Origin of the sequence: Microbacterium sp. XT11, from assembly GCF_001513675.1 — a bacterium.
Taxonomy (GTDB): Bacteria; Actinomycetota; Actinomycetes; order Actinomycetales; family Microbacteriaceae; genus Microbacterium.
This window is the reverse complement of the sequence record NZ_CP013859.1, coordinates 113,466-168,652: the sequence shown is the minus strand read 5'-3', so window position 1 is coordinate 168,652 and position 55,187 is coordinate 113,466. Positions and strand designations below refer to the sequence as shown.

Here is a 55,187-nt window from a genome sequence, read left to right as displayed (position 1 = left end):
CGCCGCGGAGCTCCCGCCGCTGCCGCCCCTGAGCGACGAGGCCAAGATCGCCCTGCGCCAGGAGGTGGCGCTCGCCGACGAGTACGCGAACATGATCGGTCGCGAGATCTGCGGCATCCTGCTGCGTCATCGTCTCGCGATCCAGGCTGCGATCGCGCAGCACGTCGAACCGCAGATCGAGGCGCTGCTGGCCGAACTGACCGAGTCGCTCGACTCGCCGTTCGACCCCGACATGCCCTAGCCCTGCGGCTACAGGCTCGACGGGGGAGTACAGGGTCGGTGCGCGCGTCTCATCGCCGCGACCGCCGAGCGGAGGACCGGCGTCGATGGCTCCGTCGCCGCGCGGATCGGAGACCTGCGGTGACCTCCGTGCACATTTGACCGCCACGTTACGCGGCATTACACTTGACCAGGTGTGTGCACGTCTTGACGTGCGCGCAGGGCGTCGGCTCCCAGTCGGTCCGCCCCCACGGCATACCCACCACACCAAAAGCGCGTCGGCTCCGGCGTGCCGGTGGGTCATGATGTGAAACCCATCGCGCTGTCACCGTGCAGCACCTACTAGGAGAGAACGTGCCAACCATTCAGCAGTTGGTTCGCAAGGGTCGTACGCCCAAGGTCTCGAAGACCAAGGCACCCGCCCTGAAGGCGAACCCGCAGCAGGCCGGGGTCTGCACCCGCGTCTACACCACCACCCCGAAGAAGCCGAACTCGGCGATGCGCAAGGTCGCACGTGTGAAGCTCCGCAACGGCACCGAGGTCACCGCGTACATCCCCGGTGAGGGCCACAACCTGCAGGAGCACTCGCTGGTGCTCGTCCGCGGTGGCCGTGTGAAGGACCTCCCCGGTGTCCGCTACAAGATCGTCCGTGGCGCCCTGGACACCCAGGCCGTCAAGAACCGTAAGCAGGCTCGCAGCCGCTACGGCGCGAAGAAGGGCTGAGTCCAATGCCTCGTAAGGGTCCCGCCCCCAAGCGTCCCGTCGTCAACGACCCGGTCTACGGCGCTCCGATCGTCAGCCAGCTGGTCAACAAGATCCTCATCGACGGCAAGAAGTCGCTCGCCGAGGCCATCGTCTACGGCGCCCTCCGCGGTGTCGAGGCGAAGTCCGGCCAGGACGCCGTCGCCACGCTGAAGAAGGCGCTCGACAACGTGCGCCCCACGCTCGAGGTCAAGAGCCGCCGCGTCGGTGGTTCGACCTACCAGGTGCCGGTCGAGGTCAAGCCGCACCGCGCGAACACGCTCGCGCTGCGCTGGCTCGTCAGCTACGCCAAGGGCCGTCGTGAGAAGACGATGACCGAGCGTCTGCAGAACGAGATCCTCGACGCGTCGAACGGCCTCGGTGCCGCGGTCAAGCGCCGCGAGGACACCCACAAGATGGCCGAGTCGAACCGCGCGTTCGCTCACTACCGCTGGTGACAGCTTCGCTCGCCCCCGGCATCGCGCCGGGGGCGGGCACCCACTTTTCGCAGTACGACTGCCAAGAAAGATAAGGACACTCCTGTGGCACAAGACGTGCTCACCGACCTGAGCAAGGTTCGGAACATCGGCATCATGGCGCACATCGATGCCGGCAAGACCACCACGACCGAGCGCATCCTGTTCTACACGGGCGTCAACCACAAGCTCGGCGAGACGCACGACGGTGCCTCGACCACCGACTGGATGGAGCAGGAGAAGGAGCGCGGCATCACGATCACGTCTGCTGCCGTGACCTGCTTCTGGAACAAGAACCAGATCAACATCATCGACACCCCCGGTCACGTGGACTTCACCGTCGAGGTGGAGCGCTCGCTGCGCGTGCTCGACGGTGCTGTGGCGGTGTTCGACGGCAAGGAGGGCGTCGAGCCCCAGTCCGAGACCGTGTGGCGCCAGGCCGACAAGTACAACGTCCCCCGCATCTGCTTCGTCAACAAGATGGACAAGCTCGGCGCGGACTTCTACTTCACGGTCGACACCATCGTCAACCGCCTCGGCGCCAAGCCGCTCGTGCTGCAGCTGCCGATCGGTGCCGAGAACGACTTCGTCGGCGTCGTCGACCTCATCGAGATGCGCGCGCTGGTGTGGCCGGGCGACGCCAAGGGTGACGTGACGATGGGTGCGTCGTACGAGATCCAGGAGATCCCGGCCGACCTCAAGGACAAGGCCGAGGAGTACCGCCAGCAGCTGCTGGAGACGGTCGCCGAGACCGACGAGGAGCTTCTCGAGAAGTTCTTCGGCGGCGAGGAGCTGACCATCGCCGAGATCAAGGGCGCCATCCGCAAGCTCGTCGTCGCCGGCGAGATCTACCCGGTGCTCTGCGGTTCGGCGTTCAAGAACCGCGGTGTGCAGCCCATGCTCGACGCGGTCGTCGACTACCTGCCGTCGCCTCTCGACGTGCCCGCCATCGAGGCGCACGACCCGAAGGACGAAGAGAAGATCATCGAGCGTCACCCCGACGCCAAGGACCCGTTCGCCGCGCTGGCGTTCAAGGTCGCGGTGCACCCGTTCTTCGGTCGTCTCACCTACGTGCGCGTGTACTCGGGCGAGCTCGAGTCGGGCGCTCAGGTCATCAACTCGACCAAGGGCAAGAAGGAGCGCATCGGGAAGATCTTCCAGATGCACGCCAACAAGGAGAACCCGGTCGACAAGCTGACCGCCGGCAACATCTACGCCGTGATCGGCCTGAAGGACACCACCACGGGTGACACCCTCGCCGACATCAACGCGCCGGTCGTCCTCGAGTCGATGACGTTCCCGGAGCCGGTGATCGAGGTCGCCATCGAGCCGAAGACCAAGGCCGACCAGGAGAAGCTGGGCGTCGCGATCCAGAAGCTCGCCGAAGAAGACCCGACCTTCCGCACGGAGCTCAACCCCGAGACCGGTCAGACGACCATCAAGGGCATGGGCGAGCTGCACCTCGACATCCTCGTCGACCGCATGAAGCGGGAGTTCAAGGTCGAGGCGAACGTCGGCAAGCCGCAGGTGGCGTACCGCGAGACGATCCGCAAGGCCGTCGAGAAGCACGACTACACGCACAAGAAGCAGACCGGTGGTTCTGGTCAGTTCGCGAAGATCCAGTTCACGATCGAGCCGCTGCCGCTCGACGCGGAGAAGACCTACGAGTTCGAGAACGCCGTCACCGGTGGTCGCGTGCCTCGTGAGTACATCCCGTCGGTCGACGCCGGTTTCCAGGACGCGATGAACGTCGGCGTGCTCGCGGGCTACCCGATGGTCGGCGTCAAGGCGACCCTCGTCGACGGTGCTGCGCACGACGTCGACTCCTCGGAGATGGCGTTCAAGATCGCGGGCTCCATGGGCTTCAAGGAGGCCGCTCGCCGCGCCAACCCCGTGCTGCTCGAGCCGCTGATGGCCGTCGAGGTGCGTACTCCTGAGGAGTACATGGGCGACGTCATCGGTGACCTGAACTCGCGTCGTGGCCAGATCCAGTCGATGGAGGATGCCGCGGGCGTCAAGGTGGTGCGCGCTTCGGTGCCGCTGTCCGAGATGTTCGGCTACATCGGCGACCTGCGTTCGAAGACCTCCGGTCGTGCCGTCTACTCCATGGAGTTCGACAGCTACGCCGAGGTCCCGAAGGCCGTCGCGGACGAGATCGTCCAGAAGGCCAAGGGCGAGTAACAACTTCTGGGAGCCGGGCCCGTCCCGGCTCCCAGGTCTCCTACAACTTCACATTCCCTCTCTACTAAACTGAGAACCTAACCCGTAGAGATCCGGTCGCAATCCAGTGCCCGGGCACCTCTACACGACGTCCTGAGGAGGACCCAGTGGCTAAGGCCAAGTTCGAGCGGACCAAGCCGCACGTCAACATCGGAACGATCGGTCACGTCGACCACGGCAAGACCACGCTCTCCGCGGCGATCTCGAAGGTGCTCGCTGACAAGTACCCGTCCGACACCAACGTGCAGCGCGACTTCGCTTCCATCGACTCGGCGCCTGAAGAGCGTCAGCGTGGTATCACCATCAACATCTCGCACATCGAGTACGAGACCCCGAAGCGCCACTACGCGCACGTCGACGCTCCCGGCCACGCCGACTATGTCAAGAACATGATCACCGGTGCCGCTCAGATGGACGGCGCGATCCTCGTGGTCGCCGCCACCGACGGTCCGATGGCTCAGACCCGTGAGCACGTTCTGCTCGCCAAGCAGGTCGGTGTTCCCTACCTGCTCGTCGCGCTGAACAAGGCCGACGCGGTCGACGACGAGGAGATCCTGGAGCTCGTCGAGCTCGAGGTCCGCGAGCTGCTCTCGTCGCAGGGCTTCGACGGCGACAACGCTCCCGTCGTTCGCGTTTCCGCTCTCAAGGCCCTCGAGGGTGACGAGAAGTGGACCGAGGCCATCCTCGAGCTCATGCAGGCTGTCGACGACAGCGTTCCGGACCCGGAGCGTGACCGTGACAAGCCGTTCCTCATGCCGATCGAGGACGTCTTCACCATCACCGGTCGTGGCACCGTCGTCACGGGCCGCGCCGAGCGTGGCACGCTGGCCATCAACTCCGAGGTCGAGATCGTGGGTCTGCGCCCGACGCAGAAGACGACCGTCACCGGTATCGAGATGTTCCACAAGCAGCTCGACGAGGCATGGGCCGGCGAGAACTGTGGTCTGCTCCTCCGCGGCACCAAGCGTGAGGACGTGGAGCGTGGCCAGGTCGTCGTGAAGCCGGGTTCGATCACCCCGCACACGAACTTCGAGGGCACCGCGTACATCCTGTCGAAGGACGAGGGTGGCCGCCACAACCCGTTCTACACGAACTACCGCCCGCAGTTCTACTTCCGTACCACCGACGTCACCGGCGTCATCACGCTGCCCGAGGGCACCGAGATGGTCATGCCCGGCGACACCACCGACATGTCGGTCGAGCTCATCCAGCCGATCGCTATGGAGGAGGGCCTCGGCTTCGCCATCCGTGAGGGTGGCCGCACCGTGGGTGCCGGTACGGTGACGAAGATCATCAAGTAAGCATCCGCTTTCTCGCAAAGGGGTCGGGCCGCAAGGCTCGGCCCCTTTGTCGTCGCTCGGCGTTTTCCCGGATGCAGCCGATAGCGTGGGATTCCCTTCGCGTGTCTGGAGTTGCATGAGCGAGATCTACGTCGGCCCGCCGCCGCCCCGAAGCTACGCACGCCTGTGGGTGTCGACCCTGCTGCTGATCGTCTATGCGGCCTTCGTGCTCGTGGTGACGATGTGGCCGCATCCGAAGCAGCTGGAGTTCGACGGGATCGCGTCACGGTTGCTGCGCGCGCTGCACAACGTCGGCGTGCCCGAGTGGTTTGGCTACGACAAGCTCGAATTCACCGCCAACATCGGGATGTTCGTGCCCTTGGGCTTCCTTCTCGGGCTCGCTCTCGCCCGCCGTGCGTGGTGGGTCGCGCTGTTCCTTCTGCCGGCGTTCTCGGGCGCCATCGAGTTCGCCCAGGGGATCGCGCTGGAAGAGCGGGTCTCGACCGTTTTCGACGTGCTTGCGAACACCATCGGCGGATACGTCGGCCTGCTCCTCGCCATGATCCTCCGCGCGATGATCTACGCCCGGGATCGCACGAAGATCGAGCGGGAGCTGTGGGAGCGCCGCGCCGCGGCCGCGGAGCTGCAGCGTCAGAACGCTGCGCGAGCCGCAGCGCGCTCCGGAGTCGCTCTCCCCACCGCACCGGCGTATGTCGAACCAGACCCCGTCACGCGCGTGCTCGACGCCGACTTCTGGGCGACGGGGGATGCTCCTACGGTGCGGTTGCCTGTGTAGAACGCGCATCGCAAGGTGAGGGATGAGTAGGATGAGCCCAAGCTTCGAGGTTGAAGCTGCTGGATGTCCTCGCCTGTGCACCCAACGAAAGAGCCGATCATGACTCGTCATCTTCGCGGACCCCGTCTAGACGCCATGCGGCGTGCTCACATCGTGTCACGTCTGGGCCTTGCGATGGCACTTTCTCTCGCGGCTGTAGCCCTGCCGACGACAGCGCACGCAGAGGTGAACGTCGACCAGCCGGGCCCGCTCACGCAGGAGTGCTCCGCCGGCGGCTTCTTCGTGCGGGCTTCTGGCCAGGCCACGCTCGATTCCGGCGACACCATTGACTCCTACATCCGCGTCGATGGTCTGGATACGGGTCAGCATCCGGTGCTTTCGGCCGACAGTGACGACTTCGTCACAGCGCTGGACGCGGCGTCGGTTGTCATCACCGATGGAGAGCAGCACTTGGTCGAGTGGATCGTGAACGGCACCGTCTTGGCGAGCGGGGAGCTCTCGGCGTCCGATTGTCCCGAGGCCCCCGCGGAACCTGCGCCCGCTGAAACCGTGCAGTTCGGTGATCCCGTGTGCAACGCAGATGGTTCGATCACTGCGAGAGTGAGGGTGACATTCGGCCCGGAAGCTCCGGAAGGTGCCGTCGCCGAAGCCACACTCGTCACCGACAGTTCGACCGAAACGCTCACGTCGACCATGGATGCCTCACGAAAAGTGCTCATCGATGTCCCCATTGCAGCCGAGGGACAGACCGTGGTCACCGTGCGAGGGCTGATGGGGTCCGAGTCGACTTACATCGGCGAGAAGACGTATGAAGCATCTGCCGTATGCCCCGTCCCGGCGAAGCCCGAACCGACTCCCGACGCGACACCTACCTCTGAACCTGACCCGGTGAAGCCCGAGGCTCCGGTCTCCACTGACGCCGCGGGTGCGGATGACGCCCCTGCGCCGGCGGAGCGGCCCGATCCTCCGAAACCTGCGCCCAGAGTCACGTTGTCAAGCGCATCGGTTCCCGCGGGCGGAAACGTCACGGTCAGGGCACGCGGCTTCGCTCCGGGTGAGAAGGTCGAGATCTGGTTGCATTCGGAACCGCTGAAGTTGACGGATGCGGTGGCGAACAAGAGAGGCGAAGTCACCCTCAATGTCGGGATAGCCGGCGGAACGGAGCTCGGGAAGCATCGTATCGAGGTTCGAGGTGCGAGCAGCGGCTCGGCGTTCGTCGCCGTGTCGGTGACCGATGATCTTGCCATCACAGGCATCGACTCAGCCTTCGCATCGGGCGTTGCGACAACCGGCCTCATTCTCGTCCTCGGAGGTCTCTCGATCTTTCTCCTGGGGCGGCGGGCACAGCGGGCGGTGCTCGATTAGATCGCGAACTAGCTCTTTGAATAGGTCATGCTGCAGCGCTGGCAGACACTACGCGGATGCGATCCTCACAAACTTTGAAAGCGACTGATCAAGCATCTCGGGCCCTTCTGTGTTCTTGCATGTTCGACTTGTGAGCGCGGTGTGAAAAAGCTCCTCAAGCGAATCATGCGAGCTGAGGTTTGCTACAGCGATTGGGTCTTGACCGGCGCTGGCTTGTGCGCCGATGAGCTTCTGCCTCCAGTAGTCGTCAATCGCGACACCCACAGTTCTTGTCCCCTCGGCGCCTGCAAACACCAGTGTGTGGTACCTAGTTGCGATCACTAGGTCAGCTTGACCGAGGACGGCGCGTGTTTGCCGCGCGTTGAGCTTCACGTCGAGGAAGTGCAAGGATTCGCGGCACGCAGGGGACAGATCCCGAACCGCCCGTTTCATGGTGGCGAGATCATCGTTCGCGTCAGTCCCATACATATTTGGGACCGGTACCACTCGATAACCGTGCGTCGCGGCGAACGAAGTCACGTCTTTCATCACTTCACGCAGGCGGGAGTCAATCGTCGCTCCCCGAATCGTGTGGAGACAGACAGCGATGAACTTACTCCCTTTGAGCGGCTGCAAGAGGTTCTCCGCGAACGCACAATCCTGCGGAGTCGGTTCAGCCCGGATCGCCCAATCGGGCTCCGTAGCCGCCCAATCGATTCCCCATGCGTGGGCTAGTTGAGTCGACCGATCGTCCCGACAACCGAGGTAAGAGGACGAGCCAAGGCCGTCTACCGCAGCCGGAACGTGCCGCGCGGACAAAGGTCCGACTCCTTGGCCCACGTACGCAATTGGCTTTCCGAGTCTCTTCGCCCACACAGCGAGAAGAGACCATGCATAGACCCCATTCACGGCGTACCGATCGGTGATTGCGCCGCCGCCACTAAAGATAAGACCATCACACGAGGACAGTGCATCGAACCAAAGCGCCTGGAGAGAACTCAGCGGCGCGGTCTTCGCGCGCGCGTACCGAGACTGGCTTATCGTCCACCGACCCAGCCGGCCGAGTACTCGGGCACCTAGTGCGACGACCTGGTTCGATGAACGCTGCAATCGGCCAAAGGCGACGAGCGAGGGGAAGAGATGCGGTAGGACAGTCACATCGTCCATCCCGTGTGCCGACCAGCCGTCCGCACCGTCCGTTACGACATGCACCTCGCCGAGTTGTTCACGAAGGCTCGCGACCAACGCGTACCACATTGCCTCGTCACCGAGATTTCCCGATCCGTTAGCCGATCCGACAACCATCCACCGAGCCTTAGCCATGATCTTCCGTTCGAGTCGCAATCGCAAAAAATGGTGCTGCCCCACGAGTGGCCAGGCTGAGCATGTAAGCGAGAATCGCGCCCAGCGTACCGTAGGTCGGGATTAGTGCCGCGCATGCCAGCCCGCAGATCGCTAGGGCGGGAACGACGGCTATCAGGGAAGCTCTGTAGCGGTTCAACACAGCTAGAGCTGAAGCGCCGAGATACACAGCCGGGATCAGAAGCATGCAGCCGAAAAGTGCGAGACCCTCCCAGGTGTCGATGCGATAGTACGTACCGAAAACCACCGGAAGGACAAATGCACCAACTACAACACCCGCCGCGAATACGACCGCGAGCCCGAGGGAAAGTCGTAATATCTCGCGTGCAACGAACCCGCGCGGGTGGCGAGACGTCCTGAGAGCGGCACGGCGATTCTGAATCCAGCTCTGGGAGAGAGGGTTGGTGACAAGCTCGGCGCCGACGATGAGATAGTACAGGATCGCGAAACGACCAGCGTCTTCCACCGAACTGAGCGCAGCTAGGGCAATCTGGGGGAGCGCTACGAGCAGGCTCACAGCGCCGTACGACAGACCGAGAGGGAAGCCCGCCCGAAGGATGTCACGGGAGGCGCCAGCAGGGGAGCGCCCGCGGCCAGCTTCTTCCCGAATCGCCGAGACTAGAAGTGGGATCACCCAAACAAGCGCCAAAACGATAGGGCCAAGACCAGCGAAAAGGGGCGACATAGCCGGGGAGATGAGGATTCCTGTAACCGCCCCGAGAGCAGTTGCCGCTGCGGACGATGCACTGATTGCGACGAGCAACTGGAAGCGCTGGCGCAGCTGAAGCCAGGCCGTCGCAAAATCGACAACGTAGTCCGCAAGCTTCATCAGTATCGCACCCACCAAGAAGGGCGCAGCGTCGAGCCCTAAAGCAACAAAGCCGACGAGCGCTCCGAGTGCAACCGCAACCACTGCCGTATATGCCCGGACCCGGAGATAGGCCTCTAATGGGTAATCCGAGCGGTGCGTGAGTATGAGCGTCCGCATGCCCAGGCTGAACACAACGAAAATGGGAGCTGTTGTCGCCAAAGACAGCGATAGTAAGCCGACGTCTCGAGCGGAACCCGACAACGCGACTACAACGAGGACCGAGACTTGGCCGACGTAGCGCACCGAGTGCGCAAGTACGAGGGCGGCAGCGTTGCGCTTCACTTCTTGAGGGATTTCGCCCGGAGCCTGGCTCGCAGAACGCGAAGGAACTGGTTGGCAACCCACGCGGCGTTAAGCGACTCGACCCAGATCGGTGAGACGCCCAAGCTCCGTGCGAGACGGCGCCTTCCGTGAAGTACCTTGCGTACGTGCTGCCCGTGTGCGGGTGCAGCCTTCGTCATCTGTGACGCATGCAGACGATACTTGATGACCGGCTCGCTGGTCGCGGCAATACTTGTCTCGAGAGAGAGTCTCAACCAGAGCTCGTAGTCCTCCATGTAGCGCAAGCTTTCGTCGTATCCACCTGCAGATACAACAACTGAACGGCGATACATCACGGCGGGATGGATAAGTCGGTTTCGTTGCAGGAGTGATCGACGAATATCGGCGGCACTCCCTGCAGATGCATCCAGGTGACCGAGAGGCATCCCGGCCTCGTCGATCAGGATCGCGCTCCCCGACACGGCGCCAAACTCCGGGTGAGAACGCAGAAACTCCTCTTGCTTCAGAAATCGACCGCGAAGGGCTACGTCGTCTGCGTCGAGCCGAGCGACGAACTCAGCGTCAATCGCAGCAAGGCCTGCGTTCAGGGCTGCGGCCAGCCCCTGGCTGGTGGTCCGTTCGAGGTATGAGACCCTCTCATCCTTGACCCACCAACGATCGAGCGTTGGTGGGACGCCATCGAACACGACGAGAACCCGGGTCGTTGAGTCGGATTCCAGGACCGACCTGACCGCAAGGTCCAGCCACTCCCCGGTTGAGGCAGTGGGCAGCAGAACGCAGGTGCTCAATTCAGCTTCTTTAGATTCGATGGGGCGCGGGGGCAACATTCTCGATGCTACCAGCCGGCAAACCAAGGGTCAGTCGGGCTGGGTACCCAGATCTGATACGGCAACAGGTCGTAGAACGAGAGCAAGGTCGCGACGAAGTACACCGACGCCGCCATTACGATCCCGGTGATGTGCAGCATGCGAGGTTGACGGGACACTGCGACCCTCGGTAAGAGGATGAGGAGTGCGCTGGCGAAGTAGAGTTCCATGCGAGCGACGGCACTTACGAACACTCCGACGCAAAGGAACGGCAGGGTCGCTGTTGCAAACACCTGGAAGCGACGATGCTCTCCTGTATTTGACCGGGCTGAACCTGTGTACACAAGGGTCCCGAGTCGAAAGACGATAGTTGCGATCGTCCCGACACCGATGTCTAGGGCATTCTTCCGTGCAGTTTCCAAGTATTCAAGATACCGGGAGTCATTTCCGGCGAGGAGCGAGTCCACCGGCAAGGCAAGAATCGCAATCCCTGCGGCGGCGATTACGGCAACGGTCGTGTAGAACATTCTGCCGGGGCGGATGTTACGAAGAACATACTGCAACGCCGCAGCCACGAGCGCCGACAAATGAAATAGTGAGGCGACCGCATTTATCAGGAGGAACCTCTCGCGGTGTGAATCCAGATACCGCCATGCATAGAAATTCAATGCGACCGCGATCCCTTGACGCACGAGGTTCATCGGGAACAGGTAGCCCGCCAGGAGAACGTACAGCAGCATCGAGAACCAAAGAGTCTTCGATGAGTACCGCAGTGCTAAACACATTGGCGTGACCGTCAGGACAGCTGAAACAATCATCACCAGCTGAACGTCACTCGAGATCGAGAGACAGATCAAAGACAGTAGGGTGAATCCTGGGTCTTGCGGACTGGCGACCATTTGAGGCCACCATGCCTGTGTCGGGTCGAGTTGTTCGAGGAGTGTTTCGTAAAGCGGGAAGTCGGTGCCAGTATCGTGGCGAAACCCGCTAAACGCGACGAGCCCAGCTACCATGACCCAGAAGGCCACTTCGGCGATGATGCGGTGCCATTTAGGGGATGTTCTCCCCTCCATTGGGCGCAAGTAGTCGACGACTGCCCCCAAAGCGGCCGCGCCAATGGCAACCAACGTGTACGGCAGAACTGAAACCCATATCATCTGTCGCGTTGCGCCTGTTGTTGACGTCGAATCGATGCGTAGATGTCGAACGACTGGTCGGCTCTAAGCTCGGGATCAAACCTCTCGGAGGCCCTGACTGAGGCGGCACGTCCCAGCTTCTCGCGAAGATTCGCGTTGTCAATCAGGTCGCCGAGTGCGCTGTGCAAGGAGTCTTCGCTATTCGCGAGGATTCCGGTCTCGCCATCGATAACGACATCGCGATTTCCGACTATGTCGGTTGCGACGACCGGAATCCCAAGCAGCTGTGCGTTGATTAAGCTTAGGGGCATGCCTTCCCACAGCGTCGGGTAATAGAGGATGTCGAGGTCCTCAAGCTCGTTGACAAGAGAATCTCCCTCAAGCCAGCCGGTGATTTCGACAGGCGCATCTCCGAGCCATTTCTCACGCTCCGCCGGATCGCCGCTACCTACCCAAACGAACTCTGCGCGGTCGGAGAAGCGCCTTGCGGCCGCTGCGAACCGCCATGGAGCCTTCGCGTAAGTGACGCGCCCGACCATCCCCACGCGAATCGGCGCGCCGCGTTTGGGGTCTCGGTGGCCGGCCGGCACGTCGCCGCTGTTGGGCAACACGTAGGCGTCAACCTTCAGCGAGTCTCGGGCGATCTTGGATTCGCTGGGCGAAACAGCAATTAAGGCAGCACGGTTGCCGCAGAGTCGTTCGGCCAGTAGGAAGGTGGAGCGGACCACAGGTCCGACATCCTGCCGAAGGAACGCAAAGCCGTGGGGCGAGTAGCAGGTGACCACTTGCCGACGCGCTCGACCGGAGAGCGTCCTAAGCGCGAATCCGGCCAGTGAAGAATGAGCGTGGATCACATCGAATGCCCCGGTAGCAATGGCATCCTTAATCCGGGAGCGCAGCAGCCGGAGTCTCGCGACTGTGTTCAGGGTTGCGTCGCCGAACTCCACTAGGCGGGCGGCTCCCACGATCCGAGTCAACTCATCCCGACCGGGAGTGTCCGCTCGCGGGATGTACGCGAAGGTCACCGTCGCGGCGCGCGTGCTCTGGTGTTTGGCGAGCGAGCCGGCGGCGTTCAGCACTCCGGCGCTCGACGCTTCGGTGATGTGGAGCACGTGTAGATTGGCGTTCATGTCAGGGACGAGTCTGCCACAGCGGCACCGGTTCTCCGGGCTGCTCACAAAGCTGGGCGTTGACAAGATGGCTCGTCTCTTCACTGTCTCCGCGTCGTGCGTCGTGTTCGCCGTTCTTCTGGCCGCTCACCTTGGGTCGGCGGAGCCCTTGCATGGCGGTGACATTAGTCATTCAGCAGATCTCAGCGTTCCTGCGGGTGCGCGTGTCTTGATGATTGACGATACGGACTATGCCGCTTCGACCGCGTCGCAGCTGGCTGATGCCAGTGGATGGGAGCTGACGGCTTTGGCGGCGTCCGGGTTCGGCCCGAGTACCTCCGGCGAATCAGTCGCAGAGGCGATAGAACTCGCTGAGCGTTCCGGGCTGCACCCAGATGTCGTGATCATCAACGTGGGGGCGCGCGATGCTTGGAAGCCCCGGAAAGACCTCCGCAAGGACGTATTGAGGGCGCTTTGGGAAGTGCGCGAACTCTTCCCGCATGCCAGGACTCTTGTAGTTGGCCCCATAGGTGAGACAGGTTCGAATGATTCGCCCTTCGGCGCTGTCGATATCGCGCTTGCTCGCGCGGCGCGGCAAGCGGGGACGGAGTTTGTCTCTGCAATCGGGGCTGGTCTGGTGGCTCCTCATCGTGAAGGATCGCTCAAGGGTGCCCCGGACAAGGTGGCAGGCCTGATAATGAGCGCGTTAGAGGGTTGACTCGATGCCTTGCCTGCTATTAAGGGCAATGAGGCGGTCGGACCATTGCAAAGCTGAGCGTATCGCATCTGGCAAGCTCGACGTCGCTTGCCAACCGAGCATCGTAGCTGCCTTGTCCACGATAGCGAACGCTCCCGCCTGATCCCCCGGCCGTCGCTCGGCCACTGCGGACTTTATGGGCACACCGAGCGCACGCTCTGCGGCGTCTACCAACTCCTTCACTGTCACCCCGCGACCGGTACCGACGTTGATTGCGCAGAATGGCGCGCCCGAGGTCACTTCATCGAACTTTGTGATTGCCGAGACGTGTGCTTGGGCCAGGTCCCACACGTGGATGTAGTCGCGGATAGCCGACCCATCCCTAGTTGGCCAATCTGATCCAAAGATGCTGAAAACCGTGTCCTCTTCATGCGCCTTTAGGATGCGCCCCAGCACGTGCGTGGGATTGGTGCTTGAAGAACCGGAGCGAAGGCGGGGATCGGCTCCCACAGGGTTGAAATATCGCAACGCGATCGCGCTCAGCGCACCGGCGGCCGCTGCGTCCGCAAGGAACCGCTCAATGACCGCCTTAGTTTGGGCATAAGGGCTTGATGGGCTCTGAGGCGAGTCCTCTTCCACGCCTTCGCCCGAGTGAGCATCATAAATCGATGCTGAGGAGCTGAACACGAATCGTTGCACTCCTAAGTCGACGAGGGCCTGAACCATCTGGATCGACTTGGCGACGTTCGACTCGTAGTAAGTAATCGGGTCCGCAACGGAGTCGCTGACAACGATCTTAGCCGCGCAGTGAATGACCGAAGAGACGGAGGGATGCTCGTCCAGGATTCGACCGAGGAGCCCGGTATCCGCCATATCGCCAACGTATAGCGTCCGTCCGGCGCAGAAGTCGCTTCGCCCCGTGGACAGGTCGTCCAGCAAGATTGGCTCGATGCCGGCGTCGACACATGCCGACGCGATGGTGGACCCAATGTATCCGGCACCGCCGGTGATCAAGACCTTCACGTGATGAATGCTACTGGCACGATGGCCGGAGCCGATGAGCCGTCGCAGGTGATGCTACGCACAGTGTGACGCTTTCGCTCGAAGGGGCGGAGCGCGTGGGGCCCGGCACTCGCCACCGCTTTCCGATCGGTACCCTGGCACCATGACGTTGAGACAGGATGTTGCCAGCGGCCGACGTAGCACCCGGAAACGGCTGGTGACCGTCGTCGTTCTCCTCGCTGTCGTCGTTGTCGTCGCGACGAGCGCTGCAGCCTTCCTCGCCTTTCACGCCGAGCGGAATAGTGCAGCTTTGCCGTCCCGGCATTCGAAAGGTGATGACATCATTGAGAAGCATGTAGAGATGCCTCGTGTTGCAGCCGCTCGAGTCGACCCCGAAGCTTGGGCGCTCGCTTCCCGTGCGGAGATTGCGGCGGCGCTTCCGGAGGTTGGCGATGCTGCCGACGGGTCCGTCGCCTTGGGAGTGGACGCTCCAGTGGTGAGTCCTGGAACTGTTGCTGCGAGCACACCTGTGTCACTAAATCCTGAAACGAGCTATACGCTCAGCGCGTCTGTCCGCGTGCTTCAGTCGCAGCGCACGCCTGTGGCTGCGAGCATCAACGTCGGTGGGCAGCAGTTCCTTCTTCCCGAGCTGGATGCACGATGGAAGAAGGTCGAGTTTCGGTTCACAACTCCGGAAGCCGGGTGGGTCGGTAACCTAGAGCTCGCCCTTGCAGGACCAGTTCGGGGTCTCGGAATCGATGCTGTGAGCCTTAGCGGCGCGGACGGCGTTGACGTCGTCGCTAATGGTTCTTTCGAACGCACCAGCGGGGGCAGCGGCATTCTGAATGATTCGCTTGTGCTTTCTGAAGATACTGCGACCCTCGCTGTCGCGCTTCCCGAGGGCGAGCTCACTTGGACGGCAACGTCGACCGATGGTGGCCCGCCAATACGGGGCAAGGGCACTATCTCGTCACCGCTCGCTGCAGTTCCACTAAACGAAGTACAGCCAGGGCACTACTCGCTCGAGGTAACTGACGCGAGCGGCCGTGCGATCCAAACGGCGATCGCGGTCATCGATACTGCCGGTCCCTTTATGAATCAAGACCCGCGCCTTGGAGTCGTCTCACATGTGGAGCGAGACTACTTTGCGGGAACCGGCTCGTTGGCAGCGGCATTGGGGTTCTCGATGGTCCGAAACGATGTCGTTTGGGAGAAGAACGAGAAGGTCAAGGGGCAGTATGTGTTTGATCCTGTCTACGACCGGGAGTTTGCTCGCCTCCACGCCAACGGGCTGGGACTGCTCGGGGTGGTCGTTCACGGGAACAAGGTGTACAGCAACACCCGCTGGCCAGAGGGCCCGGCCACGATCGATGCTTTTGGGAAGTACGCGGCGGCGATTGCGGACCGTTACGACTTGGTGGGGCTCGAGGTGTACAACGAGTTCAACCACCACGAGTACAACAAGACTGCGTGTGGGCGATCTCCCGAATGCTATATCCCGATGCTCGAAGCCGTTCAGGGAGAGGTTAAAGCGAAGCACCCCAATCTGCCGATCGTAGGGGGCGCGTCGGCCCTTTATGACCAGGAGTGGTTCCAGGGGCTCTGGGCGGCGGGCGGGCTGTCGTTGATTGACGTGGCCAGCTATCACCCATATGAAGCGTGGATGAGCCGAGATCCAGACCTCGTTGGTGAGGTCGCTCGGCGGTCGTATGAGGACATGCGCGCGGGGACTGGTCAGACAAAGCCCGTTTGGATAAGCGAAATGGGATTTACTTCGATGAACCCCGGAGGCGTGACTCTTGCAGAACAAAGGGAAATGTTAATTCGTTCCGAGGTCTCCGCTTTCGCCAACGGTGTTGAGAAGTACTTCTGGTATGACCTCGTCAATGACAGCTCGGATATTGCATCGGGAGAAGGTAATTTTGGACTCTACGAGCGCGATCCGCGTCCTGGCGTTGTAGCTCTGGCGCCTAAGCCTGCCGGACAGGCGCAGGCCGTGATGGTAGCTGAGTTGGGCGGCCGGGCATTCGCTGGCGCAGAATCTGATGATGCGACAGCCGTCTATGTCTTCGGTGACGATGACGACGCCGTTCGCGTGGCGTGGGCGACAAGCGGTGAGACTGAGCGAGTGTTCAAGGCCGACCGGCCGGTCACGGTTGTTTCGGCCACGGGAGGCGTTGTCGAGTTGGTTCCCGACGGCGGGGAAGTGGTGGTGCCGTTGACGGGTTCGCCGGTCTTCATCGAAGGGATATCAGCGCAACCTCCTCGCTAGTCACTATGGAAGCGAGAACGCGGCGGCGGAGTGGACGGGTGAGTGTCGCCGGTCGCTCAGTCGTGGTGGCGGTAGTGAGCTGCGATGGGCGCTGTATCCGGGCTCCGACCTACGGCATCTTCGCTCTCGCACATCCGTCGATAGAATGCGCTAATGCCCACCGAGTCTCCTCGTCATGCTCCACACGAGTCTCGTCGCGCCGCTCGTCTGGCCGCGCAGCAGCGAGCGCAAGAAGCGAGCATCGTCGAGCGCAAGCAGCGGCGGCGCCGCCGTGCCCGCATCACCTGGCTGATCGTCGGAATCCTCCTCGTCGTACTGCTCGGCGTCGCATGCTGGGTCGGCTTCCGGGCGCTGACCGTCAAGGACGGACTGGAGAAGAGTCAGGCTCTCATCGGTGAGCTGCAGAACGGCGCCGACATGAAGCAGACCGTCTCGGAGATCTCCGGTCATGCCGAGAGTGCGGCAACGGCGGCATCCGACCCGGTGTGGGGGGCCCTCGAGTGGGTGCCCTTTGTCGGCGACAACCTGAAGGGCGTGCGGCTGGCCGCGCAGTCCCTCGACGTCCTCGTGAACGACGTGGGGATGCCGGTGCTCGGTGCGGATGGCGACGGTGGTTCCCTCATCGCGAAGGTTCTCGAGGTCACGAAGGCCGAATCGGATCGCGTCGTGCAACTCGCCCACGAGATCGACGCCGTGCAGACGTCGTCGGCGCTCATCGGTCCCGTGCGCAAGGGTGTCGATCAGGTGGCCGAGGTCATGTCGGCAGCCGCGCCCGCGGTGGAGCTCATCCCGGAGCTCCTGGGCGCGAACGGCCCGCGCAACTACCTGCTCGTCTTCCAGAACAATGCCGAATCCCTCGCGCTCGGCGGAAGCGCGGCGTCGCAGACCCTCGTGCATGTCGACAACGGCACGATCACGATGGGTGACCAGGGGAACAGTCGCGTCTACCAAAATGGCGTGCCGGTCGACGTGCAGGTCGACCCGAGCGCGATCGACCTGTATACGAGCTACCTGCTCGATCACGTGAACACGAGCATGAGCCGTCCCGACTTTCCCACGGCAGCGAAGATCATGCGCGCATGGTGGCAGCGTGACATCTCTCCGGACGAGATTGACGCCGTCGTCTCGGTCGACCCGCTCGCGCTCTCGCGCATCCTGGTCGCGACCGGCCCGATCCCGTTGATCTCCGGTGACACCCTCACATCCGAGAACGCCGTCCAACTGCTCCTCAGCGACGTCTACAAGCGCTGGGACAGCTACAAGTACCCCGAACTCGTCGACGGGTTCTTCGCTGCGGCGGCCGGCGCCGTGTTCCAGAAGGTCTCGTCTGGCCAGTTCAACCTCAAAGACATGGCGTGGGCCATCAGTGAGAGCGCTTCGAAGGGCAGCATCCTCGTCTGGAGTGAGGACGAAGATGTCACGAAGGCGATCGCGGGGCAGCGCGTGAGCGGGGTCTTGCCGACAGACAACGACGACGCGACCACCGTCGGCGTGTACTTCCACAACAGCAACGGCTCCAAGATCGACTACTACACCCAGACGGCAGTCACAGCAGATGCCGCATGCACGGCAGACGGTGCCACGTTCACCGTCAAAGCTTCGCTCTCCCTGCCGATCACTCAGGAGCAGGCGAAGGCGCTCCCGCGCTACGTCCAGAGCATGACCTTCGGAACACGTTTCCGCGACTGGATCTTCATCTATGGGCCTCCCGGGACGGCGCTCAAAGATGTCGCCATGAACGGCGAGGACATCCGGGTGATCCACAGCGACATCGACGATCTGGGTCGTCCTGTTGCGGCGTTCGAGGCCTGGTTTGACCCGGGCACTCAGCTGGACGTATCTGCGTCGTTCACCGGTACCGGGTCGTTCGGGCCGCTCACGGTGCAGACCAACCCGATGATCCACTCGGCCGAGCCGGTGATCACCGACGCGTGCGGATGATAACCGTGAGGCTCGGTCAAGCACACCGTTTGGAGTAAACTGACCGCGGATTCAGTGAAAACGCTGAGAAAGTTCGCGATTCGCGCGACACGGACAGGGGTGGTCAGCATCGTCGTGGAAGCTGTGCCGGTGCATTCAGGGGCCGGCAAGGTCGCCAGTGCCGTCACAAGCCCGGTGGCGGCTCGGCGCCGCCGCAGCGAGTGGACGAGGCGCTACGCCGGCCGGCTCTTCTACAGCGACCTCCTCGTCGTGTCGATCACTCTGGTCTCGGGCTGGCTGATCGCGGCGCCCGGCTTTTCGAGCTACGTCTCGTGGTCCGGAGGTCCACGCCTGACCTACGTCGCCGCCATCGTCATCATCGCGGTGCTCTGGCTCATCGGTCTTGATGCGTCGGACAGCCGTGATCGCCACATCGTCGGTCAGGGGTTCGTCGAGTACCGACGGATCGTCGACGCAACGATCGCCGTCTTCGCCGTGACGGTGGCTCTGGCCTTCTTCTTGGGCATGGATCTTTCGCGTACTCTCGTCGCGATCGTCTTTCCTCTCGGCCTGGTGCTGCTCTTGTTCTCGCGCTGGGCATGGAGGCAATGGCTTCGCCGGCGACAGAGGTCCGGTGCTTACGTCCATCGGGCGGTGATCATCGGCGATCATGCGAAGGTGAAGCACGTTGCCCGCCAAATCCGACGTACTCCGGGCAGCGGGTACGAGATCATGGGCGTGATCACGAACGGCGTGCCGTCCGAGGGCGTTCCCGAGATCGAAGTGCTCGGTGATATCGCGCACGCAGAGGCCGCCCTGGATGCTGCCAGCATCGACGCGTTGATCATCGCGGGTGCAGATGATCTGGACCCCGACACGCTTCGGCGCCTCGGGTATGCCGTCTCGGACCGGGACATCCAGCTCATCATGGCTCCGGCACTCACCGACGTCGCGGGTCCGCGCCTGCACGCCACACCGGTCGCGGGGCTGCCGCTCGTGCACGTCGACTTCCCGCGCATGGAGGGCTACAAGCGGCTCCTCAAGCGCGCGTTCGACCTGTCTGCATCCCTCGTTCTCGTGGTGCTCCTCTCACCGGTGTTCCTCGCGACGGCGATCGCCATCCGCATCGACGGCAAAGGCCCGATCTTCTACCACCAGGAGCGCATCGGGCGCGGTGGGCGCACGTTCGGCATGCGCAAGTTCCGCTCGATGGTCGCCAACGCCGACGACCAGCTCGCCACTCTGCTCGATCTGCAGGGAAAGAGCGACCAGCCGCTGTTCAAGGTCAACGACGACCCGCGCATCACCAAGGTGGGCAAGTTCCTGCGCAAGCACTCCATCGACGAGCTGCCTCAGCTCATCAACGTCATCCGTGGCGAGATGAGCCTCGTCGGGCCCCGTCCTCAGCGCGCGGCCGAAGTCGCCCTGTACGACGACATCGCCCACCGGCGCCTTCTGGTGAAGCCGGGTATGAGCGGCCTCTGGCAGGTCAGTGGGCGCTCGAGCCTCTCCTGGGAGGAGACCATCCGACTCGATCTCTATTACGTCGAGAACTGGTCGCTGACGCAGGACATCATCATCCTCTTCCGCACGGTCAAAGCAGTCGTCGCGCCGGGAGCCAGCGCCCACTGACGGATCCGCCCACGGAAGCGAACTGTTCCACGGGCGTTGTGCATGCTCCCAGGCGGCATGCACAATGAGGGTGCCCGGCTGTTCGGCCGGCAGCGCATACACCTCAGAAGGGGGATTCACATGGGTATCGAGGACGCCGTCAACAAGGGCAAGGAGTTCTTCGAGCAGAACAAGGACAAGATCGAGGAGGCCGTCAAGAGCGAGCAGGCCGAGGAGATCAGCGACAAGGTCCTCGACGGGGTCGCCGACTTCGCGAAGAAGATCGCCCCCGGCGCTGCCGACAAGATCGACGAGATCCGCGACAACGCCGACAAGGCCGTCGGCAACGAGTGACACGAACTCCGAAGGGCGGGATCAACGGGTCCCGCCCTTCGTCATGCGCGGACGACGACCGGATGCTGCATGCTCGAACCGCTGATCGGCATACCGTGGTTTCGGATGCTGGCATCGCGCGGTTCTGATCCGGTACTCTGATAACCGGCCGTCTGGGGTTCTTACGGTCGGGGAGTGTCGAAGGGGTTCGACCTCCGCAACACACGCGGTTCGCCGCGTTCACACTGGGGAAAGCGATCTTGGGGATCATCGTGCGACGCGCGCACTCGGTGCGCCTGAGCGTCTCCCCGCCTGCGCGGCGGGTGTCTTCGCCGCGCCCTCGGTCGAGGGTCTGGCGTCCCTTCACGCCGGGATCCTCGCGTTCGGTGTGCCCCCTCGCACTGAACGCCCTCCCCAAAGCGGGGCGAGGCATGGGGATGCCTCGCCCCGCTCTTGAGACGCACCGCTGAGGCCGCGCGCAGGGCTCGCGCGAGGCGCGACACGCCCGGGTTTGCAGAACCCAAAACGGCCATGGCAGAATAGACAAGTTCGACATTTCGGCTGCGCTGTGGCGTGCGCCGGATCACCATCACGAGAGTGCATAGGCGGCGTCGACTCGCAAGGGTCGCGCAGGGACCTAGGCCGCGGATGGCAGAGCACAATCCCGACACCTCTTCACCGAGGTTCCGCCGTGCGCGGTGGAAGTCGGCATCCGTTCGCCGAGAGGCGGGCGGGCTGACAGCAGAACAGTGGTGCAGCCCTTCGACAGGCTCAGGGACTCCGGTCCTGCGAGCCCGAGAAGCGAAGTGCCTGGCGCGAACAGCGCCATCGTGCGTCCAATGCCCCAGGGTCACCCGATCCCGGACGGTACGACGCCTGAAGAGAGAGAGCAGACAATGGCGGGACAGAAGATCCGCATTCGCCTGAAGTCGTATGACCACGAGGTCATCGACACGTCCGCACGCAAGATCGTCGACACCGTGACCCGTGCGGGCGCGACCGTCGTCGGTCCCGTGCCCCTTCCGACCGAGAAGAACGTCGTGTGCGTCATCCGGTCGCCCCACAAGTACAAGGACAGCCGCGAGCACTTCGAGATGCGCACCCACAAGCGTCTGATCGACATCGTCGACCCGACGCCCAAGGCCGTCGACTCGCTGATGCGCCTTGACCTGCCTGCCGACGTCAACATCGAGATCAAGCTCTGAGGTTCGACATGGCTGACATCAACGCAAAGATTTCCAAGGGCATGCTCGGCACCAAGCTCGGCATGACCCAGGTGTGGAACGAGAACGGCAAGCTCGTTCCCGTGACCGTCATCGAGCTCGCGCCCAACGTGGTCACCCAGATCCGTACGCCCGAGAAGGACGGCTACAACGCCGTGCAGATCGCGTACGGCCAGATCGACCCGCGCAAGGTGAACAAGCCCCTCACCGCCCACTTCGAGGCAGCGGGCGTCACGCCTCGCCGTCACGTCACCGAGATCCGCACCGCGGATGCCGGTGAGTACTCGCTGGGCCAGGAGCTTACGGTCGACGGCACCTTCGAGGCCGGCCAGCTCGTCGACGTCGTCGGCACGAGCAAGGGCAAGGGCACCGCAGGTGTCATGAAGCGCCACAACTTCAAGGGCGTCTCTGCTTCTCACGGTGCGCACCGCAACCACCGCAAGCCCGGTTCGATCGGCGCGTCGTCGACCCCGAGCCGCGTGTTCAAGGGCATGCGCATGGCCGGCCGCATGGGTGGCGAGCGCGTGACCGTCCTCAACCTCACGGTGCACGCCATCGACGCCGAGAAGGGACTCATGCTCGTCAAGGGCGCCGTCCCCGGTGCTCGCGGCCGCATCGTCTACGTCCGCAACGCAGTGAAGGGTGCCTGATCATGGCTGACTCGACTCTCGCGCTCGACGTCCTGAAGGCAGACGGCAAGAAGGCAGGCTCGATCGAGCTTCCCGCCGAGCTCTTCGACGTCAAGACGAACATCCCGCTGATCCACCAGGTCGTCGTCGCCCAGCTCGCCGCCGCCCGCCAGGGCACCCACTCGACCAAGCGTCGCGGTGAGGTCTCCGGTGCCGGCCGCAAGCCCTTCAAGCAGAAGGGCACGGGTAACGCCCGTCAGGGTTCGATCCGCGCTCCGCACATGACCGGCGGTGGCATCGTCCACGGCCCGAAGCCGCGCGACTACTCGCAGCGCACCCCGAAGAAGATGATCGCCGCCGCCCTCCTGGGCGCGCTCAGCGACCGCTTCCGCGGTGAGCGTCTGCACGCCATCGACACGTTCGGCACCGAGGGCGCGCCCTCGACCAAGGCCGCCGCGGGCTTCCTCGCCCAGGTCGCCTCGTCGAAGAACGTGCTCGTGGTCATCGAGCGCGGCGACGAGCTCGCGCTGAAGAGCGTTCGCAACCTCGGCCACGTCCACGTGCTGTCGTACGACCAGCTCAACGCCTACGACGTGCTCGTCTCCGACGACATCGTCTTCACCCAGGCCGCTCTCGAGGGCTTCATCGCCTCCAAGACCGGCGCCAACCAGGAGGTCTCCGCATGAGCGAGCAGGCATCTGTTCTCCAGACGGCCCTGAACAAGGACCCGCGCGACATCATCCTGAAGCCGGTCGTGTCCGAGAAGAGCTATGGGCTCATCGACGAGGGCAAGTACACCTTCCTCGTCGACCCGCGCGCTTCGAAGACCGAGATCAAGCTCGCCATCGAGAAGATCTTCGGCGTCAAGGTCGCTGCGGTCAACACGATCAACCGCGTCGGCAAGGCTCGTCGCACCCGCTTCGGCACCGGCAAGCGCAAGGACACCAAGCGCGCCATCGTGACCCTGAAGTCGGGCACCATCGACATCTTCACGGCAGTCGGCTGACCCGGGGGATAAGGACTAGATAATGGCTATTCGCAAGTACAAGCCCACGACCCCGGGCCGCCGCGGCTCGTCGGTGGCTGACTTCGCCGAGATCACCCGATCGACGCCCGAGAAGTCGCTGCTCCGTCCGCTCGCCAAGACCGGTGGTCGCAACAACCAGGGCCGCATCACGACCCGTCACATCGGTGGTGGCCACAAGCGCCAGTACCGCGTCATCGACTTCCGTCGTAATGACAAGGACGGCGTCGACGCCAAGGTCGCACACATCGAGTACGACCCCAACCGCACCGCGCGCATCGCGCTGCTGCACTACGCCGACGGCGAGAAGCGCTACATCCTCGCGCCGGCGAAGCTCAAGCAGGGCGACGTCGTCGAGTCGGGCCCCGCGGCTGACATCAAGCCGGGCAACAACCTCCCGCTGAAGAACATCCCGACGGGTACCGTCGTGCACGCCATCGAGCTCCGCCCCGGCGGCGGCGCGAAGCTGGCGCGTTCGGCCGGCGCCTCGGTGCGTCTCGTCGCGAAGGACGGCCCCTACGCTCAGCTGCGTCTGCCCTCGGGCGAGATCCGCAACGTCGACGCGCGCTGCCGCGCGACCGTCGGCGAGGTCGGCAACGCCGAGCAGTCGAACATCAACTGGGGCAAGGCCGGCCGCATGCGCTGGAAGGGCGTCCGCCCGACCGTCCGCGGTGTCGCCATGAACCCGGTCGACCACCCGCACGGTGGTGGTGAGGGCAAGACCTCCGGTGGTCGTCACCCCGTCACTCCTTGGGGCCAGGCTGAGGGTCGTACCCGTCACGCCAACAAGGAAAGCGACAAGTACATCGTGCGTCGTCGTAACGCCGGCAACAAGCGCAAGTAGGAGTAAGAGAAGATGCCTCGCAGTCTCAAGAAGGGCCCCTTCGTCGACGAGCACCTGCTTCGCAAGGTGATCGGCCAGAACGAAGCCGGCACGAAGAACGTCATCAAGACCTGGTCCCGTCGGTCCATGATCATCCCGGCCATGCTGGGTCACACGATCGCGGTCCACGACGGACGCAAGCACATCCCCGTGTTCGTGTCCGAGACCATGGTCGGTCACAAGCTGGGCGAGTTCGCGCCCACCCGCACCTTCCGCGGCCACGAGAAGGACGACAAGAAGGGCCGCCGTCGCTGACGCGCCGGCGTGGAGGAGAAGAAATGGTGGAGTCCATCGCACGTGTGCGACACATCCGCGTGACCCCTCAGAAGGCTCGTCGTGTCGTCGCGCTCATCAAGGGCAAGCAGGCCCAGGAGGCTCTCGCGATCCTGAAGTTCGCACAGCAGAGCGCCAGTGAGCCGATCTACAAGCTTGTCGCGTCGGCCATGGCCAACGCGCAGGTCAAGGCGGATCGTGACGGCGAGTACCTCGACGAGCAGGACCTGTACGTGAAGAACGCGTACGTGGACGAGGGCACGACGCTCAAGCGTTTCCAGCCCCGTGCACAGGGTCGCGCGTTCCAGATCAAGAAGCGCACGAGCCACATCACGGTCGTGCTCTCGACGCCTGAGGCGGCTCCGGCCGCTGCGGGCGACAGCAAGAAGAAGGCGAGCAAGTAATGGGACAGAAGGTCAACCCGTACGGCTTCCGCCTCGGCATCACCACGGACCACGTGTCGCGCTGGTTCTCGGACTCGACGAAGCCGGGTCAGCGTTACGCCGACTACGTGGCCGAGGACATCAAGATCCGTCGTCTGCTGCAGACGCAGCTCGACCGCGCCGGCGTCTCGAACATCGAGATCGAGCGCACCCGTGACCGCGTCCGCGTCGACATCCACACGGCCCGCCCGGGCATCGTGATCGGTCGTCGCGGCGCCGAGGCCGAGCGCATCCGCGGCGACCTCGAGAAGCTCACGGGCAAGCAGATCCAGCTGAACATCCTCGAGGTGAAGAACCCCGAGGCCGACGCTCAGCTGGTCGCCCAGGGCATCGCCGAGCAGCTCTCGGCTCGCGTGGCGTTCCGTCGCGCGATGCGCAAGGGTCTGCAGGGTGCTCAGCGCGCAGGCGCCAAGGGCATCCGCATCCAGGTCTCCGGCCGCCTCGGCGGCGCCGAGATGAGCCGTTCCGAGTTCTACCGCGAGGGTCGCGTGCCGCTGCACACGCTCCGCGCGAACATCGACTACGGCTTCTACGAGGCGAAGACCACCTTCGGCCGCATCGGCGTGAAGGTCTGGATCTACAAGGGCGACCTCACCAACAAGGAGCTCGCTCGCGAGCAGGCCAACCAGAAGCCCTCGCGCGACCGCGGCGACCGTCGTCGCGCCCCGCGCAACGAGGCTCCCGTCGCAGAAGGAGCGTCTGCCTGATGCTTATCCCTCGTAAGGTCAAGTACCGCAAGCAGCACCACCCGAAGCGCGATGGCCAGGCCACCGGCGGCACGAAGGTCACCTTCGGCGAGTTCGGCATCCAGGCCCTCACCCCGGCATACGTGACGAACCGTCAGATCGAGTCGGCTCGTATCGCGATGACCCGTCACATCAAGCGTGGCGGAAAGGTGTGGATCAACATCTACCCCGACCGTCCGCTCACCAAGAAGCCGGCGGAGACCCGAATGGGTTCCGGTAAGGGCTCGCCCGAGTGGTGGGTCGCCAACGTCAAGCCGGGCCGCGTCCTCTTCGAGGTCGCGGGTGTCAACGAGCAGCTCGCTCGTGAGGCACTCACCCGTGCAATCCACAAGCTGCCGCTGAAGGCACGCATCATCAAGCGCGAGGAGGGCGACGCGTAATGGCGATCGGCACCAAGGAGCTCGCTCCGGCAGAGCTCGACACGTTCGAAGACCAGCGCCTCGTTGAGGAGCTGCGCAAGGCCAAGGAGGAGCTGTTCAACCTCCGCTTCCAGTCGGCGACCGGCCAGCTGGAGAGCCACGGCCGCATCCGCGCCGTCAAGCGCGACATCGCGCGTCTCTACACCGTGATCCGCGAGCGCGAGCTGGGCATCCGTGCGACGCCCGCTCCGGTCGAGGCTCCGGCCAAGAAGGCGACCAAGTCGAAGGCGAAGAAGGCGGATGCCGCCGACTCCGCCGTGAAGGAAGAGGCTGAGTGATGGCCACCAAGAAGGATGCCGCCGTCGAGGCTGAGCACGCCGCACACGACGTCCGCGACGAGCAGGCTCGTGGCTACCGCAAGGCACGCCGCGGCTACGTCGTCAGCGACAAGATGGACAAGACCATCGTGGTCGAGGTCGAGGACCGCGTGAAGCACCCGCTTTACGGCAAGGTCATCCGCCGCACCTCGAAGGTCAAGGCGCACGATGAGGCGAACTCCGCCGGCATCGGCGACCTGGTCCTCATCAACGAGACCCGCCCGCTGAGCGCCACGAAGCGCTGGCGTCTGGTGGAGATTCTGGAGAAGGCCAAGTGATTCAGCAGGAGTCCCGCCTCAAGGTCGCCGACAACACCGGCGCGAAGGAGCTGCTCACCATCCGCATCCTCGGTGGCTCGCGCCGCCGCTACGCGGGTCTGGGCGACACCATCGTCGCGACGGTCAAGGACGCGATCCCCGGTGGAAACGTTAAGAAGGGCGACGTCGTCAAGGCGGTCATCGTCCGCACCGTGAAGCAGACGCGCCGTCCCGACGGCTCGTACATCAAGTTCGACGAGAACGCCGCCGTCATCCTGAAGAACGACGGGGAGCCCCGCGGCACCCGCATCTTCGGCCCGGTCGGTCGTGAGCTTCGTGACAAGAAGTTCATGAAGATCGTCTCGCTGGCACCGGAGGTCATCTGATCATGGCGAAGATCAAGAAGGGCGACCTGGTTCAGGTCATCTCGGGCGCCAAGCCCGAGCGCGGCGGCGACCGCGGCAAGCAGGGCAAGGTCCTCGAGGTCCTCGTCGAGCAGAACCGCGTCGTCGTCGAGGGCGTGAACTACGTCACCAAGCACACGCGCGTCGGACAGACGCAGCGCGGCACCAAGACCGGTGGCCTCGAGACCGTCGAGGCTCCCATTCACATCTCGAACGTCGCACTCGTCGACCCCTCGACCAAGAAGCCGACCCGCGTCGGTCACCGCGTCGAGGAGCAGACGAAGGACGGCGTGAAGCGCACCGTCCGCGTGCGCTACGCGAAGAAGAGCGGTAAGGACCTCTGATGGCAACCGAGACTGCTGTGGAGGCTGGCCGCATCCAGCCCCGCCTGAAGCAGAAGTACAACGCTGAGATCAAGAAGGCTCTGCAGGACGAGTTCGGCTACAAGAACGTCATGCAGATCCCCGGCCTGGTCAAGGTCGTCGTCAACACCGGTGTCGGTGAGGCGGCTCGCGACAGCAAGGTGATCGAGGGCGCGGTCGACGACCTCACCAAGATCACCGGTCAGAAGCCGGTCGTCACCAAGGCTCGCAAGTCCATCGCGCAGTTCAAGCTGCGCGAGGGCCAGCCCATCGGCGCGCACGTCACCCTCCGCGGCGACCGTGCGTGGGAGTTCATCGACCGCCTCGTGTCGCTCGCGCTGCCCCGGATCCGCGACTTCCGCGGTCTCTCGGACAAGCAGTTCGACGGCAACGGCAACTACACCTTCGGTCTCCAGGAGCAGAGCGTGTTCCACGAGATCGACCAGGACAAGATCGACCGGGTGCGCGGTTTCGACATCACCGTCGTGACCAGCGCGAAGACGGACGACGAGGGCCGGGCTCTGCTCCGCCACCTCGGCTTCCCGTTCCGGTCGAACGACGCCCAGGCGTAAGACCGGCTGAGCGCCCTTCGTCTCACGCTTCGCTCCTCGCTCGGGAGCCGATCCGGTTCCCGGACGGGCGGAGCGGGACGAAGGGCGCCATGCCGTACAATTGAAGATTGCGTGCTCATCGCAGGCCGTCTGTCGTGTAACGGCAGCCGGAACCTCATGAACAAAGGAACCCAATAATGACAATGACAGACCCGGTCGCAGACATGCTGACCCGTCTGCGCAACGCGAACTCGGCGCACCACGACACCGTGACGCTGCCGTCGAGCAAGCTCAAGACGCACATCGCCGAGATCCTCCAGCAGGAGGGCTACATCGCCGGCTGGGAGACCTCCGACGCCCGCGTCGGCAAGAACCTCACGCTGACGCTGAAGTACGGCCCCAACCGCGAGCGGTCGATCGCCGGCATCAAGCGCGTGTCGAAGCCCGGTCTGCGCGTGTACGCGAAGTCGACGGAGATCCCGAAGGTCCTCGGCGGTCTCGGCGTGGCCATCCTGTCCACCTCCTCCGGTCTTCTCACCGACCGTCAGGCTGAGCAGAAGGGCGTGGGCGGAGAAGTTCTCGCCTACGTGTGGTAATTCGAAATGTCGCGAATCGGACGACTTCCCATCGACGTTCCCGCGGGCGTGACCGTTACGGTCGACGGCCGTGAGGTCGCGGTGAAGGGCCCGAAGGGTGAGCTCACCCTGACGGTCGCAAGCCCCATCGAGGTGTCGGTCGAGGAGAACCAGGTTCTCGTCACCCGCCCCGACGACGAGCGCGCGTCGCGGTCGCTCCACGGCCTGACCCGCACTCTCATCAACAACAACATCATCGGCGTGACCCAGGGCTACTCCAAGGGCCTCGAGGTGGTCGGCACCGGTTACCGCGTGCAGCAGAAGGGCGCGGCCGTCGAGTTCGCGCTCGGCTTCTCGCACCCGGTCCTGGTCGACCCGCCCGCCGGCATCACCTTCACGGTCGAGGGCACCAACAAGCTCACCGTGAGCGGTATCTCCAAGCAGGCTGTCGGCGAGGCAGCTGCCAACATCCGCAAGATCCGCAAGCCTGAGCCGTACAAGGGCAAGGGTGTGCGTTACGCCGGCGAGGTCGTGCGTCGCAAGGCCGGAAAGAGTGGTAAGTAACCATGGCTCTCAAGTCAAAGTCTGACGCCCGCGCGCGTCGTCACGCCCGCCTCCGCAAGAAGGTCGTGGGCACCGAGACGCGTCCGCGTCTCGTCGTCAACCGGTCGTCCCGCCACGTCTTCGTGCAGCTGGTCGACGACAGCAAGGGTCACACCGTGGCGTCGGCATCGACGCTCGAGACCGACCTGCGCTCGTTCGAGGGTGACAAGACCGCCAAGGCTCGCAAGGTCGGCGAGCTCGTCGCCGAGCGCGCGAAGGCCGTCGGTGTTTCCGAGGCCGTGTTCGACCGCGGCGGCAACCGCTACGCCGGTCGTGTCGCCGCCATCGCCGAAGGCGCCCGTGAAGGGGGGCTGGCACTGTGAGTGACATCAAGGAGAACGAAGTGACCGAGACGGCTGCTGCCGCGACCGAGGCTGAGCCCGCTCGCGAACAGCGTGAGGGCCGCCGCGGCGGCCGCGACCGCAACCAGGGCGGTCGCGACCGCAACTCGCGCGACCGCGGGGACAACCAGTTCCTCGAGCGCGTCGTCACCATCAACCGCGTGTCGAAGGTCGTGAAGGGTGGTCGTCGCTTCAGCTTCACCGCTCTTGTGGTCGTCGGCGACGGCAACGGTCTGGTGGGCGTCGGCTACGGCAAGGCCCGCGAGGTCCCGCTCGCCATCTCGAAGGGTGTCGAAGAGGCCAAGCGCAACTTCTTCCGCGTTCCGCGCGTCGGCAGGACGATCCCGCACCCCGTGCAGGGTGAGGCGGCCGCCGGTGTGGTTCTGCTCCGTCCCGCAGCGGCCGGTACCGGTGTTATCGCCGGTGGTCCCGTCCGCGCCGTGCTCGAGTGCGCCGGCATCCACGACGTGCTGTCGAAGTCGCTCGGCTCCTCGAACACGATCAACATCGTGCACGCGACGGTGGAGGCCCTGCAGCAGCTCGAGGAGCCCCGTGCGGTCGCCGCGCGCCGTGGTCTCGAGTTCGACCAGGTCGCACCCGCGCGTCTTGTCCGCGCCGAGGCCGAGGCTCTCGCCGCACAGAAGGTAGGTGCCTGATGGCCGCCCGGCTCAAGGTCACGCAGATCAAGTCCAAGGTGAGTGAGAAGCAGAACCAGCGCGACACGCTGCGTTCGCTCGGTCTCAAGCGCATCGGTGACTCCACCGTTCGCCCCGACGACGCGCAGACGCGCGGCTACGTCAGGACCGTCGCGCACCTCGTCAAGGTTGAGGAGATCGACTAATGGCTGAGAAGAACGAAGCCGTCGAGGCCGAGAAGGCCCCGAAGAAGGCTGCCGCTCCGAAGGCTGCCGCAGAGAAGAAGCCTGCGGCGAAGAAGGCTCCTGCGAAGGCTGCCGACGCGAAGGCTGCCGACACCAAGGCGGAGTCCGCGGAGAAGAAGCCCGCGGCCAAGAAGCCCGCAGCGAAGAAGGATGCTCCCGCGTCGCGTCCCGGCGTGCTCAAGGTGCACCACCTGCGTCCGGTCCCCGGCGCCAACACCGCGAAGACCCGTGTCGGTCGCGGTGAGGGCTCGAAGGGCAAGACTGCCGGTCGCGGCACCAAGGGAACCAAGGCGCGCAACACCGTGCGCGTCGGCTTCGAGGGTGGGCAGATGCCGCTGCACATGCGCACCCCGAAGCTGCGCGGGTTCAAGAACCCGTTCCGCGTCGAGTACCAGGTCGTGAACCTGGACAAGCTCGCGGAGCTGTACCCGACCGGTGGCGACGTCACCGTCAGCGACCTGGTCGCCAAGGGTGCCGTGCGCAAGAACGAGAAGGTCAAGGTTCTCGGCAACGGCGACATCGCCGTGAAGCTCAACGTCTCGGTCGACAAGGTCTCGGGTTCCGCCGAGCAGAAGATCGTGGCTGCGGGCGGATCCGTCAAGTAACCACCGCATGAGAGGGGCCGGAACACTCCGGCCCCTCTTTTGCATAGTCAGCCCCGGCCCGCCGTTTGAGTTACCCTGGTCTTTCAGCCATCCCTCAGGGATAGGCCACCTTTTCAGGAGGAACGTTCTTGTTTAGCGCCATCGCGCGGATCTTCCGCACGCCAGACCTGCGTCGGAAGATCGGTTTCACTCTGGCGATCATCGCCATCTACCGGCTCGGCTCCAACGTCCCCGCTCCGTTCGTGAACTTCCCGAACGTCGAGGCGTGTCTGGCCGAGAACAGTGGAACCGAGGGTCTTCTCGGTCTGGTCAACCTCTTCTCCGGCGGTGCACTGCTGCAGCTGTCGATCTTCGCCCTCGGCGTCATGCCCTACATCACCGCGACGATCATCACCCAGCTCCTTCGCGTGGTGATCCCGCACTTCGAGGCGCTGCACAAGGAGGGCCAGGCCGGTCAGGCCAAGCTCACCCAGTACACGCGGTACCTCACGATCGCCCTCGCCCTGCTGCAGTCGACGACCCTCGTCACGGTCGCGCGCAGCGGCCAGCTCTTCGGCACGACCGACGTCGCCGCGTGTCAGAACCTCCTGACCAACGACGTGTGGTGGGCGCAGCTGCTCATCATCATCGCGATGACCGCGGGCACGGGTCTCATCATGTGGTTCGCCGAGCTCGTCACCGAGCGCGGCATCGGCAACGGCATGTCGCTGCTCATCTTCACGTCGATCGCCGCGACGTTCCCCGGCGCCATGGCTCTCATCTGGCAGACCAAGGGCTTCGAGATCTTCCTCCTCGTGCTCCTCGTCGGCATCGTGGTGATGGGCCTCGTCGTGTTCGTCGAGCAGTCGCAGCGCCGCATCCCCGTGCAGTACGCCAAGCGCATGGTCGGACGTCGCACCTACGGCGGCACCAACACCTACATCCCGATCAAGGTCAACATGGCCGGTGTGATCCCGGTGATCTTCGCGTCGTCGCTCCTGTACATCCCGGCGCTGATCGCCCAGTTCAACACCCCGCAGGACGGATCGACGCCGGCGCCGTGGGTCACGTGGATCACGACGTACTTCACGAAGGGCGACCACCCGATCTACATGGTCGCGTACTTCCTGCTCATCATCGGCTTCACGTACTTCTACGTCGCGATCACCTTCAACCCGGTCGAGGTCGCCGACAACATGAAGAAGTACGGCGGGTTCATCCCCGGCATCCGCGCAGGACGTCCGACGGCCGAGTACCTCGACTACGTGCTCACGCGCATCACGCTTCCGGGATCGATCTACCTCGGGTTGATCGCGCTCATCCCGCTGATCGCACTCGCGGTGGTCGGCGCCAACCAGAACTTCCCGTTCGGCGGTGCGTCGATCCTCATCATCGTCGGCGTCGGTCTCGAGACCGTCAAGCAGATCGATGCGCAGCTGCAGCAGCGTCACTACGAAGGGCTCCTCCGATGACGGCACCTCAGGCACACGACAGCACGGCCCGGCTCCTCATCGTCGGCCCTCAGGGCTCCGGAAAGGGCACGCAGGGCGTGCGCATCGCCGAGTCCTACGGCATCCCCGTGGTGTCGACCGGCGACATCTTCCGCGCGAACATCAAGCAGGGCACGCCCCTCGGGCAGCAGGTCACCGAGATCCTCGACAGGGGAGACCTCGTGCCCGATGAGCTGACCAGCGAGATCGTGCGTGACCGCCTGTCGCAGGACGATGCCGTGAACGGGTTCCTGCTCGACGGGTACCCCCGCAACACGACCCAGGTCGCCCACCTCGACGCATTCCTCGCCGAGCAGGGCCACGCTCTCGACGCGGTGATCCTGCTCGACGTGCCCCGTGAGGAGAGCATCTCGCGCCTCACGCTGCGCGCCACCGAACAGGGACGCACCGACGACACCCCCGAGGCGATCGCGCACCGTCTGGACATCTACGAGCAGGAGACCGCGCCGATCATCGACGTGTACGACGAGCGCGGCATCGTCGACCGCGTGGACGGCACGGGCGAGCTCGACGAGATCACCGATCGCATCCTCGCGGCGCTGGCAGCGCGCGGTCTGCGCCTGGCGGCCTGACCGCGACGATGTTCCGTCGATCCATCTACAAGACCCCCGCGCAGCTGCGCGCGATGGTCGAGCCGGGCCTCATCACGGCGGCGGCGCTCGAGGCCGTGCGGCCGCTGATCCGCCCTGGCGTGACCACGCTCGAGCTCGACGCCGAGGCGAACCGCACGATCCTCGCCCGTGGCGCGGAGTCGAACTTCCAGCTGGTGCGCGGCTACCACCACACGATCTGCGTGTCGGTGAACGAGGAAGTCGTGCACGGCATCCCGTCATCGCGTGTCCTCGAGCCCGGCGACATCGTCTCGGTGGATTGCGGAGCGCAGTTCGACGGCTGGAACGGCGACAGCGCGATCACCGTCGTGATTCCGGATGCCGAGCGCCCCGACCTCGTGCGACGGCGCGAGGAGCTGTCGCGCGTGACGGAGGGGTCGATGTGGGCCGGCATCGCCGCCCTGGCGACCGCTGCGCACCTGGGCGACGTGGGCGCGGCGATCGAGGAGTACATCGAGGCGCAGGGGCCGTCGGAGGTCTCCGGTGAGCCCTACGGCATCCTCCGCGAGTACGTCGGCCACGGCATCGGACGCAAGATGCACGAGGCACCGAGCGTCTTCAACTACCGCACGCCCGACCCCGGCGCCGAGGTGAAGCCCGGCCTCGTCGTGGCCATCGAGCCGATGGTGACGGCAGGGGGAGAGGCGACGTTCGTCGAGGACGACGACTGGACGGTCTCGACGGTCGACGGATCCGACGGTTCGCACTGGGAGCACAGTGTCGCCGTGCACGCCGGCGGCATCTGGGTGCTGACGGCCCCGGACGGCGGCGCAGCCGGCCTCGCCCCGTTCGGCGTCACCCCCGTGCCCCTCGCGTGAGCCATACGAACGTCACAACGCGCGCATAGGTTCCTCCCGGCAGAATAGGGGAGGGTGCTCTCGCGCCCCATGACTCTCAGGACGGACTCGTCGTTCGGCGGGCCTCGACAGAACGGAAATCAATGGCAGCCGCGAAGAGCAACACCAACTGGTTCGCGATCTGGGTCTCGGCCGCAGTGGTCGTCGTGCTGGTCGTCCTCGGCGGCGTCGTCGTGTTCCTCAACAACCAGGCGACGGCCCCCGGAGCGACTCCGGCCAGCAACAACACGTTCGACGCCGAGACGGGCGCCATCGCGATCGGCGACGGCAAGGACACCGTTTCGATCTTCGTCGACTTCCTGTGCCCGGTCTGCAAGTCGTTCGAAGACCAGTTCGGAGAGGGGCTCGAGGCCGCCGCCGCCTCGGGTGAGATCACTCTCGAGTACCACCCCATCGCGATCCTCGACCGCTTCTCGCAGGGCACCGAGTACTCCTCGCGCTCGGCGGGCGCCGCCGTGTGCGTGGCCGAGTCCGACCCCGACAAGTACCTCGACTTCGCCAAGGTGCTGTTCGAGAACCAGCCCGAGGAGAACACCCCCGGCCTCACCACAGAGGAGCTCGCGTCGTTCGCATCGCAGGTCGGCGCCGACAAGGCCGCCTCGTGCATCACCGACGAGACCTACCGCAAGTACGGGGTGTCGCAGGCCTCCAAGCACGAGATCAAGGGCACGCCGACCGTGGAGATCAACGGCACCCGCCTCGACCTCCAGAAGCCTGCCGACCTGAAGAAGCTCACCGATATCGTCGGCTGACGGCTCGACGGCGACGGGGCGGATGCCGCACGCATCCGCTCCCGTCCCCGCGACGCGCCGTCTCAGGTTGCCGGATGCGCACGGCTCGGTTATCATAGATCTTTGGTGCTTTGCGCCTTGATTCGGCGTGTCTGAATCGGAGCGGCACCGCAACCCACCCATCCACCGCAGATCGACCGGTCTGCAGAAGCGTCAGCGAGGCTATGGCTAAGAAAGACGGTGTCATCGAGATCGAGGGCGTCGTGTCGGAGGCACTGCCCAACGCGATGTTCCGCGTTGAGCTCACCAACGGACACAAGGTTCTGGCAACGATCTCCGGCAAGATGCGGCAGAACTACATCCGCATCATCCCCGAAGACCGCGTGGTCGTGGAGCTCAGCCCCTACGACCTGACCCGCGGGCGCATCGTCTACCGCTACCGCTGATCGGTCGAGAAGTAACACCCCAGGCGCCTGCGCCTGCCCGGTGAAGACAGCGAACAGGAATCATCATGAAGGTCAACCCCAGCGTCAAGCCCATCTGCGATCACTGCAAGGTGATCCGCCGCCACGGCCGCGTCATGGTGATCTGCAAGAGCAACCCGCGTCACAAGCAGCGCCAGGGCTGATCGACCAGATCTGACTCACAACTCAACACGAACCGGCAGGATCAGATCCCACGCGAGTGGGGGACACCTCGGGGCGGAGGCCCGGGCACCGATCCTGCTCCACACCTCCACAACATCCAGGAGAACCGCATGGCACGTCTTGCCGGCGTTGACATCCCGCGCGACAAGCGCGTGGTGATCGCCCTTACCTACATCTACGGCGTCGGCCGTACCCGCTCGACCGAGATCCTCAAGGCGACCGGGATCGACGAGAGCATCCGCGTGAAGGACCTCAGCGACGACCAGCTCGTCGCCCTCCGCGACTACATCGAAGGCAACTACAAGGTGGAGGGTGACCTGCGCCGCGAGGTCGCCGCAGACATCCGCCGCAAGGTCGAGATCGGCTCCTACGAAGGTCTCCGTCACCGTCGTGGTCTCCCGGTCCGCGGTCAGCGCACCAAGACCAACGCCCGTACCCGCAAGGGCCCGAAGCGCACCGTCGCCGGCAAGAAGAAGGCCCGCTAAGCAGCGGCCCCAGGGACTAGGAGAACACTTTCATGGCTGCACCCAAGGCCGCCGCGCGCAAGCCGCGCCGCAAGGAGAAGAAGAACATCGCGCTGGGCCAGGCCCACATCAAGTCGACGTTCAACAACACCATCGTCTCGATCACCGACCCGTCCGGCGCCGTCATCAGCTGGGCCTCGTCGGGTGGCGTGGGCTTCAAGGGCTCGCGCAAGTCGACCCCCTACGCCGCAGGCATGGCGGCCGAGTCCGCTGCGCGCCAGGCGCAGGAGCACGGCGTCAAGAAGGTCGACGTCTTCGTGAAGGGTCCGGGCTCCGGCCGCGAGACCGCGATCCGCTCGCTGCAGGCCGCAGGCCTCGAGGTCGGCTCGATCCAGGATGTCACCCCGCAGGCGCACAACGGCTGCCGCCCGCCGAAGCGTCGCCGCGTCTGAGACCGGCAGGCCGAGCCGCTCGTCCTCCCTGTGAGGCCGAGCGGCTCGCCGCCCGCCCGCGGGCATCGACTTCCACAACTCAAGACCTCACCCACCACATGTCATATAGCGGGCATGTGATCGAAAGGAACACAGAGTGCTTATCGCACAGCGTCCCACACTGACCGAGGAAAAGATCTCCGAGAACCGGAGCCGGTTCGTCATCGAGCCGCTGGAGCCCGGATTCGGCTACACGATCGGCAACGCGCTGCGCCGCAGCCTGCTGTCGTCGATCCCCGGTGCCGCGGTCACCAGCGTCCGGATCGACGGCGTGCTGCACGAGTTCAGCACGATCCCCGGCGTGAAGGAGGATGTCACCGAGATCATCCTCAACATCAAGCAGCTCGTCGTGTCGAGCGAGCGCGACGAGCCCATCACGGCGTACCTGCGCAAGACCGGTGCGGGCGAAGTCACCGCCGCCGACATCTCGGCCCCGGCCGGTGTCGAGGTGCACAACCCCGAGCTCGTCATCGCGACGCTGAACGACACCGCGAAGTTCGAGCTCGAGCTGACGATCGAGCGCGGCCGCGGCTACGTCTCGGCGACGCAGAACCGCAACGAGTACGCCGAGGCCGGTCAGATCCCGATCGACTCGATCTACTCGCCGGTGCTCAAGGTCAGCTACCGCGTCGACGCCACCCGTGCGGGTGAGCGCACCGACTTCGACAAGCTCGTGCTCGACGTCGAGACCAAGTCGGCGATCAGCCCGCGCGACGCCGTCGCCTCGGCAGCCAAGACGCTCACCGAGCTCTTCGGCCTCGCCCGCGAGCTGAACGTCGAGGCCGAGGGCATCGAGATCGGCCCTGCTCCGGTGGAGGCTGTGAACTCCAGCGAGCTGTCGATGCCGATCGAGGACCTCGACCTGTCCGTGCGCTCGTACAACTGCCTCAAGCGCGAGGGCATCAACACCGTGTCGGAGCTCGTCGCCCTGTCGGAGACGCAGCTCATGAACATCCGCAATTTCGGCCAGAAGTCGGTCGACGAGGTGCGCGACAAGCTCATCTCGCTCGGTCTGTCGCTCAAGGATTCGGTGCCCGGTTTCGACGGCGCCCACTTCTACGGCGGCAACGACGACGAGTCCTTCTGATACCCGACCTTTTCTGACCAGGAGTTAGACGATTATGCCCAAGCCCACCAAGGGTCCCCGCCTCGGAGGCGGCCCCGCCCACGAGCGCCTGCTGCTTGCCAACCTCGCCGCCGCGCTGTTCACCCACAAGTCGATCAAGACGACCGAGACGAAGGCGAAGCGCCTGCGTCCGCTCGCCGAGCGCCTCATCACGCTGGCGAAGCGCGGCGACCTGCACGCCCGCCGTCGCGCCCTCACGGTGCTGCGCACCAACAAGGACGCCGCTCACGTGCTCTTCAACGAGATCGCGCCGCTGGTCGCCGAGCGTGAGGGCGGTTACACCCGCATCACGAAGATCGGCAACCGCAAGGGTGACAACGCCCCCATGGCCGTGATCGAGCTCGTCCTCGAGCCGGTCACCCCGAAGGCGAAGTCGACCAAGGCTGCCCCGAAGGCGGAGAAGGCCGACAAGGCGGAGAAGGCCGCCGCTGCCGAGAAGGCGGAGGAGAAGGTCGAGGAGGCTCCCGCCGAGGAGACCCCCGCAGCCGAGGCTCCGGCCGCTGACGAGGCTGCCGACGCCGGCGCCGAGTCGCAGGCCGAGGGTGAGGCCGCTGAGGCCGCCGCTGCCGACGCCGTCGAGGAGAAGTCCGAGTAAGCACCTCGCACACACGAAGCCCGCCGCCCCTTCCGGGAAGGCGGGCTTCGTCGTTCTGCGGCGTCCTTCGTTCAGGCTCGGACGCGCAGGTCCTTCGTTCAGGCGCGGGCGCGCAGGTCCTTACGGAGGATCTTGCCGGACGACGACTTCGGGATCGCGTCGATGAACTCCACCTGCCGCACCTTCTCGTGCGGGGCCACGTGTGCAGCGACATGCGCGATGACGGCATCCGCGTCGAGCTCCGCGCCAGGCTGCCGCACCACGAAGGCCTTCGGCACCTCCTGGCCGTCGTCGTCGAGCGCTCCGATCACGGCGGCGTCGGCGATGTCCGGATGCTCCAGCAGCACGGCCTCGAGCACGGCCGGCGCCACCTGGTAGCCCTTGTACTTGATGAGCTCCTTGAGGCGGTCGACGATCCGGAAGATCCCGTCGCTCGTCACGGTGGCCACGTCGCCGGTGTGCAGCCAGCCGTCGGCGTCGAGCATCTCGGCGGTCGCGTCCGGCCGGTTGAGGTAGCCGGCCATCACCTGCGGCCCGCGGATCAGCAGCTCTCCGGGCTCGCTCGGCCCCTCGGCGGGGACATCGACGTCGCGACCGGTCTCGGCGTCGACGAGGCGCGCCTCGGTGTTGGCGAGCAGCATGCCGACGGTGGAGCGGTCGATGTCGTCGCGGTCGTAGGGGATGACGTGGGTGACCGGGCTCGTCTCGGTCATGCCGTAGCCCTGGCAGACCGTGCAGTCGAGCCGTGCCGCGACCGCCGATGCGAGGGCGCCGTCGAGCGGGGCAGCGCCGGAGAAGATGACCTTGACGGACGACATGTCGTACCGATCGACGAGCGGATGCTTCGCCAGGGCGACCGCGATCGGCGGGGCGATGAAGACCCAGCTCGTCTTGTGGTCCTGCACCACGCGGAGGAAGTCCTCGAGATCGAACTTCGGCATGGTGACGAGGGCGGCGCGCTGCCGCAGTGCGAAGTTCAGCAGCACGGTCATCCCGTAGATGTGGAAGAACGGGAGCACGGCGAGAACGCGGTCGTCCTCGCCGAGAGTGATGGTCGAGCGGCACTGACTGACGTTGGCGACCAGGTTGCGGTGCGTCAGCATCACGCCCTTCGGGCGGCCGGTCGTCCCCGACGAGTAGGGGAGCACGGCGAGATGCGTCGCCGGGTCGAAGCTCACGTCGGGGGCGGGATGCCCCTCGCCGAGCAGCGCGGCGAGGGACGGATGGCCATCCGCACCTTCGAGCACGATCACCCGGTCCGCGGGGATGCCGAGCTTCTCGGCCGCCGCCTGTGCCCCGGAGAGCAGCGGCGACACTGTGACCAGCCACGAGGCGCCGGCATCCGTCAGCTGGTTGGCGATCTCGTCGGCCGTGTAGAGCGAGTTGATGGTCGTCGCTGTGGCGCCGGCGCGCAGGATGCCGTGGAACACCGTGGCGAACGCGGGGATGTTCGGGCACAGGACGCCGACCGTCGTGCCGACTCCCACCCCGCGTGCGGCCAGGGCGCCGGCGAAGAGATCGATCTGGGCGACGAGCTGCCGGTAGGTGGTCGTGGCGCCTGTGGTGCCGTCGATGAGCGCGACGGCGTCGAGCCGCGACTCGTCGAGGTCGCCGAACAGGAAGTCGAAGACGGACACCGCGGGGATGTCCACGTCGGGAAAGCTGCTGCGAACCATGAGATCTCCTTCGATCCGGGTCAGCGGACGACGTCGTCCGATGCGATCCAGTGTCGCATAGTTCGGCACCGAGTCCCAGAGCGTTCAGTCGGTCTCGTGCGCCCGGTATCGCGTGCTCGGACGGCCCTTCGTGGAGTAGTCGAGGGCGTTGGGCTGTCCCTCGGTCTCGTCGGCACCGACCAGCTCTCCGGCCAGCAGCGTTACCGCGGGGGTCTCGGCGCTGTGCGGGGGTCTCGGCGGGGCAGGCGGTCCGAGTGGCGAGAGTAGGCTGAACGGGTGAGCGATGTCCAGACCCTGAACCGAGGGCCTCGCGCCTACCTCTCCTTCATCGGCATCGGGCTGCTCGCGGGGCTCCTCTCCGGCTTGTTCGGCGTCGGCGGCGGCACCGTGATCGTGCCGCTGCTCGTGCTGCTGCTGCACTTCAACCAGCGGCTCGCGGCAGGCACCTCGCTGGCGGCCATCGTGCCGACCGCGGCCGTCGGCGTGATCTCGTACGCCGTGCACGGCTCGGTCGCGTGGATCCCCGCGCTCATCCTCGCCGCGGGCGCCGTGATCGGCGCGCAGATCGGCACGCGCCTGCTTCCACGCATCTCCCAGACCGCGCTGCGCTGGGGGTTCGTCGCCTTCCTCGTCGTGGTGATCGTCATGCTGTTCGTCGTCATCCCGTCGCGCGACGCCGACTTCGACCTCACCTGGATCAGCGGCATCGCCCTCGTGGGCGTCGGCATCGCGACCGGCATCCTCGCCGGACTGATCGGCGTCGGCGGCGGAGTCATCGTCGTACCGGTGCTCATGGTCGCGTTCGGCACGAGCGACCTCGTCGCGAAGGGCACGTCGCTGCTCATGATGATCCCCACCGCGGTCTCCGGCACCATCGGCAATCTGCGCAACCGCAACGTCGATCTCGTCGCGGCGCTGCTCGTCGGCGTATCGGCGTGCACCACCACGGCCCTCGGCGCGTGGCTGGCGACCCTCATCGACCCCACGGTCGCGAACATCCTCTTCGCGGCGTACCTCGTCGTGATCGCGGTGCAGATGGCGATGAAGGCCGTCAAGGGGCGCCGGAAGGCCTGACCGCCCCGCCACGGCTCACGACGGGCTCCCGGGAGCACGCCGGTAGGATCGAGGGGTGGCAGTGAACCAAGATCTCGTCGGGCGTGAGTTCCCGCCGACGGCCCCCTATCTCGTCGGACGTGAGAAGGTGCGCGAGTTCGCCCGCGCCGTGTTCGCCGACGCTCCGCAGCACACCGACGTCGAGGCGGCCCGCGCCGCCGGCTACGCCGACGTGGTCGCCCCGCCGACCTTCGCGATGGTCATCCAGGACCACACGCTGCAGCAGCTGCTGAGCGAGCCCGACTCCGGCATCGTGCTCGCGCGCACGATCCACGCGGAGCAGCGCTTCGCGTACTCGCGCCCCATCATCGCGGGTGACGAGCTCACGGGCCGGCTGAAGGTCACCGGCATCCGCATGATGGGCGGCAACGCGATGATCACCAGCGAGGCCGAGATCACGGATGCCGATGGTGCGCATGTCGTGACGGCGACGAGCGTCCTGCTCGTCGGTTCGGAAGAAGGAGCCGCGTGATGTCGTTCGCCGTCGGAGACGTGATCGCCGAGCGCACCGTGCACCTGACGCGCGAGTCGCTCGTGCGATACGCCGGAGCATCCGGAGACTTCAACCCGATCCACTACCGCGACGACATCGCGGCATCCGTCGGTCTCCCCGGTGTCCTGGCGCACGGGATGCTGACCATGGGCATCGCCTCGTCTGTCGTGGTCGCGGCGCTGGAGCCGACAGCGCGCATCCTCGACTACGGGGTGCGGTTCACCAAGCCCGTGGTCGTCGACCCGCACGAGGGTGCCGACGTGCACGTGGTCGCCACGGTCGGCGCCGTCGACGACACCGCGGCGCGCATCGACCTCAAGGTCACGTCGGCCGAGACGACCGTGCTGGTCAAGGCGCAGCTGCGCGTCGCGCTCTGATGGGCGAGATCCAGCCGATCCCTCTGTCGGCGCTCACCACGCTGCGCACCGGCGCGGCACCGGAGCGGATGCTGGAGGCGACGACGACCGCCGAACTCATCGACGCGCTGCACGACGTGTGGGAGCGCGGCGACGACTGGTTCGTGCTCGGCGGCGGCTCGAACCTCTTCGTGGGCGACGAGCCGTTCGAGGGAACCGTCATCCGCGTGCTCACGCAGGGCATCGAGGAGCTCCCGTCGCCGCATGCAGGACGCATCCGTCTGCGCGCGCAGGCGGGGCATTCGTGGGACGACCTCGTCGCGTACGCCGTCGAGCGCGGGTATGCGGGGCTGGAGGCCATGAGCGGCATCCCCGGCACGGTCGGCGCCGCTCCCGTGCAGAACATCGGCGCCTACGGCCAGGAGGTGCAGGAGACCCTCGTGGAGGTCGAGCTGATCGACGAGCACTCCGACGAGGTGCTCACGGTGCCGGCATCCGAACTCGGGCTTGGCTTCCGCACCTCGGTCTTCAAGCACCACTACGGCGGTGAGCCGCAGCGGCGTGCCGTGATCCTGTCCATCACGGTCGACCTGCTCGTCGCCCAGGAGCGCGTCGTGCGCGGCGAGCAGCTGCGCCGAGCCCTGGGGCTGCAGGGCGACGACCCCGTGCCGCTGACCTGGGTGCGCGAGCGCATCCTCGCCACTCGCGCCTCGAAGGGGATGCTGCTCGACGAGGACGACCCCGACACCCACGGCGTCGGCTCGTTCTTCCAGAACGCGATCGTCCCGGAGAGCGTGGCGCGTGCCCTGCCGCCGGAGTGCCCGCGCTGGCCGGTCTCTCCCGATCTCGACGCCGTCACGGTGATCCCCCTGGCGTCGTACGACGGCCTCGTGCCAGCGGCGAAGCCCGAAGCCTCCGATGTCAAGGTCAGCGCCGCGTGGCTCATCGAGCACGCCGGCATCCGCAAGGGGTTCAAGCTGCCGCGGTCGCGCGCGTCGGTGTCGACCAAGCACGCGCTCGCGCTCACCAACAGGGGAGGGGCGACGGCCGCAGAGGTATCGGAGCTCGCACGCTTCATCCAGAGTCGCGTGCATGCGGAGTTCGGACTCGTGCTGCAACCCGAGCCGGTGCTCGTCGGCGTCGAGCTCTGAACGTGCGCTGACTCGCACTCGGCGTCGGACCGGAATCGTCGGAGTTCCACGGCGGTCGCGGGTCGCGCGACCGCCGTGGAACGCGTCATCTATTCAGTGGTTGTCGACCGTTCAGTACTTCATGACGATGCGGCCGTCGATCTGCCCCTTCTCCATGCGCTCGAAGATCTCATTGATGTTGTCCAGCGGCTCGACGGTGGTGGTGGGGTGGATCTCGCCTCGGGCGTAGAAGTCGAGGGCTTCGACCATGTCCTGTCGCGTGCCCACGATCGAGCCGCGGATGGTGATGGCACGCAGCACGATGTCGAAGATGTTGGCGGGGAAGTCACCCGGCGGAAGCCCGTTGAACACGATCGTCGCCCCTCGTCGGGTGACCGCGAGGGCCTGACCGAACGCCTTCGGGTGGACGGCGGTGACGAGCACGCCGTGTGCTCCGCCGATCGCAGCCTGAATGGCTTCTCCCGGGTCCTGCTCCGCCGCGTTCACGGTGATCTCGGCGCCGTGCGAGCGCGCGAGAGCGAGCTTCGCTTCGTCGATGTCGACCGCTGCCACGCGCATGCCCATCGCCCTGGCGTACTGCACGGCGATGTGACCGAGTCCGCCGATGCCGGAGATCACCACCCATTCCCCGGGCTTGACCTCCGTCATCTTCAGGCCCTTGTACACGGTCACGCCGGCGCACAGGATGGGAGCGACCTCCACGGGATCGACGCCGTCGGGCACGCGTGCTGCGAAGCGCTCGTCGACGAGCATGTACTCCGCGAAGCTGCCGTCGACGGAATAGCCGCCGTTCTGCTGTTCAGGGCACAGCGTCTCCCAGCCGGTGCGGCAGTATTCGCAGACACCGCAGGCGCTCCACAGCCACGCGTTGCCCACCGTGTCTCCGACGGCCAACGACGTGACCTCTTCGCCGAGCGCGACCACCGTTCCGAAACCTTCGTGTCCGGGGATGAGGTCGGCCTTGGGAGCCACTGGCCAGTCTCCGCGAGCCGCGTGCAGATCGGTGTGGCACACCCCGCTCGTGATCAGCTTCACGAGAGCCTGTCGCGGCCCGGGGACGGGGATGGGAACATCGGCGATCACCAGCGGGCGGTCGGATGCCGTCACCACGGCGGCACGCATCACGCCGTCGGGCACGGCGCCACGTGCGGTGCGGGGGCGGGAATCGGTCAGAGTCGTCATCGACATCACTTCCTCGTTCGGGACGGGCGTTCGCCGTCCTCCCGAGCGAAGGTACGGGAGGCGGTGTAACGACCCGTTGCGCCCAGTTGCATCCGGTTGCACCGGTGTCGATGACTGCGCGCACGGGCGTACACGGCGACTACTACGGTACGGTCGTCGATCGCTACGGCATCCGCTGGCTGATCGGCCACCACCCCGAGGACTGACGTCTCCTCTCGACGCCAGAACGCGCGACGTGAGCGACGCGGCGTCAGCCGAAGAGGCGCTGCAGGCGCTGCACGCCCTCGAGCAGCTGGTCGTCGCCGAGGGCGTACGACATGCGGATGTACCCGGACCGGCCGAACGCCTCGCCGGGCACGACCGCGACCTCGGCCTGATCGAGGATGAGGTCGGCGAGCTCCAGTGAGGTCGTCGGCGTCACGCCGCCCCACGTGCGGCCCAGCAGCCCCTGCACGTCGGGGTAGACGTAGAACGCTCCGGTCGGGTTCGGCACCACGAGGCCGTCGATCTTCGAGAGCTCCGACACGATGAGACGGCGCCGGCGGTCGAACGCCTCGCGCATCTGCTCGGCCTCGGTCTGCGGACCGTTCAGCGCGGCGATCGCGGCCTTCTGGGCGACGTTGTTCACGTTGCTCGTGAGGTGCGACTGCAGGTTGCCGGCGATCTTGATGGCGTCGGCGGGGCCGACCATCCAGCCCACGCGCCAACCGGTCATGGCGTAGGTCTTCGCGACGCCGTTGACGAGGATCGTCTGGTTCGCGACCTCGGGCACCGCCTCGACGATCGAGGTGGCCTTCACGCCCTCATATGTGAGGTTCTGGTAGATCTCATCCGAGATGATCCAGATGCCGTGCTCCAGGGCCCACTCGCCGATGGCCTTGGTCTCCTCAGCCGTGTACACCGATCCGGTGGGGTTCGAGGGCGAGACGAACACGAGCGCGGTCGTGCGCTCGGTGCGCGCGGCCTCGAGCTGCTCGACGGTGACCTTGTACTCCTGGTCGGCCCCCGCGAAGACCTCGACGGGCGTGCCGTCGGCCAGACGGATCGCCTCGGGGTAGGTCGTCCAGTACGGAGCGGGCAGCAGCACCTCGTCGCCGGGGTTCACCACGGCCTGGAAGGCCTGGTACACCGACTGCTTGCCGCCGTTGGTCACGATGACCTGGCTCGGGGAGACCTCGAGCCCCGAGTCGCGCAGGGTCTTCGCGGCGATCGCCTCACGCAGCGCGGGCAGGCCCGACGCGGGCGTGTAGCGGTAGCTGGCGGGGTCGGCCAGCGCCTCGGCCGCGGCGTCGACGATGAACTGCGGAGTCGCGAAGTCGGGCTCGCCCGCGGCATACGAGATGACGGGCTTGCCCTCGGCCTTGAGTGCCTTCGCCTTGGCATCGACCTTGAGCGTCGCAGACTCGGCGATGGCGGACAGCTTGCGGGAGAGAGGTGCGCGTTCGGTCACGATATCGAGCGTACCCGGGTGGGGCGTCGGGAGGAGTCGTGGGATGCCGACAAGAACCGGGCTTCTTTCCTGCCGGTCACGAGCCGGAGAGCCCATGCGCCTGAGCGACCGCCGGGAGGGTGATGCGGCCGCCCTGCACGTTGAGGCCCTTCGCCAGCGCGGGGTCGTCGGATGCCGCCTGCTCCCAGCCCTTGCCGGCGATCGCCGACACGTACGGGAGCGTCGCGTTGGTGAGCGCTCGGGTCGCGGTGGCGGGCACGGCGCCCGGCATGTTGGCGACGCAGTAGTAGATCGAGTCGTGCACCGCGAAGGTCGGGTCGTCGTGCGTCGTCGGATGCGAGCCCTCGAAGCATCCGCCCTGATCGATCGCGATGTCCACGAGCACCGAGCCCGGCTTCATCGCCGCGACCATGTCGTCGGTGACGAGCTTCGGCGCAGCCGCCCCGGGGATCAGGGCCGACCCGATCACGAGGTCGGCATCGGCCAGCTCCTCGGCGATCGCGTAGCGGCTGGAGACGCGCGTCTCGAGCGCCCCGCCGTAGCGGTGCTCGAGCTCGCGCAGCCGCGGCAGCGAGATGTCGACGACCGTGACGCGGGAGCCGAGACCCAGGGCGTTCGCCGCCGCGTGCTCGCCCGCGACGCCCCCGCCGATCACCACGGTCTTCGCGCGCGGAGTGCCGGCGATGCCGCCGAGCAGCACGCCTCGGCCGCCGTTCGAGCGCAGGAGCGAGTATGACCCCATCGTGACCGAGAGCCGCCCCGCGATCTCGCTCATCGGCACCAGCAGCGGCAGGCTCCGGTCGGGCAGCTGCACGGTCTCGTAGGCGACGGCCGTGGTTCCGGCATCCGCCAGCGCCATCGTGAGCGGCTTGTCGGCCGCGAGGTGCAGGTAGGTGAACAGGGTGAGGTCAGGGCGAAGGAAGCCGTACTCCTGCGCGATCGGCTCCTTGACCTTCAGCAGCAGCTCGGCCTCACCCCATGCCTCGTCGGCGGTGGCGACGATCTCGGCTCCGACCTGACGGTAGTCGTCGTCGGAGAAGCCGGAGCCGATGCCGGCGCCGGCCTGAACGAGCACACGGTGACCTTCGTGCACGAGGCGGTCAGCGCCGGCAGGGGTGAGCGCGACGCGGTTCTCGTTGTTCTTGACCTCGGTGGGAACGGCGATCTTCATCGATCCTCCAGATTGAGCGGTACTGCCAGAATCGCAGAAACGTCGGGCGACAGAAAGATCTCGTGAAGACTATTCGGTGGAACGGCGGATGCTGAATAATCGTTCGGGTGAATACGTCATCCGAGGGCCGTCGGCCGAATCCTCTGCGCGCGCCGGCGCTCGACCCCGTCGACGCCCAGATCGTGCAGCTGCTCGCCGCCGACGGGCGCATGACCAACGCCGAACTCGCCGCGACGCTCGGGGTCGCGCCGTCGACGGCGCATGCGCGCCTGCGCTCTCTTCTCGACCGCGGCGTCATCACCGGGTTCCACGCCAGCGTGGACGAGCGGATGCTGGGCGCGGGGCTGCAGGCGGTCATCGGCGTCACCCTGCGTCCGAGCGGCCGTCGCGAGAGCATCGTCGAGTTCGCCGACCGGGTGCGCGTGCTGCCTCAGGTGATCCAGGTGTTCTTCCTCGGCGGAGACGACGACTTCCTCTTGCACATCGCTGTGGCCGACTCGTCGGAGATGCGCGAGTTCGTGCTGGAGCATCTGTCTGCGCAGGCCAGCGTCGCCTCCACCCGCACGAGCATCATCTTCGACTACCACCGCAACTCGGTGGCCGCGTCGTTCCGCTGAGTGCGGCTCCGGCCGGAGCGAAGCGTGGTTCAGGCGCCGTACGACGCGGGCGCCGCGCAGTAGTCCGCGAACCGGCGGAACGGATGCTGCGGATCGGTGACGTCGACCAGCGCGTTCGCCACGGTGTGCGGAGGCTCGTCGCCGGCCAGCTGCCAGACCGTGAAGTTCCACAGACCGCGAGCGGCGTTGCCGAGGAGCAGGCCGGGTCCCGAGACGAGGAGGACGCGGTCTTCCGACGGTGCGCTGCGGAACGGGCCGACGACCTCCGCGCGCAGGGCATCGGCGTCGACGGCGTCGACGTGCACGCGCTCGACGTCGTGTCCCGCCGACCGCAGAGCCTCGGCGAGCGCGTCTGCCACGGAGCGCGAGCGCTCGGCATCCGCTCCGGCGACGGCAGCGAGCCGCCGGCCGCGCGGGTACAGGTGCAGGAGCTCTCCGGCAAGGCCGGCCCAGACATCGTCCATGCCTTCACGATACGCCCGCCGCGCGGGCCCGGCTCGAGACGCCCCACGACATCACGGATGCCCCTCGCCGGGGCTTGGCGAGGGGCATCCGGTGTCTGGCCGGGTCGGCCGCGGGTGAGTCGTCAGCTGAACTGGTTCATGGTGTTGTGCTGACCGCCGGCCTTGAGGGCCGCATCGCCGGCGAAGTACTCCTTGTGGTTGTCGCCGATGTCGCTGCCCGCCATGTTCTGGTGTTTGACCGTCGCGATCCCGCCGCGGATCTCGCGCCGCTGCACTCCCTGCACGTAGGCCAGCATGCCCTCGTCGCCGAAGTATCCCTTGGCGAGGTCATCCGTCGACAGTGCGGCCGTGTGGTACGTCGGCAGCGTGATGAGGTGGTGGAAGATGCCCGCGCGTGCGGAGCCGTCGCGCTGGAAGGTGCGGATCTTCTCGTCTGCCAGCCGGGCGAGCTCGGTGTCGTCGTACTCGGCGCTCATGAGCTTGTCGCGGTCGTATGCCGACACGTCCGCACCCTGCGCGGCGAGGGCGTCGTACGCCTGCTGGCGGAAGTTCAGCGTCCAGTTGAACGACGGGCTGTTGTTGTAGACGAGCTTCGCCGTCGGGATCTCCTCGCGGATGGCGTCGACCATGCCCGCGATCTGCTCGATGTGCGGCTTCTCGGTCTCGATCCAGAGCAGATCGGCACCGTTGCGCAGCGAGGTGATGCAGTCGAGCACGACGCGCTCCTCGCCGGTGCCCTGGCGGAACTGGTACAGGTTGCTCGGCAGGCGCTTCGGGCGAAGCAGCTTTCCGTCGCGCTTGATCACGACGTCGCCGTTGCCGAGCTCGGCCTCGGAGATCTCCTCGACGTCGAGGAAGGAGTTGTACCGGTCGCCGAGATCACCGGGCTCACGGGTGACGGCGAGCTTCTGAGTGAGCCCCGCGCCGAGCGAGTCGGTGCGGGCGACGATGATGCCGTTGTCGATGCCGAGCTCGAGGAAGGCATACCGGACCGCGTTGATCTTCGCGAGGAAGTCCTCGTGCGGCACCGTGACCTTGCCGTCCTGGTGGCCGCACTGCTTCTCGTCGGAGACCTGGTTCTCGATCTGGATGGCGCAGGCACCGGCCTCGATCATCTTCTTGGCGAGCAGGTACGTCGCCTCGGGGTTGCCGAAGCCTGCGTCGATGTCGGCGATGATCGGCACCACATGGGTCTCGTAGGTGTCGATCTGCGACTGGATGACCTCCGCCGCCGTGTCGTCGCCGTCGGCCCGCGCCGCGTCGAGCTGGGTGAACAGCAGGTCCAGCTCGCGAGCATCCGCCTGCCGGAGGAACGTGTAGATCTCCTCGATCAGAGCGGGCACTGCTGTCTTCTCGTGCATGGACTGATCGGGGAGGGGCCCGAACTCTGAGCGGAGCGCCGCGACCATCCACCCCGACAGGTAGAGGTAGCGCTTGTTCGTCGACTTCAGGTGCTTCTTGATCGAGATGAGCTTCTGCTGCCCGATGAAGCCGTGCCACACCCCGAGCGACTGCGTGTAGAGCGAGGAGTCGGCGTCGTACTCCGCCATGTCCTTGCGCATGATGTCGGCGGTGTACTGCGCGATCTCGAGTCCGGTGCGGAAGCGGTTCTGCGCGCGCATCCGTGCGACGGCCTCGGGGTCGATCGCGTGCCACGCAGAGCCGTTCGCCTGCTTCAGAGCGCGGATGGCGTCGATGTCGTCCTGGTACTGGGTCATGTCGTCTCCTTCGTCGGTGGGGGAGCGGGTCAGTCGGTCTCGGTGAGGTAGCGGGTGTAGGCGCCGAGCGTGAGGAACGCCGGGAACTCCTCGCGCAACGCGACCTCGCGGAAGATGTCGGCGGCGTCGTCGAAGCGGTCGCCGGGCGACCGGGGGGCGTCGTCGAGCACGTCGCGGATGAGGTCCTCCACGTACTCCGGTGTGATCGCCGTCCCGTCCTCGGTCGTGCGGTCCTGGTGGATCCACTGCCACACCTGCGATCGGCTGATCTCGGCCGTCGCGGCATCCTCCATGAGGTTGTCGATCGACACCGCGCCGATCCCTCGCAGCCAGGCCTCGAGGTACCGGATCGCCACCGACACGTTGTCACGCACGCCCTGCGCGGTGATCGGGCGCCCGATGTGCAGATCCAGCAGGTCGGATGCCGTCACCTGCACATCGTCACGCTGACGGTCGATCTGGTTCGGCCGGTCGCCGAGCACCGCGTCGAACTCGGCCTGTGCGGTCGGGATCAGGTCGGGGTGGGCCACCCAGGTGCCGTCGAAGCCGTCGGTCGCCTCGCGCTTCTTGTCGGCGGAGACCTTCTCGATGGCGCGGGCCGTGATCTCGGGGTCGCGACGGTTCGGGATGAAGGCGCTCATGCCGCCGATCGCGAAGGCGCCGCGCTTGTGGCAGGTCTTCACGAGCAGCTCCGTGTAGGCGCGCATGAACGGCACCGTCATCGTGACCTCGCTGCGGTCGGGGAGCACGAAACGTGCCCCGCGCCCGCGGTAGTTCTTGATGATGGAGAAGATGTAGTCCCAGCGGCCCGCGTTGAGCCCCGCGCAGTGGTCGCGCAGCTCGTACAGGATCTCCTCCATCTCGAACGCGGCCGGCAGCGTCTCGATGAGCACGGTGGCGCGGATCGTACCGTGCGGGATCCCGATGTACTCCTCGCTGAAGCTGAAGACGTCGTCCCACAGCTTCGCCTCCTCGCTCGACTCGAGCTTGGCGATGTAGAAGTACGGGCCGCGACCGGCGTCGATGAGGGCCTGCGCGTTGTGGAAGAAGTAGAGCCCGAAGTCGACGAGCGAGCCGGATGCCGCGAGGGTGCGGCCCGACCGGTCGGTGAACTCGAGGTGCCGCTCGGGCAGGTGCCAGCCGCGCGGGCGCATCACGATCGTTGGCGTGCGCTCGGCGGTGACGCGGTACTCCTTGCCCTCGGGGGAGGTGTAGGAGAGCTCGCCCCGGATGGCGTCGCGCAGCGAGAGCTGGCCCTCGATGACGTTCTTCCAGGTGGGGCTCGTGGCGTCCTCCTGGTCGGCGAGCCAGACGCGCGCGCCGGAGTTCAGCGCGTTCACCGTCATCTTCGGGTCGGTCGGGCCCGTGATCTCGACGCGGCGGTCTTCGAGACCGGGGCCGGCGCCCGCCACCCGCCAGTCGGCGTCGTCGCGGATGTGTGCGGTGTCGTTACGGAAGCCCGGGTCGTGGCCGTTGCCGATCTCGAAGCGCGCTCGCATGCGGTCGGCGAGCCGGTCGTGTCGGCGGCCCGCGAAGCGGTGGTGCAGTTCGGTGAGGAATGCGAGGGCGTCGGGCGTGAGGATCTCGTCGTAGCGGTCGCGGAGGGGGCCGGTGATGGTGACGGCGGGACCCTGCTGGGTGGTGATGGTCGGAGCGCTCATGATCTGGGTCCTTTCGTGTGTGCGGGATCACGGTGGCGGGCCGGCTGGCTTGGCATCCACTCTGAGTGAAGATCCGGCATCCGAATAACCATTTCGCATGTGAAGATCGACAGAAATTCTGTTTCTGTGAGAGAATCGCCCGCATGAGTACCTCAGTCGTCGACGAAGACGCCGACACCCTCACGATCGGACGGCGCATCCGTCAGCTGCGGATCGCGCGAGGGATGACCCTCGACGACCTCGCCGCGGCTGTCGACAGGGCGCCCAGCCAGCTGTCGATGATCGAGACCGGCAAGCGCGAGCCGAAGCTCACGCAGCTGCAGGCGATCGCGCGTGCGCTCGGCGTGACCATCGACGCGCTTCTCGAGGGCGAGCCGCTCGATGAGCGAAGCGCGCTGGAGATCGCCGTGGAGCGTGCCATGAAGGGGCAGACGTTCCAAGCTCTCGGGATCGCGCCGTTCCGCATCGGCAAGAGCGTCCCGACGGATGCGCTGCGCGCGCTGCTCGCCTTGCACGGCGAGATCGACAGGCTCAAGGATGAGCGCGCGGCGACACCCGAGGAGGCTCGGCGCGCGAACGTGGAGCTGCGTCAGCTCATGCGCCGGCAGGACAATCACTTCGCAGATCTCGAGGCGAAGGCATCCGAGATCCTGGCGGCGGTCGGTCACACGGGAGGGCCGCTCACTCAGCGCGTGGCATCCGAGATCGCCGCCTATCTGGGCTTCACGCTCCACTACGCGCCCGACCTGCCGCAGACCACCCGCAGCGTCGCCGACCTCGCTAACGGCCGGCTGTACCTGTCGAGCCGAGTGCAGTCGAAGGGCGACGCGCGGACGGCGGTGCTGCAGGCGTTGTCCAGCCGGATCCTCGGGCATGCCGAGCCCCGCAGCTACGCCGAGTTCCTGCGGCAGCGAGTGGAGACGAACTACCTCACCGGCGCGTTGCTTATGCCGGAGACGCACGTCGTCGGGATGCTCACGGAGGCGAAGGCGCGGCGTGCGATCTCGATCGAGGATCTTCGCGATGCGTACTCGGTGTCATACGAGACGGCGGCGCACCGGTTCACCAATCTCGCGACCAGACATCTCGACATCCCCGTGCACTTCCTCAAGGTGCACGAATCGGGCACCATCACGAAGGCGTACGAGAACGACGACGTGAACTTCCCCACCGACCGGCTCGGCGCCATCGAGGGCCAGATGTGCTGCCGGCGGTGGACCAGTCGTGTGGTGTTCGACGAGGACGACCGCTTCAACCCGTACTACCAGTACACCGACACTGGGAACGGCACGTACTGGTGCACGGCGCGAGTGGAGGCATCGAGCGAGGGGCTGCACTCGGTGAGCGTGGGGGTGCGCTTCGACGACACGAAGTGGTTCGTGGGGCGCGACACCCCTCACCGGGGAGTGTCGAAGCACTCGGTCGAGGTGTGCTGCCGGCGGGCTCCGGCGGAGCTGGAGGAGCGGTGGCGCGAGAACTCCTGGCCGAACGTGAAGACCCCGCGAACGCTGCTCGCGACCCTGCCTACCGGCGCGTTCCCCGGGGTGGACACGACGGATGTGTACGAGTTCCTCGAGGCGCACGCGCCGCGCTGACGACGATGCCGGGTCACGTTCCGCGAGGCCGGTACCGCAGAGCGGTCAGCCCCGACCGGAAGTCCTGGCGCTCGACGAGTTCCAGCTCCATGCGTTCGCGCAGTCCGGAGAGCAGCGTGGGCCCGTGTCCGGCGACGACCGGATGCACGACGAACAGGTACTCGTCGATGAGGCCGAGGTCGGCGAGGGCCAGCGGGAGGGTCACGCCGCCGACCGACAGCCCCCGTCCCGGCTCCTGCTTGAGACGTCGCACCGCGTCGCCCTGGTCGCCGCGGAGGAGCTCGGCGTTCCAGTCGACTTCCGTGAGCGAGCTCGACACGACGTACTTCCGTTGCGCGTCGATGGCCTCGGCGAAGGGGATCTCCCACTCCCGCATCCAGTCGGGCCACACGCCGGTGACCGGACGGCGCCACGCGGACTCCATCATCTCGTAGGTCACACGGCCGAAGATCTCGGCGTCCGCCTGTTCCATCTCGGCGGTCCAGAAGCGCATCGACTCTTCGTCCGGAGCGATGCCCGCCTCGTGGTGACAGCATCCGTCGAGTGTGACGTTGATGGCGTACCGCAGCTGTCTCATCTCGTGCTTCTCCCTTGATGCGCGGGCCGTTATGTCGGAGCCTGTGCTGCTCGGTTGCAACGAAGACGCCAATGTCCACGGTCAGAAGTCGCCCCCGGGGTAGACGCCATCGGGAAGGGTGAAGCATGGAGACCAGGAGTCAATCCAGATCGTTCCTGGCGTCCCTTCGCCGACGATGTAGCCTTCGGCGGTTGACGTGGATGCAATCTGAACCTCGTAGGCATCGGCGATGTCGCGCCTCGTCGAGACACTGAAGTCGCCTCTCTCGCGAAATTTCGATTCCACTGTCTTCACCAAAGGTTCCGCCGAGGTTCCAGCGGTGAGGGTGACGATTGTGGTGCCTGTCCAAGTGTGCTGTGTGTCGTTGCATCTGAACAGCCCTCCCTTTTCGTGCTGATCGATGCTGAGGATGACCGACGAAGGGATCATCGATGCAATTCGTAGTTCCATTGCTTGCGCCTCCGCCTTGGCTTCCTGCCATGTCAACTCACTCACATCGTCAGTGCTCCCCTCCGCTGCACAGGCGGTTAGGAGCCAGATGGAGGCAGCCAAGAGAAATAGAGGTTGGTACTTGCGGTTCATCTCGTCACCGCTTTTCTGATGCCTTCCAAGGCTCGCCGATCGTCGTCAGTGATCCTCGTCAGAACTTGCCGCCGGGGTATACGCCCTCGGGGAGCGTGAAGCAGACGGATCCTGAATCGATGCGGACTGTGTCGGCGGCTGTCTTTCCGAAGATGTAGGTTTCGGCGCTCGTCGGTGACATGAGCTGCACCTCGTATTCACGCGCGAAGTTCAGCCTGGTACGTATGTCAAAACGGTCTTCTTCCTGATAGTGCTCTTCGATGGTCTTCACGATTCCTTCTACGTCGCTTCCATCTGTGAGGCGTATCGTGGTCGATCCGTACCAGGTGTGCTGGGTATTGTTGCATGGGAAGAGAGCTCCCGTGGGCTTCTGTTCGACGCTGACGATCGCCTCCTCGGGGATCAGCGCGGCGATCTCCCGTTCCATCCTTTGAGCGTCGGCTTTCGCTGATTGCCAGCTCGTGTGCGTTTCGGGCATCGACTTCTCCGGTGCGGACGAACATCACGCCAACAGGACGGCGGCGATCATGGCGAGGCTAACGAGGGGCCGTTTCGACGCCGACATCGCGAGCGTGCCGAGGACGTGGGGCCTCGCGCGCGGCCAGGTCAGAGGAGCATCGTGTGGGGTCTCGGGGTCGGCGCGCATGGTCAAAATTTGCCGCCTGGGTACACGTCATCGGGGAGCGTGAAGCACGGTGAACTTGAGTGGATCCAGATCGTCCGTGAATCTCCTTCGCTGATGATGTACCCCTCAGCAGTCTGTGGAGATTTCAGATGCACCTCGTAGAAGCCGCCGATGTCTGTGCGCGTTGACACCTCGAATCGGCCTCCTCTATAGCGGTCTTCTAGGCCGCGTACGACCGATTCCACTTCGGTCCCTGGTGTCACGACCACGGTCGTCTTTCCCATCCAACGGTGCTTGTCTTGATCGCACGAGAAAAGAACTCCCGTAGGGTTTTGGGTCACCGTCACGACTGCGTCACTCGGTATCCGCGTGGCGATTTCGGTCTCCATCGCCTGCGTGTCTCTTTTTGCGTCTTCCCAGGTCAGGGATTCGTTGGTCATGGCGAGGCTGTCTCCATTGGGGGGCGCACGCGGTTATCGACAGTGCGAGGACGGTCATGCCGATCAGGCACCGAGCTGACTTCATCCGCGCACGAGTCTTTCCATTTCGACGAGGGCTTCATGACCTTCGAGGTCGGGGCGGGCGATGGGCGTGCGTGTCATTTCGAAGCCGCGCCATGTCTCACCCACATCTTCGGTTCGGCATCTACTGAGGAAGGTGACAAAAGTGAACCTTGCCCATTCCCTTCCCGGACCTCCACACGTCCGAGCCTGTGCTGCTCGGTTGCAACGA

At 65.5% G+C, this 55,187-nt stretch carries 65 protein-coding genes (1 of these 65 only partly in view); 48 read left to right on the top strand and 17 right to left on the bottom strand.

Annotated features, from left to right (window positions below):
• The 7 genes from AB663_RS00875 to AB663_RS00845 form a co-directional block, all read left to right on the top strand.
• Positions 1-241, top strand: the final stretch of a protein-coding gene (locus AB663_RS00875) for a spermidine/putrescine ABC transporter substrate-binding protein (protein ID WP_067194600.1). Its footprint begins 407 nt before the window's first position; the window shows 241 of its 648 coding nt (coding positions 408-648); its start codon lies beyond the left edge, outside the window; the stop codon is at positions 239-241.
• 332 nt (positions 242-573) lie between these two features.
• Positions 574-942: a 30S ribosomal protein S12 gene (rpsL, locus tag AB663_RS00870; protein ID WP_067194597.1), complete on the top strand. Its 369-nt coding sequence runs from the start codon at positions 574-576 to the stop codon at positions 940-942.
• A 5-nt stretch (positions 943-947) separates the two neighbouring features.
• A complete protein-coding gene (gene rpsG / locus AB663_RS00865; RefSeq protein ID WP_067194594.1) occupies positions 948-1,418 on the top strand; it encodes a 30S ribosomal protein S7 in 471 nt (156 codons plus the stop codon).
• Positions 1,419-1,502: 84 nt separating this feature from the next.
• Positions 1,503-3,617, top strand: a complete 2,115-nt coding sequence (fusA, locus tag AB663_RS00860) for an elongation factor G (RefSeq protein WP_067194591.1) — start codon at positions 1,503-1,505, stop codon at positions 3,615-3,617.
• A gap of 146 nt (positions 3,618-3,763) precedes the next feature.
• A complete protein-coding gene (gene tuf, locus AB663_RS00855) occupies positions 3,764-4,957 on the top strand; it encodes an elongation factor Tu (protein WP_067194588.1) in 1,194 nt (397 codons plus the stop codon).
• Positions 4,958-5,072: 115 nt separating this feature from the next.
• On the top strand, positions 5,073-5,732 hold the full coding sequence (locus AB663_RS00850; protein WP_067194584.1) for a VanZ family protein: 660 nt from the start codon (positions 5,073-5,075) through the stop codon (positions 5,730-5,732).
• A gap of 174 nt (positions 5,733-5,906) precedes the next feature.
• Entirely contained in the window at positions 5,907-7,097 is a 1,191-nt protein-coding gene (locus tag AB663_RS00845; protein WP_157540787.1) for a hypothetical protein, read from the top strand.
• Between the two features lie 48 nt (positions 7,098-7,145).
• Here the strand turns inward: AB663_RS00845 and AB663_RS17715 are convergent, their stop codons facing one another.
• The 5 genes from AB663_RS17715 to AB663_RS00825 all read right to left on the bottom strand — a co-directional run bounded on the left by AB663_RS17715 (position 7,146) and on the right by AB663_RS00825 (position 12,558).
• Positions 7,146-8,381 (bottom strand): polysaccharide pyruvyl transferase family protein, encoded by a 1,236-nt coding sequence (locus AB663_RS17715; RefSeq protein ID WP_198147898.1) that lies wholly within the window; start codon positions 8,379-8,381, stop codon positions 7,146-7,148.
• 10 nt (positions 8,382-8,391) lie between these two features.
• Positions 8,392-9,591, bottom strand: a complete 1,200-nt coding sequence (locus AB663_RS00840; protein ID WP_067194578.1) for a lipopolysaccharide biosynthesis protein — start codon at positions 9,589-9,591, stop codon at positions 8,392-8,394.
• Complete coding sequence (locus AB663_RS00835; RefSeq protein ID WP_067194575.1) at positions 9,588-10,379, bottom strand: glycosyltransferase; 792 nt, start codon at positions 10,377-10,379, stop codon at positions 9,588-9,590. The genes AB663_RS00840 and AB663_RS00835 overlap by 4 nt, the downstream gene beginning before the upstream one ends.
• A gap of 47 nt (positions 10,380-10,426) precedes the next feature.
• Positions 10,427-11,425 (bottom strand): EpsG family protein, encoded by a 999-nt coding sequence (locus tag AB663_RS00830; RefSeq protein WP_232304594.1) that lies wholly within the window; start codon positions 11,423-11,425, stop codon positions 10,427-10,429.
• Between the two features lie 125 nt (positions 11,426-11,550).
• On the bottom strand, positions 11,551-12,558 hold the full coding sequence (locus AB663_RS00825) for a glycosyltransferase (protein ID WP_232304593.1): 1,008 nt from the start codon (positions 12,556-12,558) through the stop codon (positions 11,551-11,553).
• On the opposite strand from AB663_RS00825, the gene AB663_RS17035 reads away from it, so the two are divergent.
• Complete coding sequence (locus tag AB663_RS17035) at positions 12,542-13,360, top strand: SGNH/GDSL hydrolase family protein (RefSeq protein WP_157540783.1); 819 nt, start codon at positions 12,542-12,544, stop codon at positions 13,358-13,360. The two genes, AB663_RS00825 and AB663_RS17035, sit on opposite strands and share 17 nt — an antisense overlap.
• On the opposite strand, the gene galE is transcribed toward AB663_RS17035, so the two are convergent.
• Positions 13,349-14,362, bottom strand: coding sequence for a UDP-glucose 4-epimerase GalE (gene galE / locus AB663_RS00820; RefSeq protein ID WP_067194565.1), 1,014 nt, complete (start codon positions 14,360-14,362; stop codon positions 13,349-13,351). The genes AB663_RS17035 and galE overlap by 12 nt on opposite strands.
• Before the next feature lie 142 nt (positions 14,363-14,504).
• Here galE and AB663_RS17030 point away from each other — a divergent pair, with 142 nt between their 5' ends.
• From AB663_RS17030 to rplQ, 34 genes are all read left to right on the top strand, one after another.
• Positions 14,505-16,613: a hypothetical protein gene (locus AB663_RS17030; RefSeq protein WP_157540781.1), complete on the top strand. Its 2,109-nt coding sequence runs from the start codon at positions 14,505-14,507 to the stop codon at positions 16,611-16,613.
• A gap of 153 nt (positions 16,614-16,766) precedes the next feature.
• Positions 16,767-18,554, top strand: coding sequence for a DUF4012 domain-containing protein (locus AB663_RS00810; RefSeq protein WP_067194560.1), 1,788 nt, complete (start codon positions 16,767-16,769; stop codon positions 18,552-18,554).
• A 99-nt stretch (positions 18,555-18,653) separates the two neighbouring features.
• Entirely contained in the window at positions 18,654-20,165 is a 1,512-nt protein-coding gene (locus AB663_RS00805) for a sugar transferase (RefSeq protein ID WP_232304592.1), read from the top strand.
• Between the two features lie 120 nt (positions 20,166-20,285).
• Positions 20,286-20,498, top strand: coding sequence for a hypothetical protein (locus AB663_RS00800; RefSeq protein WP_067194557.1), 213 nt, complete (start codon positions 20,286-20,288; stop codon positions 20,496-20,498).
• An 875-nt stretch (positions 20,499-21,373) separates the two neighbouring features.
• Positions 21,374-21,682, top strand: a complete 309-nt coding sequence (gene rpsJ / locus AB663_RS00795; RefSeq protein ID WP_017201594.1) for a 30S ribosomal protein S10 — start codon at positions 21,374-21,376, stop codon at positions 21,680-21,682.
• A gap of 8 nt (positions 21,683-21,690) precedes the next feature.
• Entirely contained in the window at positions 21,691-22,350 is a 660-nt protein-coding gene (gene rplC / locus AB663_RS00790) for a 50S ribosomal protein L3 (protein ID WP_067194553.1), read from the top strand.
• Between the two features lie 2 nt (positions 22,351-22,352).
• Complete coding sequence (gene rplD / locus AB663_RS00785) at positions 22,353-23,015, top strand: 50S ribosomal protein L4 (RefSeq protein WP_067194550.1); 663 nt, start codon at positions 22,353-22,355, stop codon at positions 23,013-23,015.
• Entirely contained in the window at positions 23,012-23,335 is a 324-nt protein-coding gene (rplW, locus tag AB663_RS00780) for a 50S ribosomal protein L23 (RefSeq protein ID WP_067194548.1), read from the top strand. Before rplD ends, rplW begins: the two co-directional genes overlap by 4 nt.
• A gap of 22 nt (positions 23,336-23,357) precedes the next feature.
• Complete coding sequence (gene rplB / locus AB663_RS00775) at positions 23,358-24,197, top strand: 50S ribosomal protein L2 (RefSeq protein WP_067194544.1); 840 nt, start codon at positions 23,358-23,360, stop codon at positions 24,195-24,197.
• 12 nt (positions 24,198-24,209) lie between these two features.
• Positions 24,210-24,491 (top strand): 30S ribosomal protein S19, encoded by a 282-nt coding sequence (gene rpsS, locus AB663_RS00770; RefSeq protein WP_045249922.1) that lies wholly within the window; start codon positions 24,210-24,212, stop codon positions 24,489-24,491.
• Between the two features lie 23 nt (positions 24,492-24,514).
• On the top strand, positions 24,515-24,913 hold the full coding sequence (rplV, locus tag AB663_RS00765) for a 50S ribosomal protein L22 (protein ID WP_067194541.1): 399 nt from the start codon (positions 24,515-24,517) through the stop codon (positions 24,911-24,913).
• Positions 24,913-25,659 carry a 30S ribosomal protein S3 gene (gene rpsC / locus AB663_RS00760; RefSeq protein WP_067194538.1) on the top strand — a complete coding sequence of 249 codons (747 nt, stop codon included), beginning with the start codon at positions 24,913-24,915 and terminating at the stop codon, positions 25,657-25,659. Before rplV ends, rpsC begins: the two co-directional genes overlap by 1 nt.
• Positions 25,659-26,078 (top strand): 50S ribosomal protein L16, encoded by a 420-nt coding sequence (gene rplP / locus AB663_RS00755; protein WP_067194535.1) that lies wholly within the window; start codon positions 25,659-25,661, stop codon positions 26,076-26,078. Before rpsC ends, rplP begins: the two co-directional genes overlap by 1 nt.
• Positions 26,078-26,395 carry a 50S ribosomal protein L29 gene (gene rpmC / locus AB663_RS17465; RefSeq protein WP_067194532.1) on the top strand — a complete coding sequence of 106 codons (318 nt, stop codon included), beginning with the start codon at positions 26,078-26,080 and terminating at the stop codon, positions 26,393-26,395. The genes rplP and rpmC overlap by 1 nt, the downstream gene beginning before the upstream one ends.
• Positions 26,395-26,712 (top strand): 30S ribosomal protein S17, encoded by a 318-nt coding sequence (gene rpsQ, locus AB663_RS00745; protein WP_067194528.1) that lies wholly within the window; start codon positions 26,395-26,397, stop codon positions 26,710-26,712. Before rpmC ends, rpsQ begins: the two co-directional genes overlap by 1 nt.
• A complete protein-coding gene (gene rplN, locus AB663_RS00740) occupies positions 26,709-27,077 on the top strand; it encodes a 50S ribosomal protein L14 (RefSeq protein ID WP_067194525.1) in 369 nt (122 codons plus the stop codon). Before rpsQ ends, rplN begins: the two co-directional genes overlap by 4 nt.
• Before the next feature lie 2 nt (positions 27,078-27,079).
• Positions 27,080-27,439: a 50S ribosomal protein L24 gene (gene rplX, locus AB663_RS00735; protein WP_067194522.1), complete on the top strand. Its 360-nt coding sequence runs from the start codon at positions 27,080-27,082 to the stop codon at positions 27,437-27,439.
• Positions 27,439-28,029: a 50S ribosomal protein L5 gene (gene rplE / locus AB663_RS00730; protein ID WP_067194520.1), complete on the top strand. Its 591-nt coding sequence runs from the start codon at positions 27,439-27,441 to the stop codon at positions 28,027-28,029. The genes rplX and rplE overlap by 1 nt, the downstream gene beginning before the upstream one ends.
• Positions 28,030-28,205: 176 nt before the next feature.
• The gene (rpsH, locus tag AB663_RS00725; protein WP_067194517.1) at positions 28,206-28,604 is read left to right on the top strand and encodes a 30S ribosomal protein S8; all 399 of its coding nucleotides are present in this window, start codon (positions 28,206-28,208) and stop codon (positions 28,602-28,604) included.
• 6 nt (positions 28,605-28,610) lie between these two features.
• Positions 28,611-29,147, top strand: coding sequence for a 50S ribosomal protein L6 (gene rplF, locus AB663_RS00720; RefSeq protein WP_067194514.1), 537 nt, complete (start codon positions 28,611-28,613; stop codon positions 29,145-29,147).
• A 2-nt stretch (positions 29,148-29,149) separates the two neighbouring features.
• The gene (rplR, locus tag AB663_RS00715) at positions 29,150-29,509 is read left to right on the top strand and encodes a 50S ribosomal protein L18 (protein WP_067194511.1); all 360 of its coding nucleotides are present in this window, start codon (positions 29,150-29,152) and stop codon (positions 29,507-29,509) included.
• 20 nt (positions 29,510-29,529) lie between these two features.
• A complete protein-coding gene (gene rpsE / locus AB663_RS00710; protein ID WP_257720793.1) occupies positions 29,530-30,183 on the top strand; it encodes a 30S ribosomal protein S5 in 654 nt (217 codons plus the stop codon).
• The gene (gene rpmD / locus AB663_RS00705; protein ID WP_067194508.1) at positions 30,183-30,368 is read left to right on the top strand and encodes a 50S ribosomal protein L30; all 186 of its coding nucleotides are present in this window, start codon (positions 30,183-30,185) and stop codon (positions 30,366-30,368) included. Before rpsE ends, rpmD begins: the two co-directional genes overlap by 1 nt.
• A complete protein-coding gene (rplO, locus tag AB663_RS00700) occupies positions 30,368-31,012 on the top strand; it encodes a 50S ribosomal protein L15 (RefSeq protein ID WP_083511033.1) in 645 nt (214 codons plus the stop codon). The genes rpmD and rplO overlap by 1 nt, the downstream gene beginning before the upstream one ends.
• Before the next feature lie 128 nt (positions 31,013-31,140).
• Positions 31,141-32,463, top strand: a complete 1,323-nt coding sequence (gene secY, locus AB663_RS00695; protein WP_067194504.1) for a preprotein translocase subunit SecY — start codon at positions 31,141-31,143, stop codon at positions 32,461-32,463.
• Complete coding sequence (locus tag AB663_RS00690; RefSeq protein WP_067194501.1) at positions 32,460-33,074, top strand: adenylate kinase; 615 nt, start codon at positions 32,460-32,462, stop codon at positions 33,072-33,074. The genes secY and AB663_RS00690 overlap by 4 nt, the downstream gene beginning before the upstream one ends.
• 8 nt (positions 33,075-33,082) lie before the next feature.
• On the top strand, positions 33,083-33,931 hold the full coding sequence (gene map, locus AB663_RS00685) for a type I methionyl aminopeptidase (protein ID WP_067194497.1): 849 nt from the start codon (positions 33,083-33,085) through the stop codon (positions 33,929-33,931).
• 122 nt (positions 33,932-34,053) lie between these two features.
• Entirely contained in the window at positions 34,054-34,722 is a 669-nt protein-coding gene (locus AB663_RS00680; protein ID WP_067194493.1) for a DsbA family protein, read from the top strand.
• Positions 34,723-34,925: 203 nt separating this feature from the next.
• Positions 34,926-35,147, top strand: coding sequence for a translation initiation factor IF-1 (gene infA / locus AB663_RS00675; RefSeq protein ID WP_005050493.1), 222 nt, complete (start codon positions 34,926-34,928; stop codon positions 35,145-35,147).
• Between the two features lie 65 nt (positions 35,148-35,212).
• Positions 35,213-35,329: a 50S ribosomal protein L36 gene (rpmJ, locus tag AB663_RS00670; RefSeq protein ID WP_005050492.1), complete on the top strand. Its 117-nt coding sequence runs from the start codon at positions 35,213-35,215 to the stop codon at positions 35,327-35,329.
• A gap of 129 nt (positions 35,330-35,458) precedes the next feature.
• Positions 35,459-35,833, top strand: coding sequence for a 30S ribosomal protein S13 (gene rpsM, locus AB663_RS00665; RefSeq protein WP_067194490.1), 375 nt, complete (start codon positions 35,459-35,461; stop codon positions 35,831-35,833).
• Between the two features lie 32 nt (positions 35,834-35,865).
• Positions 35,866-36,264 carry a 30S ribosomal protein S11 gene (gene rpsK / locus AB663_RS00660; RefSeq protein WP_045249905.1) on the top strand — a complete coding sequence of 133 codons (399 nt, stop codon included), beginning with the start codon at positions 35,866-35,868 and terminating at the stop codon, positions 36,262-36,264.
• Positions 36,265-36,400: 136 nt separating this feature from the next.
• On the top strand, positions 36,401-37,390 hold the full coding sequence (locus tag AB663_RS00655; protein WP_067194487.1) for a DNA-directed RNA polymerase subunit alpha: 990 nt from the start codon (positions 36,401-36,403) through the stop codon (positions 37,388-37,390).
• A 34-nt stretch (positions 37,391-37,424) separates the two neighbouring features.
• Positions 37,425-38,024, top strand: a complete 600-nt coding sequence (rplQ, locus tag AB663_RS00650; RefSeq protein ID WP_067194483.1) for a 50S ribosomal protein L17 — start codon at positions 37,425-37,427, stop codon at positions 38,022-38,024.
• Positions 38,025-38,122: 98 nt separating this feature from the next.
• On the opposite strand, the gene AB663_RS00645 is transcribed toward rplQ, so the two are convergent.
• Positions 38,123-39,700, bottom strand: coding sequence for an AMP-binding protein (locus AB663_RS00645; RefSeq protein WP_067194480.1), 1,578 nt, complete (start codon positions 39,698-39,700; stop codon positions 38,123-38,125).
• Positions 39,701-39,976: 276 nt separating this feature from the next.
• Between AB663_RS00645 and AB663_RS00640 the strand changes: the two genes are divergently transcribed.
• Genes AB663_RS00640 through AB663_RS00625 form a run of 4 tightly spaced genes read left to right on the top strand, consistent with a single transcriptional unit; the run spans position 39,977 to position 42,813 of the window.
• Complete coding sequence (locus AB663_RS00640; protein ID WP_067194477.1) at positions 39,977-40,774, top strand: sulfite exporter TauE/SafE family protein; 798 nt, start codon at positions 39,977-39,979, stop codon at positions 40,772-40,774.
• A 55-nt stretch (positions 40,775-40,829) separates the two neighbouring features.
• On the top strand, positions 40,830-41,285 hold the full coding sequence (locus AB663_RS00635) for an FAS1-like dehydratase domain-containing protein (protein WP_067194475.1): 456 nt from the start codon (positions 40,830-40,832) through the stop codon (positions 41,283-41,285).
• Positions 41,285-41,683 (top strand): MaoC/PaaZ C-terminal domain-containing protein, encoded by a 399-nt coding sequence (locus AB663_RS00630; protein ID WP_067194472.1) that lies wholly within the window; start codon positions 41,285-41,287, stop codon positions 41,681-41,683. The genes AB663_RS00635 and AB663_RS00630 overlap by 1 nt, the downstream gene beginning before the upstream one ends.
• Positions 41,683-42,813: a UDP-N-acetylmuramate dehydrogenase gene (locus tag AB663_RS00625; RefSeq protein ID WP_067194469.1), complete on the top strand. Its 1,131-nt coding sequence runs from the start codon at positions 41,683-41,685 to the stop codon at positions 42,811-42,813. The genes AB663_RS00630 and AB663_RS00625 overlap by 1 nt, the downstream gene beginning before the upstream one ends.
• Positions 42,814-42,924: 111 nt before the next feature.
• Here the strand turns inward: AB663_RS00625 and adhP are convergent, their stop codons facing one another.
• The 3 genes from adhP to ald all read right to left on the bottom strand — a co-directional run bounded on the left by adhP (position 42,925) and on the right by ald (position 46,616).
• Entirely contained in the window at positions 42,925-43,995 is a 1,071-nt protein-coding gene (gene adhP / locus AB663_RS00620) for an alcohol dehydrogenase AdhP (RefSeq protein ID WP_442922655.1), read from the bottom strand.
• Between the two features lie 250 nt (positions 43,996-44,245).
• Positions 44,246-45,445 (bottom strand): pyridoxal phosphate-dependent aminotransferase, encoded by a 1,200-nt coding sequence (locus tag AB663_RS00615; RefSeq protein WP_067194466.1) that lies wholly within the window; start codon positions 45,443-45,445, stop codon positions 44,246-44,248.
• Between the two features lie 76 nt (positions 45,446-45,521).
• A complete protein-coding gene (ald, locus tag AB663_RS00610) occupies positions 45,522-46,616 on the bottom strand; it encodes an alanine dehydrogenase (protein ID WP_067194463.1) in 1,095 nt (364 codons plus the stop codon).
• A gap of 107 nt (positions 46,617-46,723) precedes the next feature.
• Here ald and AB663_RS00605 point away from each other — a divergent pair, with 107 nt between their 5' ends.
• Entirely contained in the window at positions 46,724-47,233 is a 510-nt protein-coding gene (locus AB663_RS00605) for an Lrp/AsnC family transcriptional regulator (protein ID WP_067194460.1), read from the top strand.
• 29 nt (positions 47,234-47,262) lie between these two features.
• On the opposite strand, the gene AB663_RS00600 is transcribed toward AB663_RS00605, so the two are convergent.
• From AB663_RS00600 to aceB, 3 genes are all read right to left on the bottom strand, one after another.
• The gene (locus AB663_RS00600) at positions 47,263-47,697 is read right to left on the bottom strand and encodes a hypothetical protein (RefSeq protein WP_067194457.1); all 435 of its coding nucleotides are present in this window, start codon (positions 47,695-47,697) and stop codon (positions 47,263-47,265) included.
• Between the two features lie 122 nt (positions 47,698-47,819).
• Entirely contained in the window at positions 47,820-49,415 is a 1,596-nt protein-coding gene (locus AB663_RS00595; protein ID WP_067194454.1) for an isocitrate lyase, read from the bottom strand.
• Between the two features lie 29 nt (positions 49,416-49,444).
• Positions 49,445-51,076, bottom strand: a complete 1,632-nt coding sequence (gene aceB, locus AB663_RS00590; protein ID WP_067194451.1) for a malate synthase A — start codon at positions 51,074-51,076, stop codon at positions 49,445-49,447.
• A 143-nt stretch (positions 51,077-51,219) separates the two neighbouring features.
• Between aceB and AB663_RS00585 the strand changes: the two genes are divergently transcribed.
• Entirely contained in the window at positions 51,220-52,671 is a 1,452-nt protein-coding gene (locus tag AB663_RS00585) for a helix-turn-helix transcriptional regulator (protein WP_067194448.1), read from the top strand.
• A gap of 13 nt (positions 52,672-52,684) precedes the next feature.
• On the opposite strand, the gene AB663_RS00580 is transcribed toward AB663_RS00585, so the two are convergent.
• The 4 genes from AB663_RS00580 to AB663_RS17025 all read right to left on the bottom strand — a co-directional run bounded on the left by AB663_RS00580 (position 52,685) and on the right by AB663_RS17025 (position 54,895).
• Complete coding sequence (locus tag AB663_RS00580; protein WP_067194445.1) at positions 52,685-53,248, bottom strand: dihydrofolate reductase family protein; 564 nt, start codon at positions 53,246-53,248, stop codon at positions 52,685-52,687.
• 81 nt (positions 53,249-53,329) lie between these two features.
• The gene (locus AB663_RS00575; RefSeq protein ID WP_067194442.1) at positions 53,330-53,830 is read right to left on the bottom strand and encodes a hypothetical protein; all 501 of its coding nucleotides are present in this window, start codon (positions 53,828-53,830) and stop codon (positions 53,330-53,332) included.
• A 58-nt stretch (positions 53,831-53,888) separates the two neighbouring features.
• Positions 53,889-54,257 carry a hypothetical protein gene (locus AB663_RS00570; protein WP_067194439.1) on the bottom strand — a complete coding sequence of 123 codons (369 nt, stop codon included), beginning with the start codon at positions 54,255-54,257 and terminating at the stop codon, positions 53,889-53,891.
• Positions 54,258-54,478: 221 nt separating this feature from the next.
• Positions 54,479-54,895, bottom strand: a complete 417-nt coding sequence (locus AB663_RS17025) for a hypothetical protein (RefSeq protein ID WP_157540775.1) — start codon at positions 54,893-54,895, stop codon at positions 54,479-54,481.
• Positions 54,896-55,187 lie beyond the last annotated feature (292 nt).

Coding starts and splice junctions, on each gene's coding strand:
- rpsQ (WP_067194528.1), top strand. CDS start 26,395: ATGGCCACCAAGAAGGATGCCGCCGTCGAGGCTGAGCACGCCGCACAC.
- rplC (WP_067194553.1), top strand. CDS start 21,691: ATGGCTGACATCAACGCAAAGATTTCCAAGGGCATGCTCGGCACCAAG.
- AB663_RS00645 (WP_067194480.1), bottom strand. CDS start 39,700: ATGGTTCGCAGCAGCTTTCCCGACGTGGACATCCCCGCGGTGTCCGTC.
- infA (WP_005050493.1), top strand. CDS start 34,926: ATGGCTAAGAAAGACGGTGTCATCGAGATCGAGGGCGTCGTGTCGGAG.
- AB663_RS00810 (WP_067194560.1), top strand. CDS start 16,767: ATGCCCACCGAGTCTCCTCGTCATGCTCCACACGAGTCTCGTCGCGCC.
- rpmD (WP_067194508.1), top strand. CDS start 30,183: ATGGCCGCCCGGCTCAAGGTCACGCAGATCAAGTCCAAGGTGAGTGAG.
- AB663_RS00580 (WP_067194445.1), bottom strand. CDS start 53,248: ATGAGACAGCTGCGGTACGCCATCAACGTCACACTCGACGGATGCTGT.
- rplO (WP_083511033.1), top strand. CDS start 30,368: ATGGCTGAGAAGAACGAAGCCGTCGAGGCCGAGAAGGCCCCGAAGAAG.
- AB663_RS00630 (WP_067194472.1), top strand. CDS start 41,285: ATGTCGTTCGCCGTCGGAGACGTGATCGCCGAGCGCACCGTGCACCTG.
- rplF (WP_067194514.1), top strand. CDS start 28,611: ATGTCGCGAATCGGACGACTTCCCATCGACGTTCCCGCGGGCGTGACC.
- rplW (WP_067194548.1), top strand. CDS start 23,012: ATGAGCGAGCAGGCATCTGTTCTCCAGACGGCCCTGAACAAGGACCCG.
- rplB (WP_067194544.1), top strand. CDS start 23,358: ATGGCTATTCGCAAGTACAAGCCCACGACCCCGGGCCGCCGCGGCTCG.
- rplE (WP_067194520.1), top strand. CDS start 27,439: ATGGCAACCGAGACTGCTGTGGAGGCTGGCCGCATCCAGCCCCGCCTG.
- AB663_RS17025 (WP_157540775.1), bottom strand. CDS start 54,895: ATGACCAACGAATCCCTGACCTGGGAAGACGCAAAAAGAGACACGCAG.
- rplV (WP_067194541.1), top strand. CDS start 24,515: ATGGTGGAGTCCATCGCACGTGTGCGACACATCCGCGTGACCCCTCAG.
- rplQ (WP_067194483.1), top strand. CDS start 37,425: ATGCCCAAGCCCACCAAGGGTCCCCGCCTCGGAGGCGGCCCCGCCCAC.
- AB663_RS00625 (WP_067194469.1), top strand. CDS start 41,683: ATGGGCGAGATCCAGCCGATCCCTCTGTCGGCGCTCACCACGCTGCGC.
- AB663_RS00575 (WP_067194442.1), bottom strand. CDS start 53,830: ATGAACCGCAAGTACCAACCTCTATTTCTCTTGGCTGCCTCCATCTGG.
- AB663_RS17715 (WP_198147898.1), bottom strand. CDS start 8,381: ATGGTTGTCGGATCGGCTAACGGATCGGGAAATCTCGGTGACGAGGCA.
- AB663_RS00585 (WP_067194448.1), top strand. CDS start 51,220: ATGAGTACCTCAGTCGTCGACGAAGACGCCGACACCCTCACGATCGGA.
- ald (WP_067194463.1), bottom strand. CDS start 46,616: ATGAAGATCGCCGTTCCCACCGAGGTCAAGAACAACGAGAACCGCGTC.
- AB663_RS00850 (WP_067194584.1), top strand. CDS start 5,073: ATGAGCGAGATCTACGTCGGCCCGCCGCCGCCCCGAAGCTACGCACGC.
- rpsH (WP_067194517.1), top strand. CDS start 28,206: ATGACAATGACAGACCCGGTCGCAGACATGCTGACCCGTCTGCGCAAC.
- AB663_RS00595 (WP_067194454.1), bottom strand. CDS start 49,415: ATGACCCAGTACCAGGACGACATCGACGCCATCCGCGCTCTGAAGCAG.
- AB663_RS00845 (WP_157540787.1), top strand. CDS start 5,907: ATGGCACTTTCTCTCGCGGCTGTAGCCCTGCCGACGACAGCGCACGCA.
- rpsG (WP_067194594.1), top strand. CDS start 948: ATGCCTCGTAAGGGTCCCGCCCCCAAGCGTCCCGTCGTCAACGACCCG.
- AB663_RS00680 (WP_067194493.1), top strand. CDS start 34,054: ATGGCAGCCGCGAAGAGCAACACCAACTGGTTCGCGATCTGGGTCTCG.
- rpsM (WP_067194490.1), top strand. CDS start 35,459: ATGGCACGTCTTGCCGGCGTTGACATCCCGCGCGACAAGCGCGTGGTG.
- AB663_RS17030 (WP_157540781.1), top strand. CDS start 14,505: ATGACGTTGAGACAGGATGTTGCCAGCGGCCGACGTAGCACCCGGAAA.
- rpmC (WP_067194532.1), top strand. CDS start 26,078: ATGGCGATCGGCACCAAGGAGCTCGCTCCGGCAGAGCTCGACACGTTC.
- rpsC (WP_067194538.1), top strand. CDS start 24,913: ATGGGACAGAAGGTCAACCCGTACGGCTTCCGCCTCGGCATCACCACG.
- aceB (WP_067194451.1), bottom strand. CDS start 51,076: ATGAGCGCTCCGACCATCACCACCCAGCAGGGTCCCGCCGTCACCATC.
- AB663_RS00570 (WP_067194439.1), bottom strand. CDS start 54,257: ATGGAACGGGAGATCGCCGCGCTGATCCCCGAGGAGGCGATCGTCAGC.
- AB663_RS00690 (WP_067194501.1), top strand. CDS start 32,460: ATGACGGCACCTCAGGCACACGACAGCACGGCCCGGCTCCTCATCGTC.
- AB663_RS17035 (WP_157540783.1), top strand. CDS start 12,542: ATGTACGCGAAGGTCACCGTCGCGGCGCGCGTGCTCTGGTGTTTGGCG.
- AB663_RS00600 (WP_067194457.1), bottom strand. CDS start 47,697: ATGGACGATGTCTGGGCCGGCCTTGCCGGAGAGCTCCTGCACCTGTAC.
- map (WP_067194497.1), top strand. CDS start 33,083: ATGTTCCGTCGATCCATCTACAAGACCCCCGCGCAGCTGCGCGCGATG.
- rplP (WP_067194535.1), top strand. CDS start 25,659: ATGCTTATCCCTCGTAAGGTCAAGTACCGCAAGCAGCACCACCCGAAG.
- rpsS (WP_045249922.1), top strand. CDS start 24,210: ATGCCTCGCAGTCTCAAGAAGGGCCCCTTCGTCGACGAGCACCTGCTT.
- adhP (WP_442922655.1), bottom strand. CDS start 43,995: ATGACGACTCTGACCGATTCCCGCCCCCGCACCGCACGTGGCGCCGTG.
- rpsJ (WP_017201594.1), top strand. CDS start 21,374: ATGGCGGGACAGAAGATCCGCATTCGCCTGAAGTCGTATGACCACGAG.
- rpsK (WP_045249905.1), top strand. CDS start 35,866: ATGGCTGCACCCAAGGCCGCCGCGCGCAAGCCGCGCCGCAAGGAGAAG.
- rplD (WP_067194550.1), top strand. CDS start 22,353: ATGGCTGACTCGACTCTCGCGCTCGACGTCCTGAAGGCAGACGGCAAG.
- AB663_RS00800 (WP_067194557.1), top strand. CDS start 20,286: ATGGGTATCGAGGACGCCGTCAACAAGGGCAAGGAGTTCTTCGAGCAG.
- rplX (WP_067194522.1), top strand. CDS start 27,080: ATGGCGAAGATCAAGAAGGGCGACCTGGTTCAGGTCATCTCGGGCGCC.
- rplR (WP_067194511.1), top strand. CDS start 29,150: ATGGCTCTCAAGTCAAAGTCTGACGCCCGCGCGCGTCGTCACGCCCGC.
- rpmJ (WP_005050492.1), top strand. CDS start 35,213: ATGAAGGTCAACCCCAGCGTCAAGCCCATCTGCGATCACTGCAAGGTG.